39 protein-coding genes (1 of these 39 running past the window's edge) are annotated in these 57,671 nt (G+C 65.3%); 16 read left to right on the top strand and 23 right to left on the bottom strand.

All coding sequences use genetic code 11. The annotated features are described in order from the left end of the window. Positions 1-1,558, bottom strand: the 5' portion of a protein-coding gene (locus tag ACY34H_RS21620; RefSeq protein WP_464979526.1) for a TonB-dependent receptor. It extends 1,466 nt beyond the left edge of the window; only the first 1,558 of its 3,024 coding nucleotides appear in the window; it begins with the start codon at positions 1,556-1,558; the stop codon falls past the left edge of the window. 507 nt (positions 1,559-2,065) lie between these two features. Here ACY34H_RS21620 and ACY34H_RS21615 point away from each other — a divergent pair. Further along, the gene (locus ACY34H_RS21615; RefSeq protein WP_464979525.1) at positions 2,066-4,234 is read left to right on the top strand and encodes a beta-glucosidase; all 2,169 of its coding nucleotides are present in this window, start codon (positions 2,066-2,068) and stop codon (positions 4,232-4,234) included. Between the two features lie 85 nt (positions 4,235-4,319). On the opposite strand, the gene ACY34H_RS21610 is transcribed toward ACY34H_RS21615, so the two are convergent. From ACY34H_RS21610 to ACY34H_RS21595, 4 genes are all read right to left on the bottom strand, one after another. Then, complete coding sequence (locus ACY34H_RS21610) at positions 4,320-4,922, bottom strand: NF038129 family PEP-CTERM protein (RefSeq protein ID WP_464979524.1); 603 nt, start codon at positions 4,920-4,922, stop codon at positions 4,320-4,322. Positions 4,923-4,933: 11 nt separating this feature from the next. Then, positions 4,934-6,490, bottom strand: a complete 1,557-nt coding sequence (locus tag ACY34H_RS21605) for a glycoside hydrolase family 30 beta sandwich domain-containing protein (protein WP_464979523.1) — start codon at positions 6,488-6,490, stop codon at positions 4,934-4,936. 136 nt (positions 6,491-6,626) lie between these two features. After that, complete coding sequence (locus ACY34H_RS21600) at positions 6,627-7,757, bottom strand: endo-1,4-beta-xylanase (RefSeq protein WP_464979522.1); 1,131 nt, start codon at positions 7,755-7,757, stop codon at positions 6,627-6,629. 55 nt (positions 7,758-7,812) lie between these two features. After that, entirely contained in the window at positions 7,813-10,704 is a 2,892-nt protein-coding gene (locus ACY34H_RS21595) for a glycosyl hydrolase 115 family protein (RefSeq protein ID WP_464979521.1), read from the bottom strand. Between the two features lie 448 nt (positions 10,705-11,152). Here ACY34H_RS21595 and ACY34H_RS21590 point away from each other — a divergent pair, with 448 nt between their 5' ends. Beyond that, complete coding sequence (locus ACY34H_RS21590) at positions 11,153-14,350, top strand: TonB-dependent receptor (protein ID WP_464979520.1); 3,198 nt, start codon at positions 11,153-11,155, stop codon at positions 14,348-14,350. A gap of 40 nt (positions 14,351-14,390) precedes the next feature. Here ACY34H_RS21590 and ACY34H_RS21585 read toward each other — a convergent pair whose 3' ends face one another. Further along, positions 14,391-15,629, bottom strand: a complete 1,239-nt coding sequence (locus ACY34H_RS21585) for an ABC transporter substrate-binding protein (RefSeq protein ID WP_464979519.1) — start codon at positions 15,627-15,629, stop codon at positions 14,391-14,393. Positions 15,630-15,885: 256 nt separating this feature from the next. Between ACY34H_RS21585 and ACY34H_RS21580 the strand changes: the two genes are divergently transcribed. Continuing rightward, entirely contained in the window at positions 15,886-16,578 is a 693-nt protein-coding gene (locus ACY34H_RS21580; protein WP_464979518.1) for a response regulator transcription factor, read from the top strand. A 16-nt stretch (positions 16,579-16,594) separates the two neighbouring features. Then, the gene (locus ACY34H_RS21575) at positions 16,595-18,073 is read left to right on the top strand and encodes a sensor histidine kinase (protein ID WP_464979517.1); all 1,479 of its coding nucleotides are present in this window, start codon (positions 16,595-16,597) and stop codon (positions 18,071-18,073) included. A 143-nt stretch (positions 18,074-18,216) separates the two neighbouring features. Here ACY34H_RS21575 and ACY34H_RS21570 read toward each other — a convergent pair whose 3' ends face one another. From ACY34H_RS21570 to ACY34H_RS21560, 3 genes are all read right to left on the bottom strand, one after another. Further along, entirely contained in the window at positions 18,217-19,806 is a 1,590-nt protein-coding gene (locus ACY34H_RS21570) for a methyl-accepting chemotaxis protein (RefSeq protein ID WP_464979516.1), read from the bottom strand. 236 nt (positions 19,807-20,042) lie between these two features. Further along, positions 20,043-22,727, bottom strand: a complete 2,685-nt coding sequence (locus tag ACY34H_RS21565; RefSeq protein WP_464979515.1) for a bifunctional diguanylate cyclase/phosphodiesterase — start codon at positions 22,725-22,727, stop codon at positions 20,043-20,045. 364 nt (positions 22,728-23,091) lie between these two features. Further along, the gene (locus tag ACY34H_RS21560; protein ID WP_464979514.1) at positions 23,092-23,874 is read right to left on the bottom strand and encodes a 3-hydroxybutyrate dehydrogenase; all 783 of its coding nucleotides are present in this window, start codon (positions 23,872-23,874) and stop codon (positions 23,092-23,094) included. 515 nt (positions 23,875-24,389) lie between these two features. Between ACY34H_RS21560 and ACY34H_RS21555 the strand changes: the two genes are divergently transcribed. Then, a complete protein-coding gene (locus ACY34H_RS21555) occupies positions 24,390-25,409 on the top strand; it encodes a hypothetical protein (protein WP_464979513.1) in 1,020 nt (339 codons plus the stop codon). A gap of 19 nt (positions 25,410-25,428) precedes the next feature. Next, positions 25,429-26,289 carry a PEP-CTERM sorting domain-containing protein gene (locus ACY34H_RS21550; protein ID WP_464979512.1) on the top strand — a complete coding sequence of 287 codons (861 nt, stop codon included), beginning with the start codon at positions 25,429-25,431 and terminating at the stop codon, positions 26,287-26,289. 363 nt (positions 26,290-26,652) lie between these two features. Here the strand turns inward: ACY34H_RS21550 and ACY34H_RS21545 are convergent, their stop codons facing one another. Further along, entirely contained in the window at positions 26,653-27,261 is a 609-nt protein-coding gene (locus ACY34H_RS21545) for a hypothetical protein (RefSeq protein ID WP_464979511.1), read from the bottom strand. 276 nt (positions 27,262-27,537) lie between these two features. Here ACY34H_RS21545 and ACY34H_RS21540 point away from each other — a divergent pair, with 276 nt between their 5' ends. Together ACY34H_RS21540 and ACY34H_RS21535 are read left to right on the top strand one after the other, a co-directional pair. Further along, positions 27,538-28,539, top strand: coding sequence for an EthD domain-containing protein (locus tag ACY34H_RS21540; RefSeq protein ID WP_464979510.1), 1,002 nt, complete (start codon positions 27,538-27,540; stop codon positions 28,537-28,539). A gap of 275 nt (positions 28,540-28,814) precedes the next feature. Further along, the gene (locus ACY34H_RS21535) at positions 28,815-29,501 is read left to right on the top strand and encodes a hypothetical protein (protein WP_464979509.1); all 687 of its coding nucleotides are present in this window, start codon (positions 28,815-28,817) and stop codon (positions 29,499-29,501) included. Positions 29,502-29,608: 107 nt separating this feature from the next. On the opposite strand, the gene ACY34H_RS21530 is transcribed toward ACY34H_RS21535, so the two are convergent. The 7 genes from ACY34H_RS21530 to bcsR form a co-directional block, all read right to left on the bottom strand. Beyond that, complete coding sequence (locus ACY34H_RS21530) at positions 29,609-30,199, bottom strand: PEP-CTERM sorting domain-containing protein (protein WP_464979508.1); 591 nt, start codon at positions 30,197-30,199, stop codon at positions 29,609-29,611. A gap of 279 nt (positions 30,200-30,478) precedes the next feature. Further along, the gene (locus ACY34H_RS21525) at positions 30,479-31,435 is read right to left on the bottom strand and encodes an IS1595 family transposase (RefSeq protein WP_464979507.1); all 957 of its coding nucleotides are present in this window, start codon (positions 31,433-31,435) and stop codon (positions 30,479-30,481) included. Positions 31,436-31,547: 112 nt separating this feature from the next. Next, complete coding sequence (locus tag ACY34H_RS21520; RefSeq protein ID WP_464979506.1) at positions 31,548-35,213, bottom strand: cellulose synthase subunit BcsC-related outer membrane protein; 3,666 nt, start codon at positions 35,211-35,213, stop codon at positions 31,548-31,550. A 13-nt stretch (positions 35,214-35,226) separates the two neighbouring features. Next, a complete protein-coding gene (gene bcsB / locus ACY34H_RS21515) occupies positions 35,227-37,491 on the bottom strand; it encodes a cellulose biosynthesis cyclic di-GMP-binding regulatory protein BcsB (protein ID WP_464979505.1) in 2,265 nt (754 codons plus the stop codon). Continuing rightward, positions 37,488-40,046 carry a UDP-forming cellulose synthase catalytic subunit gene (gene bcsA, locus ACY34H_RS21510; protein WP_464979504.1) on the bottom strand — a complete coding sequence of 853 codons (2,559 nt, stop codon included), beginning with the start codon at positions 40,044-40,046 and terminating at the stop codon, positions 37,488-37,490. Before bcsA ends, bcsB begins: the two co-directional genes overlap by 4 nt. Further along, entirely contained in the window at positions 40,043-40,807 is a 765-nt protein-coding gene (gene bcsQ / locus ACY34H_RS21505) for a cellulose biosynthesis protein BcsQ (RefSeq protein ID WP_464979503.1), read from the bottom strand. The genes bcsA and bcsQ overlap by 4 nt, the downstream gene beginning before the upstream one ends. Further along, a complete protein-coding gene (gene bcsR / locus ACY34H_RS21500) occupies positions 40,804-40,995 on the bottom strand; it encodes a BcsR/BcsP family cellulose biosynthesis protein (RefSeq protein ID WP_464979502.1) in 192 nt (63 codons plus the stop codon). Before bcsR ends, bcsQ begins: the two co-directional genes overlap by 4 nt. Positions 40,996-41,201: 206 nt before the next feature. Between bcsR and ACY34H_RS21495 the strand changes: the two genes are divergently transcribed. Together ACY34H_RS21495 and bcsG are read left to right on the top strand one after the other, a co-directional pair. Beyond that, positions 41,202-42,788 (top strand): BcsE family c-di-GMP-binding protein, encoded by a 1,587-nt coding sequence (locus tag ACY34H_RS21495; protein ID WP_464979501.1) that lies wholly within the window; start codon positions 41,202-41,204, stop codon positions 42,786-42,788. A 151-nt stretch (positions 42,789-42,939) separates the two neighbouring features. After that, positions 42,940-44,538 carry a cellulose biosynthesis protein BcsG gene (gene bcsG / locus ACY34H_RS21490; protein WP_464979500.1) on the top strand — a complete coding sequence of 533 codons (1,599 nt, stop codon included), beginning with the start codon at positions 42,940-42,942 and terminating at the stop codon, positions 44,536-44,538. Positions 44,539-44,719: 181 nt separating this feature from the next. Here the strand turns inward: bcsG and ACY34H_RS21485 are convergent, their stop codons facing one another. The 5 genes from ACY34H_RS21485 to ACY34H_RS21465 all read right to left on the bottom strand — a co-directional run bounded on the left by ACY34H_RS21485 (position 44,720) and on the right by ACY34H_RS21465 (position 51,689). Continuing rightward, a complete protein-coding gene (locus ACY34H_RS21485) occupies positions 44,720-45,364 on the bottom strand; it encodes a PEP-CTERM sorting domain-containing protein (protein ID WP_464979499.1) in 645 nt (214 codons plus the stop codon). Between the two features lie 402 nt (positions 45,365-45,766). Then, positions 45,767-47,362 (bottom strand): alpha/beta hydrolase, encoded by a 1,596-nt coding sequence (locus ACY34H_RS21480; RefSeq protein WP_464979498.1) that lies wholly within the window; start codon positions 47,360-47,362, stop codon positions 45,767-45,769. Between the two features lie 199 nt (positions 47,363-47,561). Beyond that, the gene (gene gcvPB, locus ACY34H_RS21475; protein WP_464979497.1) at positions 47,562-49,124 is read right to left on the bottom strand and encodes an aminomethyl-transferring glycine dehydrogenase subunit GcvPB; all 1,563 of its coding nucleotides are present in this window, start codon (positions 49,122-49,124) and stop codon (positions 47,562-47,564) included. Beyond that, the gene (gcvPA, locus tag ACY34H_RS21470) at positions 49,117-50,523 is read right to left on the bottom strand and encodes an aminomethyl-transferring glycine dehydrogenase subunit GcvPA (RefSeq protein ID WP_464979496.1); all 1,407 of its coding nucleotides are present in this window, start codon (positions 50,521-50,523) and stop codon (positions 49,117-49,119) included. The genes gcvPB and gcvPA overlap by 8 nt, the downstream gene beginning before the upstream one ends. A gap of 32 nt (positions 50,524-50,555) precedes the next feature. Further along, positions 50,556-51,689 (bottom strand): ATP-NAD kinase family protein, encoded by a 1,134-nt coding sequence (locus tag ACY34H_RS21465; protein WP_464979495.1) that lies wholly within the window; start codon positions 51,687-51,689, stop codon positions 50,556-50,558. Between the two features lie 277 nt (positions 51,690-51,966). Between ACY34H_RS21465 and ACY34H_RS21460 the strand changes: the two genes are divergently transcribed. Beyond that, on the top strand, positions 51,967-52,560 hold the full coding sequence (locus ACY34H_RS21460) for a TetR/AcrR family transcriptional regulator (protein ID WP_464979494.1): 594 nt from the start codon (positions 51,967-51,969) through the stop codon (positions 52,558-52,560). A 167-nt stretch (positions 52,561-52,727) separates the two neighbouring features. Here the strand turns inward: ACY34H_RS21460 and ACY34H_RS21455 are convergent, their stop codons facing one another. Beyond that, positions 52,728-53,312, bottom strand: coding sequence for a TetR/AcrR family transcriptional regulator (locus ACY34H_RS21455; RefSeq protein ID WP_464979493.1), 585 nt, complete (start codon positions 53,310-53,312; stop codon positions 52,728-52,730). 235 nt (positions 53,313-53,547) lie between these two features. On the opposite strand from ACY34H_RS21455, the gene ACY34H_RS21450 reads away from it, so the two are divergent. The 5 genes from ACY34H_RS21450 to ACY34H_RS21430 all read left to right on the top strand — a co-directional run bounded on the left by ACY34H_RS21450 (position 53,548) and on the right by ACY34H_RS21430 (position 57,566). Further along, a complete protein-coding gene (locus ACY34H_RS21450; RefSeq protein ID WP_464979492.1) occupies positions 53,548-54,660 on the top strand; it encodes an alpha/beta fold hydrolase in 1,113 nt (370 codons plus the stop codon). Then, complete coding sequence (locus ACY34H_RS21445) at positions 54,657-55,709, top strand: ankyrin repeat domain-containing protein (protein ID WP_464979491.1); 1,053 nt, start codon at positions 54,657-54,659, stop codon at positions 55,707-55,709. The genes ACY34H_RS21450 and ACY34H_RS21445 overlap by 4 nt, the downstream gene beginning before the upstream one ends. Positions 55,710-55,863: 154 nt before the next feature. Next, a complete protein-coding gene (locus ACY34H_RS21440; protein WP_464979490.1) occupies positions 55,864-56,166 on the top strand; it encodes an ArsR/SmtB family transcription factor in 303 nt (100 codons plus the stop codon). Positions 56,167-56,228: 62 nt separating this feature from the next. Further along, positions 56,229-57,224, top strand: a complete 996-nt coding sequence (locus ACY34H_RS21435) for a zinc-dependent alcohol dehydrogenase family protein (protein ID WP_464979489.1) — start codon at positions 56,229-56,231, stop codon at positions 57,222-57,224. A 21-nt stretch (positions 57,225-57,245) separates the two neighbouring features. Next, a complete protein-coding gene (locus ACY34H_RS21430; RefSeq protein WP_464979488.1) occupies positions 57,246-57,566 on the top strand; it encodes an antibiotic biosynthesis monooxygenase family protein in 321 nt (106 codons plus the stop codon). Positions 57,567-57,671 lie beyond the last annotated feature (105 nt).

Raw genomic sequence — 57,671 nt, 5'->3', positions numbered from 1 at the left:
AATTGTCGAACGGGTGCACGCGCACTTCGTTATTGAAGCGCGGGTCGCCCAGGTAGGCCAGCGTGGGGATGTTCCAGCCCAGCATGTAGGGCTGCGTGATGGCCTGCCAGTTGTAGCTGGGGTTGGAATTCTGTGTCGTCGACCTGCGGTCGGTGAAGCGCACGCCGAAGCGCACGTCGCGCAGCACCTTGTGGTCGAAGTTGTACTGCACGTCCGTCTTCCACACGTCGTTGCTGGCCGTCGAGCGGTCCAGGTGCTCCATCGTGTAGGCCCAGTAGTAATTGTTCGGGTCCGCGATGGCGGCGCGGTCGGCGTCGTCGAACACCAGCGTTGGCAGCTTGGTCGTCAGGTCGACGCCCTGCTTCTGCAGCAGCATGCCGGTGGCGACGTCGGAGTCGAGCGAACCGGTCCTGGCGCGGATACGCTGCAGGTCGTTGCGGATGGTCCAGTCCGGGTTGACGCGCCACTGCACGTTCCAGGCGATATCGGTGGTCGACGAATTGCGGCTGGACACGCGGCGATCCGGATTCAGGTTGATGCCGCCGTGTTCCGGGTCCGACAGCGTGCCGGACAGCAGCGCGCCATTCGCATCGTAGACGCCGTCGGCCACCTGGATCGCGTACGGCGTGGTGTGCTTCATCAGCATCGCCTGCTCGCTCCAGCTGTTCTCGTAGCTGGACTTGAAGTACGTCAGCGAGGTGGACAGGTCGCGGTTCGGCCGCCACTGGGCCGCGGCGTACTGGCCCTTGCGCTCGCGCTCGAACTCCATGGTGCGCCACGTAACGCCGGTCGGCACCCACACGGTGCGGCCGGGCACCAGGTCGTCGCGCCGGTAGTACGGCTCGATCTGGAAATTGTCGGTGCGGGTGTCGCTCTGCGACCTGGCGACATCGACCAGCAGGCCGAACTCGCCGAAGCGGGTCTTCCAGCGGTCCGACAGCAGCAGCGACGTCGATGGCGTCGGCTTGCCCTCGCGCAGCGTCGAGTACGACATCTGCCCCGAGACCGATCCCTTGAAGCCCTTGAAGTCGAACGGCATCGCCGTGCGCAGGTTGACCAGGCCACTGATCGCGCCTTCGATCTGTTCGGCGGACGGATTCTTGTACACGTCGACGCCGGCCATCAGTTCGGGCGGCACGTCCTCGAAGCTGAGCGAACGGGCGCCGTTGGCGGAGAACGAGTCGCGGCCGTTCAGTTCGGAGCGCACGTAGTTCAGGCCGCGGATCGCCACGCCCGACCCTTCCACCGCGTAGTGCTGCGGGTCGCCGGCCATGCTGCGGTCGATCGTCACGCCGACGACGCGCTGCAGCACCTCCGTTACCGAGCGGTCCGGCAGCTTGCCGATGTCTTCGGCATTGATCGAGTCGACGACTTCGTCGGCATCCTGCTTGATTTTCTGGGCCGACTGCAGCGCGGCGCGCTGGCCCGACACCACCACGACACTGGCATTCGCGGCGGGCGCCGCAGCCTCGGTCGATTGCGCCAGGGCGGCGCCGCCCGACAGGAGGGCGATATGGGACACGGCGATAGCGATCGCCGTCTTCTTGCAGTGCTTCATTCTGTCTCCGATGCAGATCAAACTTTGGTTGGGTCGATGCCTGCTCTTGTTGGCGTCGCGAACGGGCCGCGCGCCGCAGGTCGTTGAAATCGTTTTCACAACTCGACAAATAAAACCCGAAGGCAAGTTCGGGTGTCGAGATGCATTGGGTCAGTACGGTGGGATTTTCACCAACCCAATTATGAAAACGAATTCAGGAGGCGAAAGTTACCGGCTACCATGAAGTTCCGTCAACAGATTTGTTTAGTGGAAATCACTAAACGTAGTAAAAATACGAATTTTTCAAAAATATCAGGTTGCCTGCTACGGGACACTTGACTTTCCGCCTGGCGGTCAGGAAGATGCGCTGAAATCGATTTCACGTGCGCTATTGACGTGCTTTTTTGCGTATTCGAGCAGGAACGTGCGCGCGCGCTTGCAGGCAGTCCGGCCAGGCCGGCTTGAATAATTAACAGAGAGAAATGGATGAGACAGATCAGCAGGACTTTTAGGCAAGGCGCCTTTGCAATGACCCTTATCGCGTCCGCTGTGCAGGCGATGGCGGCCGACACTGCCCCCGGCAAGGATGATCCGGACGCGCGCGCCCGCGCTGCCGTCGCCGCGATGACGCTGGATGAAAAAATCCAGACCGTGTTCGGCTATTTCTCCACCGACTTCAAAGGCACCGCGAAGCCCAAGGAAGGGGTGCCGTTCACCGCCGGCTTCATCCCCGGCGTGGAGCGCCTGGGCATTCCGCATCAGCAGCTGACCGATGCCGGGACCGGCGTGGCGTCGCAACCGAATCCGTCGCCGCGCCAGCGCACCGCCCTGCCGGCCGGCATCGCCACGGCGGCCAGCTGGAATCCGGCACTCAGCTACGCCGGCGGCGCCATGATCGGCAAGGAAGCGCGCCTGTCCGGCCATAACGTAATGCTGGCCGGCGGCATCAACCTGCAGCGAGAGCCGCGCAACGGCCGCAATTTCGAGTATGCGGGCGAAGACCCCCTGCTGAGCGGCATCATCGGCGGCGAGCAGATCCGCGGTATCCAGTCCAACCACGTGGTGGCCACCGTCAAGCACTTCGCCTACAACGACCAGGAAACCGGCCGCTTCAAGGTCAACGTCAAGATCGGCGACGCGGCCGGCCGCATGTCCGACCTGCTGGCGTTCCAGATCGCCATCGAGCGTGGCAACCCGGGTTCCGTCATGTGCGCCTACAACCTGGTCAACGGCGCCTATGCCTGCGAGAACGACTACCTGCTCAACAAGGTGCTCAAGCGCGACTGGGGCTACAAGGGCTACGTGATGTCCGACTGGGGCGCCGTGCATTCGACGATCCCGGCCGCGCTGTCCGGCCTGGACCAGCAGTCCGGCTGGCCGTTCGACCAGTCGCCCTACTTCAACGGCGCGCTGAAGGAAGCGGTGGAGAACGGCCACGTGCCGCAGGCCCGGCTCGACGACATGGTGCAGCGCATCCTGCGCGCCCTGTACGCCAACGGCGCGATGGAGCACCCGGTACGGGTCGAACCGGAGAAGATCGATTTCGCCGCCAGCGCGCAGGTTTCCCAGCAGGTCGCCGAGGAAGGCATCGTGCTGCTGAAGAACCGCAACGGCGTACTGCCGCTGGCCGGCACGGAGCGCACCATCGCCATCATCGGCGGCCATGCCGACGTGGGCGTGCTGTCGGGCGGCGGTTCCTCGCAGGTGTACCCGATCGGCGGCTCGCCGGTGCCGAACGAAGGTCCGAAGACGTTCCCCGGCCCGATCGTCTACCTGCCCTCCTCGCCGATGCAGGCGCTGGCCCAGCGCCTGCAGGCGAAGATCGTCTACCACGACGGCAAGGATGCGGCGGCCGCGGCCAAAGTGGCGGCGGCCAGCGACCTGGCCCTGGTCTTCGCCACGCAGTGGACCGCCGAGAGCATCGACCAGCCCGACCTGTCCCTGCCGAACGGCCAGGACGCGGTGATCGCCGCCGTGGCGGCCGCCGGCAAGCGCACCGTGGTGGTCCTGCAAACCGGTTCGCCGGTGACCATGCCATGGCTGGACAATGTCGACGCGGTGGTGCAGGCCTGGTACCCGGGCAGCCGCGGCGGCGAGGCGATCGCCCGCGTGCTGACCGGTGAAGTGGATGCGTCCGGCCGCCTGCCGGCCACCTTCCCGATGTCGGCCGAGCAGTTGCCGCGCCCGGTGGTGGACGGTACCGGCCTGCCGGAAGGAACGCGTTTCTCGACCGACTACGACATCGAAGGCGCGGCGGTGGGCTACAAGTGGTTCGACAAGAAAGGCCACAAGCCGCTGTTTGCGTTCGGCCACGGCCTGTCGTACACCGCGTTCAAGTACACCGGCCTGGCGGCGGCGGCAAAGGATGGCGCGATCGGCGTGTCGTTCAGCGTGACCAATACCGGCAAGCGCGCCGGCAAGGCGGTGCCGCAGGTCTATGTCAGCAAGGCCGGCGCCGGCTGGGAGGCGCCGAAGCGCCTGGGCGGCTGGGACAAGCTGGCGCTGCGGGCCGGCGAAAGCCGCAGCAGCAGTGTCGCCATCGATCCGCGCACGCTGGCCGTGTTCGACAGCGCCAGCGGCAAGTGGAAGATCGCCGCCGGCGAGTACACGGTGATCCTGGCCGAAGCGGCCGACGCGCCGCTGGCGACCGTCAAGGTGCGCCTGCCGGCGCGCGAGTTCGCGGCCGGCGGCCGCTGAAGCGGCGGCTGTCAAGCGCCCGGTGACGTGAACACGGCGCGGGTTCCGCTCGCGCCGCGCCCGCTTTTGCCGGACGCTGTTTCCATCAGCCGCGGGCCTGGCGGCCGTGCCGGACGCCGATCATGAGCATTGCCAGGCCCGTCATGAACAGCAGCGGGCCGGCCGGCTCCGGTATCGCGTTGACCTGCGCGAAATCGCCGGCCACCGACAGGCTGTCCGGCGCGCCGGGCAGCAGGTCGAACACGATGAAGTTGCCGACGGTGCCCGCCACGTAGTCATCCATGGCGGCGTTGATCAGCGACACGGTAAAGCTGGAACCGATATCGCCCACGTCGCCCATGTCGAAGCTGATGTCGAACGCCAGGTCGCCGCCAAAGTTCACTCCCTGCAGCCACTCCGTATCGCTCGATCCGTTGCCGAATACCAGCGACGATCCGATATCGCCGCTGACATCGCCGGCCGATACCGGATCCCCGCCAGGATCCCCGCTGAAATTGCCGAGAACAGCCGTGGCCGGCGCGGCGCCGGACAGTGCGCCGAAGGCGAGGCCGAGATATCCGCTGCCCTGGAATCGACTGGTGTCGATCGACACATGGTAGATCGGTCCGGCCAGCGCGGTGCCGCAGGCGCCGCTAAAGCCGATTGCCAGCACGAGAGCTGCCCACCATGTCCTGAAGTTCGTGGTCATGTGATGTCTCCTTAGTAGGTGGCGTTGTGCACGGTCGGGGTGTAGCGGATATTCACCCTGTCCGGGTTCGCGAACCGTGTAGCGACGATGACCGTTTCGCCGGGTTCGAGATCCGAATCCGGCAGGGTGATGAATGGCGTGGAAGAAGCGCCCTGCTCGCCGTTCTCCAGGCTGACCCCTGGCGGCAGGTCATCGAGCACAAGGCGCATCTTGCCCTTCAGCGGCAGGCCGGAAGTATTGGTGAGGGAGACCGCTCCCGTGAACAGGCCCGTGAAGCGGTTGGGCACCAGTCCGCTCCTGACGATGCGCAGGCTGCGCGTGACGTTCACGTCCGCCGCATGCTTGACGAAGGTGGCAACGCTGGACGGCGCGATGAACGCCATGGCCTTGCCGTTGACGACCTCGTATTGTCCGTCCTCGATGTTGTTGGCGTCCGCCGAGGTGGTGTACCGGGCGAGCGTGGTGGCCGTCGTCGTGTTGAAATCGACGTCCAGCTGGCGCTCCTCGGTACCGGTGTTCACCGCGACCAGGACGATCTTGCCCGCGTCGTCCTTGTAGGCCGTCAGGTAAACATCCGGGTAAGGTTTCTCGGTGGCGCCGATGCGCACCAGTCCCGGGCGCACATGCCTGGCGTATTGCGACATGATGTAGCCGCGCTTGCTGACCAACCCGTTCTCCGTCATCAAGCCGTACGAGCGGCGGATATACCACCAGACGTAGGCGTTGTAGTTCGACTTCATGCTGTTGTGCAGCTCCAGGCCGACCGGCATCGCCTTGGCCCAGTCGTTGGCATCGGACGAGCTGTCGGTATAGTGCTCGGTCATCCACAGTTCCTTGCCCTTTGCACGGGCCAGCGGATAGTCGCTGGGGCTGGCGCCATACAGGTGGCCGGCAACGATATCGAGATGCTCCGCGGCTGCGGCATCGTTCAGGATCGGATCGGAGAACGCCTTGCTGAAGTTGAGGGTTTCCGGGGCCATGACCTTGACGGTATCGAACCGTGCGCCCTGCGCGGTCAGGAAATGAATGAACTCCGTCGCGTTCCACAGGCAGCCTTCGTACGTGGCGTCCCAGTTCGGTTCGTTCTGGATCGAGATGCCATGGAGCTCAGCGCCGTTGTCGCGCATGAGCGATGCAAAGCCCAGCAGATGCGTGGCGTAGTCGGCGTAGTATTCCGGCAGCAGCCTGCCCGAGATCAGGCTGTTGTTGGTCTTCATGTGGGCCGGTGGCGTCCATGGCGTGGCGAACAGCGTCACGCCCTTGGCCTTGGCCAGCCTGGCGGTGGCGACCTGCCTTTGCCACGCGGCAGGGTTGGGATCGATCCTCATGCGCATGATGGACAGGCCGAGCTGTCCGTCGCCGGTGCCGAATGCAGTGTCCACCTGTGCCGGCGTCAGGTCCGCTATCCAGCCGGCGCCATTGTGGCCGCCGAATCCGCGGATGACCTGGTGCGTGGTATCCGGCGCGACGTCGACCGCCTGGCTCCTCGCGGCGGGAGCCGCCAGCGCCATCAACACCGCAGCCGCAAGCAGCGGCGTGAACGTTCCCGGCAAAACACGATTTCTCATATTGTCTCCATTGTTATTGAACGCTTGCCACGAAAACGCCGCTGGCCGGGAGTGCGCCATCGGTACGACTGCAGCGTGGCGCTGCAGTCCGGAATGCGGTACGGCCCGCGCACTGCCGATGCGCGCTGTCTTGCGCTCAGGCCCGCTGCGGCATGTGGCGCAGCGCCTGGGCGATCGTTTCGCGCAGCGGCTTGGCCTGCAGCCGGTCGTCGTACGGCGTGGGGCGTTGCGGCAGTCCGTCGGGGCGCCTGGCGTCCTTCCACACCTGCAGCCAGTTGACGTGGTCGGCCATTCCCCACAGCAGGAAATCGCGGCAGCGCGGATAGCTGAGCGTCAGGTCGAGGTAATCGCGCGCGATGGCCGCCACGCCGGCGTCCCGCCCGGTGGCGGCCGCGGGCAGCTTGCGGTCGTTGACGTCGAATTCCGTGATCAGCAGGTCGTAGCCCATCGCCGTGACTTCGTCGAGGAACTTGCGCCATTCGCCGTTCGACGCCATCGCGCTGGCCGGCAGCGCATCGCCGATATGGCTTTGCAGGCCCAGCGCGTCGATCGGCGTGCCCCGTGCTTTCAGGTCGGCTAGCAACTTCAGCACGCCGGCACGGTGTTTCGCGCTGCCCTGCCCCGGGCCCATGTAGTCGTTGTAGACCAGCTGGGCCCACGGCGCATGCCGCCGCGCCAGACGGAACGCGAGATCGATCTGGTCCAGCGTTCCCAGGTGGCGGGCCAGCACGTTCTGGATCAGGCTGCCGTCTTTCGGTTCCACCGCTTCGTTGACGACGTCGTAGCTGAACACGGCCTTGCCGAAATGCCCGCACACCGATGCGATGTGGGTGTCCAGCAGGCGTTCCGCCATCGCCGCGGGCCGGCTGCCGAAGTCGTGCTGGTTGACCCACTCCGGCAGCCAGCGCGGCGACTGCCAGACCAGCGTGTGGCCCCGGACCAGCATGTTCTCCTGCCTGGCCCACGCCACCATCCGGTCGGCCGCCTCGAACCGGTAGGGGCCGGGTTCGGGCTGGAGCTGTGGCCACTTCATTTCGTTCTCGGCCACCAGCATGCCGCATTCCCGGGCCATCAGCGCGCGGTAGGCGGGGTCGTTGAAGCGGACGCCGTTCTTGCCGTCGTCCAGGTTGCCCATGGCATTACCGAAGCGCATGCCTTTTGCCGCGGCGATGCTTTTCAGGGTTTCGGCTTCGGCTGCGGTGGCAGGAAGTGTGCTCGCTGCAACGGCAGCGCCGATCATTTTCAGGGCGTCTCTGCGACTGGCCATGCTGTGTTCCTTCAAACGTTGGTGATGGGGATGAGGGGCGCTTGCGGCGCGCGGCTCAGGGCGCGCGCGGGCTTTCCGGAGGTCCCAGGTAGGACGGCTTCAGACCACCCAGGTCGACGACGAACTTCTGCAGCACCAGGCCCGGATCGATCGCCCAGACCTTGAGCGTCTTGAGCCCGGGCTTGTCGATGGTGTGCGTGGTCGTGAAGACCGCCGCGCCGTCGCTGACGATTCTTGCCCAATGACGCTCGGACGCGTCGGCATGCACGTTGACGATCTGCGGCGGTTCGTCGTCGATCGACACGGCGAAACGCAAGCCCTGACCCGGCTGGAACTTGAGCGTCGGCGCAAGGATGCTCTGCACCTTCACGCGCCCCGGGGTGTCGACCTGCATGCGGTATTCGAGGCGCATGCCGCCCTTTCCTGCCGCCAGCGCGGGGGCATCGGCCGGCAGCGTCGTCATGCCCGAGCCGGTCCGGCCATGGTCGGGAACCAGCAGCCACTGGCGCCCTTCCGGTGCCACCGCCCGCGCATGGCTGGCCGCTTCGATCGACACCACGCCGCTGGTCTCGACGAAGGCGCCATTGCCGGCCGTGCGCGTCTTCGCCAGCGGCAGCCTGACCGGCACCTTCGCGCCGCCCGCTCCGGCCACGGCCACCGTCAGCGTCGCCGATTCCGCGCCGGCCGGTACGTCGGCCCAGCGCACGTTGACGAGTACCCGCTGGTCGCGCTTGACCGTGCCGCCCGGATGGCTGATGGTGACCCACGGTTCGCTGGCCGTGATCGTGTAGTCGAACGGCTGCTCGCCGCGATTGAAGACGTCGAGGAAACGCGGCTGCCGATCGAAAGGATTCAGCGCCGGCAGGGTCAGGCCGGAGGCGCCCCAGCGCGGCCACGCATGCTCCGTCCCTTCGGCGGCCACGCCCATCTCCGCTTCCTTCGTTACCTGGATTTCGGTCACCGGCGGCATCACGTTGCGCGGCGGCTGGTTCCAGAACGTGTAGCCCAGGTGCATCTGCGACATCATGTGATTCCATTTGCCGCCGGACAGGTCCTCGTGGTACTGGCAGGTCAGCTCGGCATCCATGCGGAACAGCACGCGCACGCGGTCGGCCAGGTCGTTCGCGGAAGCCCGGCCCTGCGCCGCGTACAGGCGGTTGAACGCGGAAGCGACCATCATCTCGTTGACGATGGCGCCCGCCTTTGCCGGGTGCAGCACCAGCTGGAAGAAGGCGTCGCGTTTTTCCACCGGGAGCCTCGCATGGATCCGCTCCGCGCGCGCGGCGATGGCCTTGTATTCGGCCACCACCCGCTCGGCTTCGTTGTAGTTGACCAGGCTGTAGGTGTCCGGCGCCAGCTGCTCGGGCTTCCTGCGGCCGTTGTACTTCGTGTATTTCGCCACGATGTCGGCGATGTCGGCCGCGTGTTCCGCGCCGAACTCGCGCGTGGCCCACAGCGTCAGGTATTCCGGCAGGCGCGCGGCAGGCCAGCGCGCCGGATTCCACGCGTACGTGAGGAAGAACTCGATCGGCACTTCCATCGGCTTCAGGTCGCCGACGTTGACGATCCATACGCGGTCCGCGCCGTACTGCCATGACAGGTGCATCTGTTCCCATATCTTCGGGATCGGTGTCACGTTCAGCCACTTGTACGAACGCGGGCCGCCGACGTAGTCGAAGTGGTAATAGATGCCCGCGCCGCCCGGACGCTTGCGCTCGGCCCTGGTCGGCAGGCGGCGCACATTGCCCCAGTTGTCGTCGCTCCACAGCAGGGTCACGTCGTCCGGCACACGCATGCCCTTCTCGTAGTAATCCTGCACCTCCTTGTACAGCGCCCACAGCTGCGGCACCTGCGTGACGTCCGGATTGACCTCCCTGGCGATGATCCGGCGCTGGTCCCTGACGATGTTTTCCAGCAGCGACACGTTCGACTCTTCCGACATCGGTTCGTCGCCATCGCCGCGCATACCGAGCGTGACGATCTGCTCGAACTGCTTCGTGTTGCGGACACCTTCGGACCAGAACTTCGCCAGTTCGTTCGCGTTGCGGCCATAGTCCCATGGCCCCTTGCCGTAACGACCCCATTCCTGGTGCGCGCGCATCATCGGCTCATGGTGCGACGTGCCCATGACGATGCCGTAGTCGTCGGCCAGCTTGCCGTTCGCCTTGTCGTCGTCATAGAAGGCGTTGTTCCACATGGCCGGCCACAGGTAGTTGCCGCGCAGGCGCAGGATCAGTTCGAACACCTTCGCGTAGAACCGGCTGTTGTAGTCGCCGTAGGTCTGCTTGACCCAGCCCGTCAGGGCCGGCGCCTCGTCGTTCAGAAAGATGCCCCGGTACCTGACCACCGGCGCGTCTTCGATGCGCTGCGCTGCGGCGATGCTGACCTTGCTGCGCCTGGCGACGGGCACGTCGGCCCAGAAGTGCCACGGCGAGACGCCGATCTGCTCGGAGATCTCATAGATGCCGTAGATGGCGCCGCGCTTGTCGCTGCCGGCCACCACCAGCGCGCGCTCGACGCCCGGCATGGGGTGTTGCACGGTCTGGATCAGGTAGCCCTCCCATTTGCCCCGGATGCCGGAGGCATCGAGCTTGCCCCTGCTCACCAGGCCATCGATCAGCGCGCTGCGGCCCAGCGTGCCGATGATGACCACGTCGGCGCCGGTGGCAGCCACCGCCCTGTTCAGGGCCGGCCGCACGCCGCCCACCTTCTCGATGTCGCCTTGCAGGTCCTGCGCCGCGCGCAGCACCCCGGCATGGTCGGCCGGGTCGACGTAGAGGGCTGCGGTGCGGCCGGCATCGACCAGGGCGACGCTTCCCGCCGGTGCGCTGTCGAAGCTGACGATCGCCTGCTTGCCCAGTGCGTGCGCCGGCTGGACGGCGGCGAGGTGGAACGCCAGTGCGGCGCAGGCACCGCACAGCTTCTTGAGAATCGGAATTGCGTACATTGTCTGTCTCATCGTGTCTCTGTTGTTGGACCTTGATGCGCCGGGGCGCCAGGACGCTTTCCCGGTGCGCGGGCGGCACCGGCCTTGGAAGAGCGCATACGATACACAGAGACAGGTTAAATTAACAACAGATTTACGAAATATTTTTGACTTACGCAGCGCAGGCAAACGCAAGAATCGATCGCATCTCCGCCAGTTCTTGTTTTTTAACCGTTTTAAATCATACAGTTATAAACCTTCTACTGATACAGTCGCGGGGCCTCATCGTCTCGCGACACCGATACTGTTAAGCTACATTAACGTTGACGCGTTAATATTTTTCGGTCACGATGCCTCCGAACAGCAGCGTTCCGGCATGCGGACGCTGCTGCTTTACACATGGACAACTTGTGCCGCCACACGAGCGGCCGGCCGGCACCCGCCGGCCGACAACGGAGACTGACTGAACATGAAAACCACTCGACAGGGCGCTGTGCCGCACCGCCTGCAGGGCGTGCACGGCAAGATCTTCATCACGACGGTGCTGGCCGGGATGATTTCCAGCGCATTCGCGCAAACCGCCGATCCGCAAGCCGCGGCGCCCGCCACCGCCGGTACCGCCGCCGCCTCCGACAGCGCCCCCGCGGTCGTTCCGGCCATCGTCGTCAGCGGCTACCGCAGCTCGCTGGCCTTGTCCGCGATGGAAAAACGGGAAAACATCGGCCTGTCCGAGACGGTGTTCTCGGAAGACATCGGCAAGTTCCCCGACCCGAACATCGCCGACGCGCTGGCGCGCGTGCCGGGCGTGCAGGTCACCCGTTCCGGCGTCGATGGCGAGGGCCTGAACATCTCGATCCGCGGCATGGGCCCGGCCTTCACGCGGGTGCTGCTGAACGGCGCGCCAATGGCGTCGGCATCCGCCGGCGGCCCGGGCGGCAACATCAGCGCCAACCGCGAAGTGGACATGGATTTCCTGCCATCGGAGCTGTTCCGCCGCGCCACCGTGTACAAGAGCCAGCAGGCCAGCGTCATCGAGGGCGGCATCGCCGGCACCGTCGACATGCGCAGCGTGCGGCCGTTCGACAAGGCAGGCCTGCGTTCGGCGTTCACCGTATCGGGCAACTACCGCGACCTGAGCGGCCAGTGGGGCCATACGGGATCGGCCCTGGTCAGCAATACCTGGCAGACCCGCGGATGGGGCAAGGTCGGCGCGCTGGTGGGCGTGGCCTGGGGAAAAACCAACTACAAGACCGACGATTTCCAGGTCGTGGAGATGCGCAATTTCCAGCTGAAGGCCAACCAGGCCGCCGCCGGGGACAATCCGAACAATACCGGCGGCGGCCACCAGGCGACGCCGGACACGGTCCCCGCGGGGCTGCCATTGAACGCCCTGCCCGACTACGCGCGCGCGCAGCTGGTGGCCGGGCGTCCGATCGATCGGGCCATGCTGCTGGCGCTCAATCCCGGTGCGACGATCAAGCAGATCGACAACGGCCTGATGGGCCGCCTGGGCCGCCACCTGGTCTACCAGGGCACGCGCGACCGCGTCGGCGGCACGGTCAGCCTGCAGTGGCGGCCAAACGACGAGATGGACATCTACCTCGACACCATCGTCGCCAGCAAGGGCAACGAGATGGTGCAGGACGCCATGAACGTCGGCACCCGCGCCAATGTGCCGATCCCGATCGGCATGGAGTTCGATCGCAGCGACTGCACGTACGGGTGCACGATCACCAGGGCCACGCTGGCCAATACGCCATGGGGGATGGAATACCGGCGGATGAAGGAAAAGACCGAGTTCTACAGCATCAATCCGGGATTCGAATGGCGCATCGCCGACAACTGGTCGATCGACGGCCATGTCAACAAGACCCGCAGCACCTTCGAGCGCGACCAGCCCAGCGTGCTGCTGGCAACGCGTTCGGCCAACTCGGTGATCCAGTACGACAACACCGTGCCGGGCCAGCCGCCCACCTTCACCGGCAACGTCGACTACAACGATCCCGCCAACTTCGGCTGGTACCAGAACGGCCCGGGCCTGTCCGGCCTGCGCATGAGTCTGTTTGAACGCACCAACACCACCGAGGGTGCGCGCCTGAACCTGACCTGGGGCGACAGCGACTTCAACCTCAAGTTCGGCGCCACCGTCGACGACATCGAACGGCGCTACCAGGACTTCTCGCTGGGCGATGCATGGATGAATGTCGCCTGCGGCAACCAGATCAACACGCGCTTCTGGGCGCCCAATACCCAGCTGCGCACCTGCGACGGCCGCGACGCGCCGGGCCCGATGACCGATGCCGCCACCACGTATCCGGGCTATGGCACCAAGGCCACCGCCGGCCAGGCCACGCCGCTGGCCTACCTGGGCTCGGCGATCCCGAATGCCAGAGTGCCGGAGTATCTGCGGCCGGGCGAGAACGGCTTCGTCACCCTGGACTGGAACAGGTTTGCCGCCGACACGGACTACCAGTACTTCCGCGACAATATCCACCGCGGCTACGGCCCCGGCACCAGCGGCGGGTATATCCGCGAGAAGGTCACGTCGGGGTACGTGGAAACCAACGGGCGCCGCGAAGTGTTCGGCCGCACGCTGCGCTACAACGCGGGTGTGCGCTATGCGCAGACCGACCAGACCATCGGCACGACGAACCGGATCGCCGACCCGCGCAACAATCCGGCCGGTGGCGCCAGCGACAACGGCGGCCGCTACGAGGATATCCTGGCCTGGCAATATGAATCCACGAAGTACCGGAACATCCTGCCTTCGCTGACCGCGGCCTACAACATCATGCCGGACCTGATCGCCCGCCTGTCGTCGTCGAAATCGATGACGCGCGCCAATCCGTCCGACCTGCGCCAGACGCGCCTGTCGCTGGACCAGAGCGTGCGCCAGGGAACGCTCACCAATCCGCGCCTCCAGCCGTTCGAGGCGATGAACCTGGACATCGGGCTGGAGTACTACATGAGCCGCGAGGCGTATGTGGCGGCCGGCGTGTTCGCCAAGGACATCACCAACCGGCCCGGCACGGACCGCGTCACGTACTCGCTGGCGCAGCTCGACGCGCTGTACGGCAACGGCGCACAGATCGGACTCACCGCAGCCCAGCAGGCCGCCGTGCTGGCCAGCGGCGGACGCGACCAGCACCTCGTCGAACTGGTCTCGCCGGTCAATGTCGACACCAAGCTGAAGGTGCGCGGCATCGAGCTGACGTGGCAGCAGCCGCTCGACATGCTGCCGGTGCAGGGCTTCGGCTTCACCGCCAACTTCACCTACGCGAAGCAGACCGACGATGCGCCGGACGCGCCGCCGATCGCCGGCGTGCCGCCGCGCACCCATAACCTGACCCTGTACTACGAGCGCAACGGCCTGTCCGCACGCGTGTCGCGCAACTACACGGCCGAGCATGTATCGAGCAGCAATACTGGCCTGCTCAACGTTCCCGGTGGCGCCTACGCCTATACGACCGAGCGTGCCCAGGTGGATGCGACGGTGGGGATCAACCTGAAGAAGATGTTCGGCTTCCGCTACAACGCCGACCTGACGCTCAGCGCGGTCAACCTGAACGATGTCGAGACCCAGCGCTACACGCAGTTCAGCAATGCGGTTTCCGACAGCAACGAGACGGGCCGCAGCTACACGCTGTCGCTGCGCACCGCGTTCTGACCCCGCGGCCCGGGCGGCCGGCGTTCGCGGCGCCGCTGGTTCAGCGGCGCCGGGTCGCTTCCACCAGCCGGCGCATTGCCGCCTGCGCCGACAGGTGATCGTTGTTCCAGAAATCGCTGACCACCGACTGCAGGCCGTCCTCGACGGCCCGGGAAGCAGTCATCACGACGGTGGGCTCCAGGGTCTTCGCCAGCGTGGCGGCGCGGAACGCGGCGGCCGTCTTCAGCGCGCAGCCGTCGTATCCCGCCAGGCCGGCGCCCTGGTGGGCGGGAACCGATCCCTTGCGCAGGCTGTAGTCATGCTGTACCGGCGCGGACATGACCGCGGCGGCGAACGCCCGCTGCCCTTTCAGCACCTGCGGCTCCGCCGCGCGGAACATCGCCATCGAATCCGACGTAAACAGGAAACTGTCCTTCGTGCCGGGCGCCGGCACGCACAGGCACGTGAACGGCGCAGCCTTGTCGGGGGGATAGAACACCGGATTGGCCCAGTCGCCCATCAGGTGCATGCCGACCTTCCCCGCCTGGAACTCGCTGACCCCGCGCTCCATGCTGATGCGGGCATCGACCGGCTGCTCGGTATAAGGCTTGATGCGGCGGTAGGTTGCCAGCACCTGCGCCATCACGGGCCCGGTCAGCGCGGCGGCATCGTATTCGACCAGCGCCTTGCGGTGAAAATCCCGCCCGCCGACACCGAGGGCAATGATCTCGAACAGCAGCAGGTTCTGGGTACCCCTGCCGTAGTACGCGACGGCGGCATACCCGGCCCGCTTCATCGCCTCGGCGGTGACGAAAAACTCGTCCCAGGTAGCCGGCACCGCTGCGCCGGATTCCCTGAGGATGCGCTCGTTAATCCACAACCAGTTGACCCGATGGATGTTCAGCGGGACGGCAAAGTAGCGCCCGTTGTGCTTGACCGTGCTGGCGATCTCCCTGGGCAGCAGTTCGTCCCAGCGCTGCGCGGCCGCCACGTCGTCCAGCGGCAGCAGGGCGCCGCTGGCCGCCCACTGGCGCATCAGCGGTGTCTTCATCATCGCCGAGGCGGGAGCATTGTTCGATTGCACGCGCAGGCGCAGGATCGACTCGCCCATGCCGCTCCATCCGCCGGCAACCGTGAAATCCTTCCATTGGTAGCCGGTCGATTTCATGGCGCCCTGGAGCACCGCGACCCTTTGCGCGTCCGCGCGCATGTCCAGGTAGTGAAAGACTTCGAGTTCCCGGCCCGTTGCGCGGCCGGGCGAATGCGTGGCCAGCAAGGCCAGCACCGCCAGCGATGCCAAGCTGCTTGCCGCACTCCGATGAACATCATGCATTGCGTTTCTCATAACTCGATCACGGCTCGATCACAGCTCGATGACTGCTCAATACGCGCGACTGGCGGTTGCCATCGCGGGCGACATGCGGGAATGGCCGCCATCTCGTAATATTAACGTATTATTACACGCGTCCCCGGGCAGGATCGCGTCCGCCGCGCTCCGCACGGGCCTTGACCGTGCCAGGCGCAGTGAGGCATGGCTTTATCAGTTAATATTCCTTATGCATCTCCTACTTGCCGAAGACGACGCGATCCTCGCGAATGGCCTGACCACCCAGCTCACCAAGGCCGGGTTCACCGTCAAGCACGCGTCGAACGGCGCGGTCGCCGAATACCTGCTGGCCGAGCAGGCTTTCGATATCGCCATCCTCGACCTTGGCCTGCCGATGGTCGACGGGCTGACGGTACTGAAGCACGCGCGCCTGTCGCGCCCTCACCTGCCCGTGGTGATCCTGACGGCGCTCGACAAGCTCGACAGCCGGGTTGCCGGGTTGAAGGCGGGCGCCGACGACTACGTCACCAAGCCATTCGACTTCCCCGAACTGGAAGCCCGCCTGCACGCCGTGCTGCGGCGCTCGAAACAGCCAGGCGCCGCCACGGAAATGATCGTCGGCAGCCTCGACTTCGATCGCGAGACGCGGCGCACGGTCGTCAACGGCACGCCGGTCGAGCTCAGCCCGCGCGAAGCCACTTTGCTGGAAGTGCTGCTGACCAACATCGACAAGGTCGTCACCAAGGAGCAGATTGCCGCCGCGTGGGCCAGCGACGGCAACGATGTCGGTGCCGGCAATACGGCGGAAGTACATATCCATCGCCTGCGCCGCAAGCTGGCCCATTCCGGCCTGGCGATCCGCACCGTGCGCGGCCTCGGCTACCTGATGGAAGCAGACGCCGACCCCGCGCAGCGGCCGTGAAGACGCGGGCGACGCCATGCGCTGGCTGAAGCTCTGGTCGCGGCATCTCGCGTCGCGTGCCGTCGGCCTGTCGCTGCGCCGCCAGCTGGTGGCATGGGTGCTGCTGCCGCAGCTGGTGCTGTGGCTGGCCGGCGGCTTTGCCACCTACCGGCTGGCTGTCCACTACGTGAACCAGGCGGCCGATGCCACGCTGTCGCAGGCCGCGCGCAGCGTGGCCGACCGTGTCAGGCAGGTCGGCGACCGGCTGGTGATCGACTTCCCTTACGCTGCGCAGAAGATCCTGGAAGCCGATCCGGCCGACCGGTATTTCTACACCGTCAGCATGCCGCCCGGCCAGTTCATTCTCGGTAACTACAATATCCCGCTGCCTCCGCGGCACATGGCCCCGCGCCCTGACCAGCCGTATTTCTACGATGGCGAAGTGGCGCAGACCGGCACCGACGGCACCGGCGCGCACGGCACGGCGCCGACCAAGGTACGCGTCGTCGCCCTTTACCTGACCTATGGCCAGCCGCCCGGCAAGCAGCAGTGGATGCTGGTGCAGGTGGCGCGCAGCATGGCTACCCGCGAGAACATCTGGAAGCTGATCCTGATCGATACGCTGCTGCCGCTGTCCGCGCTGATCCTGCTGATGACGATGATCGTCTGGGCCGGCACCGGCGCCGGCCTGGCACCGCTGCTGCGCCTTCGCCGCGAGGTCGAGGGGCGTTCGCCGGCCGACCTGACGCCGCTGCGGGTCGAGGCCACGCCGCAGGAACTGCGCTCGCTGGTGCGGGCCCTGAACGACCTGCTGGCATCGGTGCGGCAACGGGTCGACGCGCAGAAGCGCTTCATTGCCGACGCAGCGCACCAGCTGCGCACGCCGCTGGCCGGCCTGAAGACCCAGACCGAGCTGGCCATGGAGGAGACAAGCGATCCGGCCCTGGCTGCGCGCCTGCAGCTGGTGCACCAGAGCGCGACGCGCAGCGCCCACCTGGTCGGCCGCCTGCTGATGCTGGCACGCGCCGAACCCGAGGCCGCGCTGGTGCAGGAAACCGTGCCGGTGGACCTGGTGCCGCTCGTGCAGAACGTGGTGGCATCGATGGTGCCGCGGGCGCTGCGCGCCGGCGTCGACCTGGGCATGGCAGACTCCGGCGGCACGGCCGAACCGGTCTCGCCGCGCATCCAGGCCAACGACATGCTGCTGGGCGAGGCGCTGGGCAATGTGCTGGAAAACGCCATCGACTATGCGGGGCGCGGCAGCGAGATCACGGTCAGCGTCGGGAGCGACGCGGGCCTGGCATGCATCGTCGTCAGCGACAACGGCCCCGGCATCGCCGAAGCGGACCGCGCCCGCGTGTTCGAGCGCTTCGTGCGCGCCACCGACCAGGGTCTGGGTTGCGGCCTTGGCCTGTCGATCGTCAGGGAGATCGTTTCCCGGCACGGCGGTACCGTCACGCTGGAGGATGCCGTGCCGCATGGGCTGAAAGTGGTGATGCGGCTGCCGTTGCAGTGATCCGATAGCGGCGCGCCGGCGGCCTGCCCCGGCCAGGCCGGGTGGCCTGCACGAAGCCGGCGCGCTGAAGGGCTGCTTCGCCGGGTAACCGCCCGCTCGGACAAAGCCTGCAGCCGCAAGGAGCGGATGCAGGACTCTCGCCGCTAGGTAGCCGCGGTCATTGGCAGCCGTGGAAGGTGCTTGCCCGGCTCCAGCACGAAGATGCTCACCACCGCCGCGAGAGCGGCGGCTTCATCCTGCAATTGCCGGGCCGCGGCGGCCGCTTCTTCCACCAGCGCGGTATTGCGCTGCGTGGCCGCGTCCATATCGACGATCGAGCGATTCACCTGCTCGATGCCGGCCTGCTGCTCGCCGCTCGACTCGGTGATCTCGACCATGATCCGGCTCACCTTCTGCACACTCGAGACAATCTTCTCCATCGTGGTTCCGGCTTCGTTGACCAGCGCCACGCCGGCGCTCACCGTTCCCGTCGACTCCTCGATCAATGCCTTGATTTCCCTCGCCGCACCGGCACTGCGCTGCGCCAGCGTACGCACCTCGGACGCCACGACCGCAAAGCCGCGCCCCTGCTCGCCAGCCCGTGCGGCCTCCACCGCGGCATTCAGCGCCAGGATATTGGTTTGAAATGCGATGCCGTCGATGACACCGATGATTTCGCCGATCCGTGCCGAGGAATCGCTGATCCGGCCCATCGTCTCGACGACGCGGCGAACCACCTGCCCGCCTTCCACCGAGACACCGCATGCTTCGGTTGTCAGTGCATTGGCCTGCTGCGCGTTGCCCGCATTGCGGCGAACCGCACCGGTCAGTTCCTCCATCGCCGACGCAACCTGCTGGAGCGATGCGGCCTGGCGCTCGGTGCGCTCGGACAGGTCATGGTTGCCATCGGCGATCTCCATTGTCGCGGCGGCGATATGGTCGGTACCGGCGCGTACCTGGCCGACGATGCCGGCGAGACTGTCGCGCATTCCGCTGATGGCACGCAACAGGCTGTGGTCCTGCCCTCCGCGGACCTTGACAGACAGCGCCAGCTGGCCAGCGGCGATCCGGCTGGCGATATCGGCGGCGTAGGCCGGCTCTCCGCCCAGCTGGCGCAGCAGGCTGCGCGTGATCACTGCGCCGACGGCAACGGATACAGCCAGCGAAAACAGCGCCTGCAGCACGATGTTGAGCAACGCCTCGTCGTATTCCGCCGTCGCGGCAGCGCTGGCAGCCATGGATTCGGCCTGCACTGCCTTGACCAGCACATCGATGTCCGACACGATGCGACGGCGCAGCGGGCTGCACTCCTCGACCAGGAAACGGCCATACGCCGCCATCTCGCCGTCGAGGCGGTACTGGCGCGGGCGCTTCAGTTCCTCCGCCATGGCCAGGAGGCCCGTTCGAACTTTCAGGAACCGCTCGTCGCTGCCGAATCGCGGCGTCATGGCCTCCAGCGCGGCAAGGTACAAGGCCTTTTCCTTGTCCAGCAAATCCAGTTCACGCAGCGCTTCGGCAGGCGTGGTAAAGATGAACGCGTTGCGCGCCGCAAGCCCGGTCTGCGCCAGTGCTTCACGGGCCGTGTAAAGCGGCGCGAGCTTGCTGTCCATGACATCGTTCTGGGCCAGCACCGAGCGTTCCAGGGCGCTCAAACGGAAAACGGCGAAGGTCGCCAACACCGCCATCAGCACGAGAACCGTACCGAAACCCAGCACCAGCCTGGTGCCGATGCGCAACTTGCTCAACCAGTCCAAATTTCCCTCCGTACAATTTATAGTTCGAAGCAGAAATTATGTTTGTCCTGAACGGTCCAGGCAATGACTTGGCGTCTTTGACAACAGGTACTCGATTGTTCGTCGCCGACGCGCCACAACCGGTTACCTATTTGCCTCGCATTGAACCGGGTCTGACCCGGTTTCAGCCTTGCCGGGACCCCGGGAGCCGTACGCAGCGATGCATGTACGGAAGGCGGCATGAAGCCAGGCCAGTGCTACAACACGCACCGCGGCAGGATCGGCTGCGTTTCCGTGGCGGGCAGCGGCATCGAGATGAAGTAGCCCTGCAACTCGTCGCAACCGAGCTGCTTCAGCCGCCTGGCCTGTTCCACCGTTTCCACGCCTTCCGCCACGACCCGCATGCCCAGCGCGTGGGCCATGGTGATGATCGCCGTGAAGAAGACGCTGCCCTCCCTGGTCTTTTCCAGTTCGGCGGTGAATGCCTTGTCCACCTTGAGCACATCGAAATCGAGACGCTGCAGTTGCGACAGCGACGAGTAGCCGGTGCCGAAGTCGTCCACGGCCAGGGCAATCCCCAGCTGCTGCATGCTTTCCAGGGATTGCGAGACATGCACACTATCGGCAGTCATCGACGACTCGGTCAGTTCTATCTCGACGAGTTCAGCGGCAACCCCATGGCGCAGGAGTGCCTTGCGCAGGACTTCGGTCACGTTGGATTCATTGAACTGGCGGGGCGATACGTTGATGGAAACCGGGACGACGTACGCCCCCTGCCCCGACCAGTGGGCAATCTGCGCGCAGACCTTGTCAATGACGACCTCGCCGAGCTGGACGATCAATCCCGTTTCCTCCGCAAGAGGAATGAAGTCGATCGGCTCGAGGATCCCCCTGGTCGGATGGTTCCACCTGACCAGGGCCTCCAGGCTGCAGGTCTCGCCCGTGGCCGCCTCGACCCGGGGCTGGTAATAAAGGATCAGCTGGTCGGCGTCGAGCGCGTGCCTGAGCTCCGCATTGCGGTCGATTTTCGCGCGCACGGATTCATAGTATTCCCGATCGAAGAAACGGTAGTTCATCTTGCCGCTGGTCTTGACGGCATACATGGCCGCGTCGGCATACGTGAGGAGTTCCTGCATGTCCGTACCGTCTTCCGGAAACAGGCTGATGCCGATCGAAGCGCCTACGGGGTAGCTGGCCTGTGCGATGTGGAACCGTTCATGGAACGCCTGCAGTACGCGCTCCGCGATGTGGGCTATCGCGCCACGGTCCTGCACCTGCTCGACGATCACGATGAATTCGTCTCCTCCAACCCGCACGACATGGTCCGCTGGCCGCACAGCCAGTCGCAGGCGTCGCGCGACATTGCGCAGCAGGTCATCACCGCTCTGGTGGCCGGCGGTGTCGTTCACGGTCTTGAAGCCGTCGAGATCGATGAACAGCAGCGCCACCATGCCGTCCCTGTCGGTGGCCCGCTGCAGTGCGGCGGGCAGGTAGGCGGTCATCCAGTGCCGGTTTGGCAGGCCGGTCAGGGGGTCTTCATTGCCGCGGCGCTCCAGTTCGAACATATGCTGCTTGCTCTCCGTGATGTCCCAGGCAGTCACCGACAGCAGGCCCTTCGAGTGCGCCATCTTCAGGCGATACCATTTCTCCCGCCCGCCCTTGAGCGGCACTTCGATCTCGTCCTCGAAGACGCCGCGTTCCATCGCGATGATGAAGCGGTGCAGCAGCCGGGCAAGCCAGTCACCGTCGTCCCCCTTGTGGAGCTGCGACAGCCGGGCGCCGATCATGGCCTGGCGCGGCCTTCCGTACAGCTCGGCGCCGGTCTGGTTGCAATCGACCACTTCGAAGTCGACGACGGCCGCCATGCTGTCCCGTATGGCGCGGCAGATATAGTACCCTTCGGTACCGGCTTCCGTGGCAAGCCGGTACGCCTCGCGGGCAAGTTCCATCTGGTACTTGCGCCAGCCGAGGCGCATGGAAAGCGCCATGGCGATCAGCGTGAATACGGCCAGGACGGCACTGCTGATGACCGTCCGCGCGAGCGTGCTCGCCCTGACCTCCGAGAAGGCGGCAAACGCTGTCTGCTGGTCGACGCCGGCAATGGCAATGACCGGATATCCCGGCACCTGCTGCCAGCCGAGGTAACGGTTGCGCCGGTCGCCAAACCACGCGGCGCCATCGACGAGGATGCTGCCTCCGGGCTTGCCCAGCAGTTCGCCGCGAAACGCCGGCGCCGCCAGCGCCGCCGGGGCGAATGGACTCGTGAAGGACGCATAGGTGGTTTCGCCAACCCGGCTGGCCCGGATCGCACCATCGCTGCCCAGGATCGACAGCAGCCCGTTGCTACCGAGAGTGACGCGGTCATAATTGGCCGTCAGGTATGCCGGCGCGACCGCCGCGCGCACCACTCCGCCAAAGACTCCGCCGTCACCGGCCAGGCGCCGGGAAAAATGAACGACACTGCGGCCGGTCGACCGCCCTCGTGCCGCCGCGCCCACATACAGCGTGTCCTTCTCCTGCGCTCTCTGGAACCGGTAATACATCCGGTCCGAAACATCTTCCCCGGAAACCGGCAGCGTATTGGTGATCAGTTTGCCATCCGCGCCCACGATGCCGACGTTGAATACGGGGGTGGAAGGAAACAGCCCCGGTGCATTCTGGCCTTCGAGCCGCAGGCGCTGCCCGCTGAGCGCCCATTCGAAGCGGACGTGTTGCAGGATCTGGTCGATCATGTGGAAAGTCCGCGCCAGGTGTTCGGCGTATCCGCGCGCAATCGTGGCGGCATCGCGCAACGCATCCTCTTCCCGCGTACGGCGCTCCCGTTCGAGCGTGTCGAGGATCGAAGCCCAGCCCAATCCGGCAATGCATAGCGAAATGAGTGGCCAGAGCAGGATGAGCCTGGAACTGCGCGCGACAAACGAAATTCCGGGTCTGATGTCCATGAACCTTGGCAGCATAGTCAGCGATGAATGAGCTGCCCGGGTGCCAGTTGACATTCATGAAGACTCGTCGACGACGCCGGGGCCGCGCGCGGCGCGCGATCCCTCGGCGCCCGCACCAGGCTGACCCGCCCGGCTCAGGCACCATGATCTTGCACCATGGGCAAGTAGTGTACCCGATATGATTGCATGCCGACTTGCTGGCCAAGGGCTTTTTCCACGCCCGGCGCCATTGTCGGCACGCTGCCCGTTCATCTGTCGGATTCGCTTTTCCAGGACGCTCTCCGCGTCGGATCGATGCCTATGCGGTTTGCCCTCCACGTGTTGGCCAGTGCGGCCGGTTGTGGCGAAGCCGACGCTGCAATGCTCACTGCATGAACCAGCCGTGGCTGACCACGATCGACTGGCCGGTCAGCGCATTGGTCGGGAAGCTGGCCAGGAACAGCGCCGTCTGCGCCACGTCGTCGACGGTCGTGAACTCTCCGTCGACGGTTTCCTTCAGCATCACCTTCCTGACGACATCCTCCTCGCTGATCCCCAGTTCCTTCGCCTGCTCGGGAATCTGCTTTTCGACGAGCGGCGTGCGCACGAAGCCCGGGCAGATGACGTTGGCGCGCACGCCATGCACCGCGCCTTCCTTGGCGACCGTCTTGGCCAGCCCGATGAGGCCGTGCTTCGCGGTGACATAGGGTGCCTTCAGCATCGAGGCTTCCTTTGAATGCACGGAACCCATGTAGAGGATGGTGCCGCCACGCTTTTGCGCATACATGCGCTGCAGGCACGCGCGGGTGGTGAGGAAGGCGCCATCGAGGTGGATCGCCAGCATCTTCTTCCAGTCGGCAAACGCGAACGACTCCACTGGCGCCACGATCTGGATGCCTGCGTTCGAGACCAGCACGTCGATACCGCCCAGCTTGTCCGCGGCGGCGGCGATGCCGGCCTCGACCTGCTCTTCATTCGTCACGTCCATCGCCACCGCGATCGCGCGCGCGCCGGAGGGATCGAGTTCGCTGGCAACGGCCTGCGCCGCCTCCAGGTTCAGGTCGGCGATGACGATTTTGGCGCCGTTCCGGAAGAATACCGTGGCGATCTCCCTGCCGATACCGCTGGCCGCGCCGGTGACGACGGCGACTTTATCCTGCATGCTCATGATGTTCCCTTCAACGTTGGTTGGGCCGCTTCGCCAGGAAGTCGACGATGGCCGAAAGATTGTCGATGCCGGGCAAGCGCAGTTCGCGCGGCAGTTCGCCTTGCGCGCTGGACGGTCGACCTGCTGATCAGGGTAGCGAGCCCGGAACTGGACGGCAACACCCATTCGAGAGGGAGATGCGACAGCACGGCGGATGGTGACGGGACCTGTTTGCCGGTCCGGATTTCATCGCGCATCCTGACCGGCCGGATGCTCGACAGCAAACGCACTGGCTCCTTATTAATTCAATGGCATTAGCTCATAAGACGAAACAACATCAAATTCCTGAAAACCAAAAACAACGAAATACAATAAACCGCCGTCGTACCGCGTGCTCGGAATGCGAGAATTGCGTACAAACCTGCTGTTCCGCAATTAAAATTTCCTATATTTTCTGGAATTTTATACGCAATAAAAACAGGAAAATAATCCTTGTATAAATCATAAAATCATCCTAAAACATCTATCGTGCTTGCATGCTCAAGCACCCCGGCCTTTTCGGGGATGTGCCAATTCACGGATCAGTGATTCAGATCGATTTGGCGAAAATTGACGATGCTTGCAACGACTCCCGAATCCACAACCCTGCTACAGGAGGATTTATGCAGCCCATGACAAAACATGGATTACTTTCCACAACGTTCGTTGCTTTGTTAGCTCTTCATCCTGAAACTCATGCGCAGCAGCCATCGCGGATGGATGTCATCAGCATCGCGTCCATGGTTGAAGTCCAGGCCAACGCGATGCAATCGCTGAGAGAACTGGGATATTTTGACTATGGCGACTCTGTTAACTGGTCGGGCTATTACAATACGTCGGGCTGGACGGCTATTGCCACGGCCACCATTGCAGGCACTCCGTTTTATTTTGCATACAGTGGAATACTGAGCGGAACGACAGGAGAAGATATCGACGTGACGTTTTCCGGAACAGGGCTGATCAGCAATGAGAATTTTCACAGCTCGGGGACGCAAAAATTCGACTATGACTCCACGAGCGGCGATTACACCACCATGCAGCATTATGAATCGGGGCATATCGATTCAGACTGGGGCCTGAGCGCGTCGGGTGTGATGGTTGGGGGTAGCTTGAGTCCGGCTGGATTCATCATCGATCCAGCTTCCGGCTTTTCAAACTCGATAGTCGATGGTGCGTCAGGCCTGCTGGTGGCCGGTATCGCATTCGAGGAGAATCCAGCCGGCTTCCCTGTCCTGCCAACCACCCCTGTCATGCCTGTTTCACCCGTACCGATTGATGCACTCGCCTGGGGGCCCATAAAAATCGATATCGTGATCGGTGGCTCCGGAACAATCACCAAGGCATCGACATTGATTGACCTGGAAAGCACTTATGCGGCTGGCGTCCTGACCGGCACGATCAGTGCGGTTCCGGAACCTTCAATCTGGAGCATGCTGTTCATCGGACTTTCCCTCGTTGCCGGTTCGGTTTACACGCGAATGGCAAAAAGCGACTCCAATGATGAGATTTTTTCGTAAAACTCGGGAGGGATAGGCGATGTGGAACCACAAGTCCAGCACAGAAATATTATATTCCTTCTTCATGATTTTGGCACTTGCGCTTCCCCATGCGAGTGTGTCAGCAACGCCGGATTCGCGTCAGGCGACAATATCCTTGACGTCGTTGATAGAGGCGCAAGGCAATGCACTGTATGCCATGAACAAGCTTGGCTACATTCCTGTTGGAACGACGCTGAGTTGGACCGGATATTACAATGAGACAGGGTGGTCGGCAATCTCGTCAATGAGCAATGGAGATACATCGCTATTTTTGATTTACCAAGGCGTATTGGCGGAAAATAGCGATGGCAACGTCAAGGTAGACCTTGCCGGATCTGGACAAATCGGCACAAGAAGAATCGAGAGTTCGGGCGTGCAGGAGTTCAGCTATGATTCTTCGCTCGGGGATTATACCCACATGCATCAAGCCGAAAATTTTAATGTGGACACCTCCTATGAGCTGCGCGCCAATGCAATATTACTTGGCGGAAATGTCACTGCAGTCGGCTTTGTTGCAGACCCGTCGACGGGATTCTTCGATTCAGTACAGGACGGGCAGAGTGGATTAATACTGGCAAATCTGTCCTTCTCAAAAGATTCGCTTGATGAACTGTCTGATCCGCCTGTGCCGCATTTTCCAGTCGATCCTGTTCCTACCCCGTCTTTCTATCCCGATGCGGAGTTTTTTTCCTACACCCGTCCCCGGGTCTTCAAAGTCACCGCCGGTCTGCATATCGAAGGGATGTCTACAGCCAACAGCGTAGTAGGAACAGCCACGTTGGTGCCTGAGCCATCCAGTTGGATCATGTTCCTTGCCGGGTTCGGATTATTCGCTTGTATGCTAAGGAAGAGAAATTGAAATCAAACGGTTTCTTCTACGTGCCAGGCGTTGGCTCGTCCCATCCGGCGAATGCCTGGCGCGCGGCAGATATACGACGTGACTTGTCCTGCTACGCACTTCGCTGGACGCAGACGCCATCCAGCATGTGCCGGCTAATACAAGCGCCGTTATGCATCACCTCGGCCGGAGCTGTTCGTTCTGCGGCACTGTTCTTCGCTCTCTCGCGTAGCGAACACCGCTCAGTTTTCCCAGTAGCCGCGCCGCATGGCAATCATCACCGCATGGGTACGATCACGCGCATTGCGCAGCGTGAACTCGACGGCTACGCGCGGGAGTGGCGTAGTCAAGCGTGATAAGCCCCTGATACTTTTGCCAGCGGCCTCAGACGGAACGGGCATATCCGACATAAAAAAGCATGGTGAAAGCAGCAAGACACGCATCGACAACGGCGATAACGTAATTTTGTGAAGTGAAGTCGGTGTAAATCCTGCAGCCGAGGAAAGCAACCAGCAAGGCGCCGAGCATTGCGCAGTAGGCAAACGCGACAAACGGGGCCAGGCCTCCCTTGTGGGCAGCGTAGAAGCTTCCTTCCCGGCTGAACGCGATTGCTCCCGATGGCAACTGGAGCGCCACCTTCAGTTCGTCCTCGAGTGCAGCCAGATACCGGTAACAGCGGAGGATGAAGGTGGTACGGTGATACAGGATCACCATCAGGTAGAGAATTGTCATGAGCAAAATGCTCTGCACGATCCCGTACGGGAAACTCTGCCTCAGATCCCTCAAGCGTTCCGTGTCCTTGATATCCGCCAGCTTCGCAATGATATCGACAAGAAGCGGTTCAGCCTGCGGCACATTGAAAGTCAATACCGTCGCCGCGCCAACAACGGCGAGGAGGGAAAGGAACGTGGAATTTCTCTGCTCCCAGACGTGCAGAGTCAGTTCGTAGGTTTTTTGATAGTGCTCAACGGTAAGTTTCGTGACTTCATCCATTTCCGAGCCCGTCCAGGTTTTCTTAATGCCCCGCTTCGTTGGCTTTCCTGGCGTCTTGTGGCATCGGAGCCTTGAAACCGGGCGGACATTCCATCAAAAAACACAGTGGCAACCGCAAACGCCATCTTACTATCGGTATCTGAATGGCACGTCGAAATACTTGTCCCATGGCGAGTACCCGTCGCACGCCTGCAGAAAGGCATATCGTGCAGCACCGCACCGAGAGGCCGCGGGGACGCACGTATCGTCGTGGTTCCCTCTTCCGAAAGGCATGCCATGGCGACCGACTTCGACCGCACCGATCATCAGCACCGCCCTCCACTGGGCACGACCCGGGATTCCACCAGCAAACCTTTGATCGTGACGCCGACGTTCGTCAGCCGCGTCGACGACACGGCGCGTGACGAACGGCCGCAGGATGCCGGGGCATCCAGGAGCCGCCACGGCAACGAGGTGCACTTTCCGAACTGGCGCCCCCATGCGTTGGCGCTGGAGGGCAACCCCAACCTGGCATTCGAGCATTGGGACGAGTACTGGCGCAAAGTCCACGGACCAAAGTTCGCGTGGGACGAACCGGGCAGTTCGTCGGCGGCCGTGCTGCGCTACGACCAGGTGCACCGCGTGGCATCCGGCCCCTCCTCTTTCTTCGCGCCTCCGTACCGTGCCATGGTTGCCGAAGATGGGCGCCTTCCGTCCGATCCGGAGACGCGCGTTCCCGCATACACGCGCCCGCGCTGGGACGGCTTCGCCTATATCGCTTACGCCGACGAAGCGGGCCTCGCGCACACGCTGGGCCAGGAAAAGTTCGACAAACGTATCGTCGCGGACGAGCAGGTGGCGTTCCGCATGGTCACGCGCGAGATCACGCGAGAATACATCCTGATACCCAGCGCACGCCACCGCGAGCCGGTCAGCCTGGTCATGATCCACATGCGCGCGTCCGGCATGTCGCGCGAGACATTCCAGCGGCGCTTGCTGGGCGAACACGCCCGGCTTGTCATGGCGCAGCCGTCCACGCGCGAACTGGTGCTGCGCTATGCCCAGCTGCACAACATCGGCTCGACCCAGGAGGATCCGGAGGGCAGCAGGATCGATGCCGTTTCGGTACTGTCGTTCGCATCGCTCAACGACGTCGAGGATTTTCTGGTCAGTGCCGACTACCCGGCCATCGCTGCTTCACTCGATGCACTGCAGGGCGAAGGCTCGGAATGGTGGACGGGCATTAATTACAGCGTGATCAATCGACTGGGGCCGGAGGTGGCAACGGAACTGCCATAGCCGGTGGCCAGCACTATCGGCGATCGCGCCGTTCAGACCGGTGGCGGCAACCGGACAAAAAAATTCTCTTGTGACACACTAAATATCAATAAGCAATGTAGTAATATCGGCTGGCACGCGGTTTCTGTATTTTTTGCATAGCTTATTGGGATTACTGCAATGTTCGACAGTCTTGAAAAACCGGTGGTCACCAGGGCGAGCGCTGCCATACTTCAGGCACAGCTGCGAACCCGCCAGCTCTCCGTAGTCCTCGTTGGCGCCTCGCCGTCGCTGGGATGATCGAGCCTGCGACGATTCAACCCGACGCCGGTGTTCGCCGTGGAGCCGACGTCGTCCGTACAGCTGTTGCGGATCGCGACGCAAAGAGCGAGAGCTTTCCGGCCAGCCCACCCGCCGACACGCGGGGCTCGACCTGGGCCGAACAGAGCGCCAATGGCATACAGCAAGTCCAGGGCCTCGACGGCGCGTCTGCGGGAATATCCGATGAATGCCCTGCTCCGGACAGTACGACCGGCGCCCGATCCACGGATCGGCAATTCGAAAAGAAATCCATGCATGAGCTTCGCCAGGATGCGTTGTTGGCACAACGGGTGGAGACAGGATTGATATTCATGGAGATGCTCGGCATCGACGACGCCCTCGCCTATTGGCGAATGTCGGAAGTTCCCGAGGCAATCATCGACAGGCTGATGCATGGCAACACGAACGGCAACGCGTCCATCCAGCAGAGTTGCGCACCGTATTCCCAAGAGCTGCCTGCGGATACGCGGATCACGCTGTTCTACAGCAATACCGGCCGCCGCCGCGACGTGATCGGTGCAGCCGTCGTGCAAGCCGCGCTTGCCGTTTTCCAGGAGCTCGGTCGAGAGCGTGCCGAACAGATGCTGCGCCGCGAAGGCCTGAGTGAGGCGGTCATCAGCCGGGTACTGGCCCCGCACGGCGAAGGACGACGCAGCGCGTGAACCGCCCCGGATGGCGCACCGCGTCGCCCTGGACTGATCAGGCGAAAACGGCGATCCGGGCCATTACCGCCATGGAGTAATGGCCCGGCAGCCTATGGGCCAGCAGCCTATGACTTCCGGCGACGCAAGAATGCCAGGCCGGCCAGGCCGAGGCCGAACAGGGCAATGGAAGTTGGTTCTGGGACGGCCTCTACAGCATTCCCGGCAAGCTGGAATCTTGCAAAATTATTTCCGCTATATGAGGCAAAGTTGCTCGAGAAGGACGCGGTGCCGTCATAGGTGAAGTCGGCTTGCGCGTCGGCCCGATTGCTGGCAGCGACCAACTTGTAGAAGCCTGCACTTGCAGTAGCGTAGGGAATGTACGAATCACAATACGCCGTGTTGGTACAGCCAAAGGTCAGTTCTGGATCAGTGTCGAACACGCTAACGAATACCTGATCAAGAAGCGCTTGAGCAGCGGCACGGGCGCTGCCCAGCGTCGTGAAAGTAAAATCGGACGCTCCGTTGCATCCGCCGAACAAGGCGGAACAGCTGCCGTCGACAAACGTGACGTCGTACAAAGCCCCTTGGACGCTGACATTTTTCGCGCCTGTCAGGATGCCGTTGGAGACCATGAGGATAGGTCCTGCGCCAGCTTGTGCCGCAAAGGCCAATGCCAGCGCGCCGAAAGATGCCTTGAGTGCCGTAGTAAGTTTCATAAAATTTCCAGGGGCAGAAGTGTTATTGGTTTTTGGAGTAGCGACTTACATCAAGCAATATTCATGCCGATGTTATTTCTGCGCAAGGAATCAATGGGTTAGCAAAGCGACCCGAAGTGACGACAGCTCATGTGTAAAGAATTCCGACACGGAAAAATTAATTCATATTTGAAACGTCTTGCCTGCCGAGGTCACGGAACAATTTGGCGCTGTGCGCGTTGCGTCGGTTTTGCATCTGGGTACGGAACTTTTCGAGCCTGTCGCTGGTCATCGGTGCCGCTAGCGATCAGCGGCCAACGCAACCCGAAGCCAATGGGCGGGAGCCGTCAACCGGGCGGCGTCGAGCACGCGCTGCCAGCCGGTGTAATTGGCCAGGTAGCGGCTGGCCACGCCGTTGAACCGGCGCAGCCAGGTCTTGAAGCGGCCATGCCATCCATTGACTCCCTGGATGTGGATGGCGCCGCGCGCCCGAATGCCACTCCGGACGTTGACCGCCTCGTGTGTGATGCGGGCCTGCCGCGCAAACGCTTTATAGGCATTGGCCGCGTCGCTGACGAGCAGGACGTCCACTGCCAGCACCGGCAACAAGTGTCTGGCCAACTGCTCGGCGGTTACCGGCCCGCGGCCGGTGACGAAGTCGCAGATTTGCCGGTTGCGGTCGCGGGCGACGAGAATGCAGTCCAGTTCCGCGCTGATGCCGCGCCGGCGCGCCTTGCCGCCGCGTTTGCGGGGCGGGCGGTCCAGCTGCCGCGAGCCTTTTTGCGATTCCAGGTGATAGGTTTCATCGGCTTCGACGATGCCGGACAATTGCGGACGCGGCTCCTGCCGTACGGCGGCAATGAAGCGGTGGCGCCATCGGAAGCTGGTGGATTTTGCCACCGCGACGCGCGCGGCAGCCTTGCGGACCGTGACTGAATCGATCAGGCATTGCAGATAGGGCAGCCACTTGTCGCGCAAGCGCAGACGGGCGAGTGGCGTGCCGGTCAGGGCGTTGAAGCTGCGCCGGCAGGCAACGCAGCGATAGCGCTGCAAGCCGTTGGCCTGGCCGCAGCGGTGGCACCGCTTGCCGCCGCAGGCGGGGCACGATCGGTTGCCCGCGGCCTCCTCGATCAGGCGCAGGCAGTGGCTGGGTAATACAAGATCGGCGAGAACGCCCTGCAGAAGAGCGATTTCCTGATCGGAAAGCTGGACTTGCTCCAGCACCTTCAACACCACGCCCACATCGGCTGCACCCATGACGCCTCCCGATATACATGAAGTATCTCAACAGGAGATCAGACAATGGTTCTGGTCGAACGTTCACCGATTTAACGCGAACAGCACCAACAATTTCTCGCACTGGATCAGGCTACAGCTGCGACGTCGGCACGACAGGCTCGGGCGGGAACGTTGCCGGCTGTGCGGCGACGTGGCCCGGCGCCCAGCGCAGGTACAACAGGAAACGGTTCGGTGCGTAGTCGATCGATCGGTCCAGGCTGAAGCGGCCGCCGATGAACAGGGCCCGCGCGGCCTGGTATTCCCATGTCAGGGCGAGCCCCCGGCCGGTGCCGCGGCCCTTGCCGCCGGTGTAGCGCGGGGTATAGGAGGCGGTTGCGCCGACCGCATCCGCCTCGGCCTGCAAGGCGGCATCGAGCGGGTAGAACGCCGCGTCCCTCGTGCTGGAGCGGGACGCGGAAATCGACGCCCGTACCGCGACCGCCCAGGCGCCGAAGCGCTGGCCCCAGGTGACCGGCAGCGACAGCGAGCGGTACGTGGCCGGGCTGTAATACCCGCCGTGACCGAAACTGTACTCGCCGGCATTGCGGCTGAACTGCCATGCCATCGCCGTGGCGCCGACCGACAGCAGACGGTCGCGCTCATTGACGAGCCGGAGCGTGACGCCGGCCATCCCCTGCACGCGGCGGTTCGACTGCACGTGCCTGCCCGTCAACACATGCCAGCCCAGGTTGGCCCAGCCGCCGACACGCCCGCCCTGATCGAGGCTGCCGCTGAGCGTGGCGCCATTCACGGTGACGCCGCCCCACGTGCGGCCCGTGCCCGGATCCTTCATGCCCGCATACGACAGCACCGATGCCGCCAGGGCCCGCCGCGACAGCTCGATGCCCCAGCCGGCCGGGCCGATATCGCCACGGTACGACACACCGCCCAGCAGCGACGTGACGGGGAAGCCGAGCGGCGTGGTGCCGAGGTCCGCCCGCCACGGCCCGCGTGCCCAGGCGGCGTTCAGTGCCACGCCCTCCTCCTTCACGTCGCGTGCGGGCGCGCAGCCGGGCTGGCACAGCAGGATGGTGCCGGCGTCGCGCGTCGCGGCAGACGCGGTATCCAGCAAGCCGGCGCGGGCCGACACCACGTCGGCGCGAAGGGCGATTCGGTCAGGCCCCGTCTGCGGCAAGCGGTATTCGGCGACCCACTCGTCCATGGCAAGGTCGGAGCGGCCCGGCGTGCCGGTTCGGGTCTGGTGATCGACAGCGGACGACACCCAGCCGGCGCGCCGGTCGACCAGGCTGGCCAGCCGGTCGCGCCGCCAGTCCGGCAGCACCGGCCCGGCGACCGCATTGCCGCGCCGGTAGAAGCCGATGGCATCGTCGACGCGCCCCGCCCGTTCGGCCAGCGCTCCCGCGCGGTCCAGCAGCCCCTGCTCGACCGGATGGCGCGCCAGTTGCGCCCTCAGCGCGGCGTCGGCGCGGGCCAGGCCGGGTGCCTCATCGAGCGCGATCAGCACGCCGGCGGCATCGGCGACCGCATCGGGCGGCGCATCGGCCAACGCATCGGCCAACGCATCGGCCAAATCGAGCACGGTGTGCGCCTGCGCACGTGCACCGGCCCGGTCGCCACGCGCGGCGAGCAGTTCGGCGATGGCGGCGGCGGCCAGGGCGTCCTGCGGGCTCGCTGCCTGCCATTGCCGCAGCGTGGCCAGTGCCGCATCCGTGTCGCCGCGCGCCCGTTCGCTGCGCGCGCGTTCGGCCAGCACTGCCGGGGTCTCGGGCAGCCCGGCCAGCGCGCGCAACGCGTTCTCGGTATCGCCCGCTTCGCGCAGCCGGGCTGCCCGCCGCACGGCGATCGCCGCCTCGAGATCGCGCCGCGCGACAAGCGCATCGGCATCGAGCGCCATGCCTTCCAGGCCGGACAGCGAGCGCAAGGCCTCGTCGTCCATGCCGATCGCCGCCATCGCCGCCGCGATATCGAGCACGCGCGCCGGCTCGCCGCCGTAGCGCCCCAGCGCTTCGCGCAGCGCCGCCAGTGCCGCCTCCCGGTCGCCGGACAGGCGCGCCCTGGCCACGATCGCGGCCACGATCGCGGCCACGTCGAGCCGCGCCAGTTGCGCCGCCATGTCGGCGCTGCGCCGCGCGGCGGGGATCGCCCGCAGCAGGTCGGCCGCGTCGGCCTCGCGGCCCTGGCTGCCGAGGAACAGCGCATAGGCGTAGCGCGTGGCGGGGTCTTCCGGCTGGCGTTCCAGCAGCGCGTCGAACAGCGCCCTGCCGCGCTCCGGCTCGCCGCGTGCCGCGTACCGGCCGGCCAGCGCACGGTGAAGCCACGGGTCGGCCGGGTCCAGCGCGGCGGCCTGTTCGTACAGCGCGATGGCGGCGGCATCGTCGTCCCTGGCGGCGGCCGCTTCGGCGTCACGTACCAGCGCCGCGGCCCGCAGGCGCGTGATCTCGCGATCGAGTTCGGCCCGCCGGGCTGCCGGCAGCGCCGCCAGCAGCGGTGCCGCGGCGGCCTGGTCGCCCTGACGGATCAGGAAGCCGGCCATGCCGGCCAGCACGTCCTCGCTTTTCGGTGCTTTCGACAGGGCCTCGCGGAACAGCCGGCCGGCGCTCTCGGCATCGCCGCGCAGCTCGGCCAGTTCCGCCTCGGCCAGCATGCCGGCCGGTTCACGCGGGTCCAGCATGCGCGCCTCGGCGAGCAGCTCCGCGGCCCGCCCGTATTCGGCGGCGTTCATCGCGTCGCGCGCGGCGCGCATCAGGCCCCAATAGCGCGCCACGCGCTCCATCGCCAGCCAGCGGCTGCCGCCGCCGGCACGCCGCGCGTCGGCAAAATTCGCCTCGGCGCGAGCGTGTTCGCCACGGCGCAGGTGAATCGTGCCCAGACCGCCCAGCACGTCGGGGTCGCGCGGGCGGGTGCGCAACGCTTCCTCGAAGGCGGTTTGTGCGTCCTCAAGGCGCCCGGCCTCCAGCGCCGCCAGCCCGCGCCGGCGCGCCTGCCAGCCGGGATCGGCCGCCAGCCGGCGCTCTGCTTCGATGGCTTGCGCCAGGCGCGCGCGCTGCGCCGTCATTGCCGTGTCCTCCGTTTCCTGTACGGCCAGGTAGTCGTCGATCAGCGCCAGGCTGGCGGCACTGGCCGGCAGCCGCAGCAGGCCCCTGCGCCAGACGTCGCGGGCCTCCTGCCGGTAGCGCGGCACGGCCGCGATGCGTATCACTTGTGCCAGCATGGCCGGCCGTACCTGCCGCTCGAATTCCAGCCTGGCCAGCGCCAGCAGGTAGCCAGGGTGCTGCGGATGCTCGCGGACCAGCTGCCGGGTGCCCGCGATCGCCCGCTCGTAGCCGCCGGCGGTGCGGCCGACGAGTTGCCAGTATTCGAGCGCCAGGTCGCCCGTCAGCGGCTCGCGGGCATCGAGCTGGCGATAGAGCGACAGCGCCTGGTCCACCTGGCCGGCACGCGCCAGCCCGCGCGCATTGCGGATTGCCTGGGCTTCCGGCCCCTGCTGGCGCAGCAGGCCCCGGTACTGGGCCAGCCCCGGATGCCGGGGTGCCGCGGCGCGCAGCAGCGCGGCGGTGGCGGCCGCATCGGCTGTCCTGCCGAGCCGCTGCAGGGCCAGTGCCTTGCCTGCCAGCGCATCGGGCTGGCCGGGCGCCAGGCGCAGTACCTTGTCCAGCTCCGCCAGCGCGAGGTCGTCGCGCCCGCGCCCCTCCCAGAACGCGGCGCGCTCGAGCAGCATCTCCGTCGCACCGCCCTGCGCCCAGGCCGCCGGCCCGCACAGCAGGGCGAACGCCAGTGCGACGATCAGGCGCCACATTGCGCGCTACCCCTTACTGGCCCGCGCGCAGGCGCCGCGCGGCGATCGCCCGCAGCGAGCGCCACAGGGCGAAGGCGAAGACCAGCACCGCCGCGACCGCGAGCAGCCCGAGCAGGATGGGATGGCGCGACATCGCGTACCACACCGCCGTCCACCAGGGCAGTTCGCCGACCGTATAGGTGGCCCCGGACAGCACGCTGTCGACGCGCTTGCCGCGCACGAAGGCGGCGCTGCCGGACACATTGCCGCCATCGAGCGCATCGAGCACGGCGGGCAGCAGCGACGGCTCGCTGGCCGTCAGCGCGACCACGCTGCGTGCGCCGGCAACCGGCGACTCGAAGCCGAGCACCAGCGCCAGCGGACCGCCGCCGGCGAACGACGAAGTCGACGCGATGGCCGGGTCGGCGCCGCTGCGCATGCCGCGCCAGCCGAACGGGAACCCGGCATCGGCCGGCAGGCTGACGCTGCGCGTGCCCCCTTCCAGCGTGGCCGGCAAGCGGTCGCGCCAGGCGGCCAGCAATGGCATGCGGCTGCCGACCAGCAGCAGGTCGCGATCCTTCAGGGCATTCGCGTCGCCGGGACCGGCCACCCGCACGCCCGTGGCCGGATAGCCGGTGGCGGCGCCGAAGCGGCCCATCACGCCGAGCAGTGTCGCGATTTCCGCCGTGGCCGGCGCATCGGGCAGCACGGCGGTGGTCTGCGCGAGGTCGGCGTATTTCGTGAACGGGAAACCGGCATCGGCGAAATAGCGCAGGTTCGGCATGTGCGCATAGTGCGGGTGGCCCGAGAAATCGATGGTCGAATCGGGATCGATCGCCGCGCGCACGTTGTCCACCGGCGATTCGCGGCATGCCCCCTCCTTCTGGTAGCTGAACGAGAACGCGTATTGCAGCTGGTTGCGCGAGCCAAGCTGGAACGCCGGCACGCGCACCTGCAGGCCGGCCGGCACCATGCCCTCGGCCAACAGCGGCAACTGCACGCGGGCCGCGCTCGCGCCCGCATCCGGCAGCAGGTTGAACGCGCGCACCAGTTCGTCGTTGACGGCCATCGTCAGGCGCGACTCGGCCGGTCGCAGCGGTGGAGAATAGCGGTACTTGAGCTCGACGGGAATGCCGTGGCTGTTCCACACGAACAGGTCGGGCGGAATGCGCAGGTTCAGCCGTATCGGTTCCGGCGTATGGCCGGTCACCTGCAGCTGGCGCACGTCCTCGACCAGTTCGCCAAAGCGCATCGGCCGGTCCAGGCGCACCCAGTTCGGTGCATCGTACGGCTTGCGCGGCGCGGCGGCCCGGGTATCCTTCACCGTCACGCGCGTGCCCGACAGCGCCTGGCCGCCGCGGGCCAGCGCCAGCGCCGCCGTGCGCAGTTCGCCCGCGTCGCGCCCGCCGATGACCAGCAGCGCACCGTTCGGATCGGCCGGATTGACGGCCACGCGCAGTTCCGGGCCGGCAAAGGGCGGCATGCCGGCCAGCGCGGCGGGCCGCTCCGCGTTCGTGGCAATGACCACCGCATGCCCTGCCGGCAGCGCCGCCGCGGCCACCGGGAAGCGCGTGCCGCGCCATGCCGCCAGGCTGCCGAACCAGGATGCCGTCACGGCGGCGGCTTGCAGCGCATCGCGCGACGGCCGCGCGGCCAGCACGAACGGCAGTTCCAGGCGGCGGTTGTCGCGCGCGTCGAAGAACGGTTCGGGCAGGCGTGCCAGGTCCGGTGTGGCCGGCAGCGCACGCACCGTCAGCTCCACGGCGCTGGCGCCGCTGACCTGTGCCCACAGGCTCGAATGCAGCGGGTCCTCGCATTCCATCGCATAGTGGCCGATGAACTGCAGCGTCAGCGCGTTGTACTCCGCCACCAGGCGCGGGTCCAGTTCCAGCTCGGCCGCCTGCGACTTGCCGGCATTCTCGCGCGGCAGCGGCAGTGTAGCCACCACCTCGTCGTTCAGCAGGACCTTCAGGTGCGACAGGTTGGCGATCAGTGCGGGCGACCAGCTGTAGCGCAGCTTCAGCACCGCGCGGGTCACCAGTTCGTCGGAGCGGGTGCCGAAGCGCAGCACGGCCTTGCCGTCCGTCGAACGCAGCGGGATCACGGCGCCGCCGCCCAGCGCCGAGAAAGCATGGCGGCGCACGTTGTCGGCGGCACCCGGCGCGGACGCCGCGGCGGCTGCCGGGGCCGCCGCCGGGGCGGATTCGGGCCGGGCCGCCTGGGCCGCGACGGCGCCCGCATGGAGGACAAGGCAAAGGGGCAGCAGGCGGCCGAGCCACCCTGGTAGTCTGTTCGTCATGGTTTCTCCATCGGCCGCGCCGGACGCGGCGCCAGCGTGCCGAGCCAGCGGCCCAGCCGGGCCAGCCGCGCATCGTGGCGCGGCATGATGCCGAGGCGGGCCAGCCGCACGATGCCCAGCAGGCCGATCCTCAGCACGTTCTTCAGGCCGGCGAGCGGCCGGTCCACCGGCCGGCCCTCGGCCCAGTCGACCCAGGCGTCGGCACGGGCGAAAGTGCACTGCACCAGCATGCTCTGCTCCTCCTGGCTGGCAAGCTGCCACTGCAAGCGGACACGCGTGGCGTCCGCGCCGATCACGCTGGCGTGGAAGGCATGCTCCTCGTCGCCACGCCAGAGCGATACCAGCACGGCGTCGCCGGCCTGCAGGCCGGTGGGGGCCAGCGGCGCCAGCGCGGCGCCGCTCTCCGAGAAGTCCACCGTCTCGCAGCGCAGCAGGCGGCCGTCCGGCAGGTGCAGCACCGCGGGCAGCTTGATGGCCACGCGGTGCGACAGCCGCACCTGCCGGGTCTCGGAGGCCACCGAGATCGCCGCGCCCAGCAGCAGCACGTTGTAGACCGTCCAGGCGATATTGACCAGGACCGTGCCGGTTTCATCGGCCGGCCCTGTCGCCAGCCGCCACAGGCCGGCGCCCAGGCCCAGCACGTTCAGCGCGACGATGACCAGGTACGGCAGCGAGATGGTCCAGTCGAAGTACTGGTCCTCTACCAGCCCGCCCTTGGCGGTGACGTTGAACTTGCCCTTGCCGGGATCGAGCAGCGCCACCAGTGTCGGGCGGACCGTATACCAGGCCAGCACGGTTTCATATACCTCGGCCCAGAACGAATGCCGGTGCTCGCCCTGGATGCGCGAGTTGGTCAGGTTGGCATGGGCGATGTGGGGCAGCACGTACAGCAGCACGGCGAGCGCCGGCGCGTAGATCACGTAGGCGTGGAAGAACAGGAATGCCAGCGGCGCCGTCAGGAACACCAGGCGCGGCCCGCCGTTCAGGAAGTGCAGCATCGCGTTACCGTAGCAGACGCGCTGCAGCCAGTTCAGGCCGCGGCCGAAGAACGGGTTATCGACGCGGAATATCTGCGCCATGCCGCGCGCCCAGCGGATGCGCTGGCCGATGTGCGCCGACAGGCTCTCGGTCGCCAGCCCGGCCGCCAGCGGCACGTTCAGGTAGGCCGAGTGGTAGCCCAGGCGGTGCATCTTCAGTGCCGTGTGCGCATCCTCGGTCACGGTCTCGACGGCGATGCCACCCACCTCTTCGAGCGGACCGCGCTTGAGAACGGCGCACGAGCCGCAAAAGAACGTGGCGTCCCACAGGTCATTGCCGTCCTGGATCACCCCATAGAAAAGTTCGCCCTCGTTCGGCGTTTCGCGGAACAGGTTCAGGTTGCGTTCGAACGGGTCGGGCGAAAAGAAATGGTGCGGCGTCTGCATCAGCGCCAGCTTCGGGTCGTGCAGGAACCAGCCCATCGTGGACTGCAGGAACGAGCGGGTGGGAATGTGATCGCAGTCGAAGATGGCGATGTATTCGCCGCCGGTCTGCTTCAGCGCGTGGTTCAGGTTGCCCGCCTTGGCGTGCCGGTTGTCCGGACGCACGATATAGCCGACACCCGCTTCTTCCGCGAAACGGCGCATCTCGTCGCGGCGCCCGTCGTCGAGCAGGTAGACGTTGAGGCGATCGCGCGGCCAGTCGATCCCGGTGGCCGCGTACACGGTGGGCCGCACCACCTTCAGCGGCTCGTTGTATGTCGGGATATAGATATCCACCGACGGCCACTCGCGCACCGTCGGCGGCAATGGCAGGGGCTGGCGGCGCAGCGGCCATGCGCTCTGCATGTAGCCCAGCATCAGCACCACCCATGTGTACATCTCTGCCAGCAACAGCAGCAGGCCCCAGCCGGCGTCCAGCGGCGCACTCCAGTTCAGCGTTTCCGTCACGCGCCACCACATGTAGCGGGCCGACGCGGTCACGGACAGCACGATCAGCAGCAGCGTGGCGACCGGCCCGGGCACCTGCCGGACGGCCAGCGCGATGCACCACAGTACCAGCACGAAGGTGAACTGGGCCACGGGTCCGAACGGGGTCGTCACGCACAGCAGCGCCAGGATGGCGGCAACGCCGTAGGCGCTCCAGCGCACCGCCGGGGCGTCCCACAGCGGATGGTCGGCGATGCGTTCGGCCCCGGCCTCGGCGGCCCTGCCGCGTGTGCCGAGCCAGTCCTGGGCCAGCGCCCGCGCGCGGCGCCAGCCATGCCGCGCCGCGCGCGCGGCACGCAGCAGCGGCAGCGGCACCGGCGCGCCCGACGGTTCGCCGCGCTGGCGCACGAACACCAGGTACAGTGCCTGGAGCAGGATGCGCAGCGGATCGCCGGCCCGCGGGCGCGACAGGTCGACGTGCGGGAACAGCCGGGCCAGCGCCGCCACGGCCGGGCCGCGCAGCAGCAACTGGGCAAGGCGGCGCGGCAGCGATGCGCCGGGGTCGATGCCCAGCAGCGCATGGAGGCGGACCATCGTGCCCATTTTGCCCATTTTGCTCACCGTGCTGATCCTGCTGGTGGTGCTCATGCCGCTTCGGCCCCGCGGCCGAGCCGCGCCAGCGTCCACGTGGCCAGCGTGGCAAACTCGTGCGCGGCCTGGCTGGCCGGCGCGAAATCCAGCACGCCCTGCTTGCAGGCCAGCGCGTCGGAGACATGGGTGTCGCGGTGCAGCGTGACCGGTGCCAGGGCACTGCCGGCCATCGCGCGCAGCAGGAGCACCAGGTCGCGATGCAGCGGCCGGGCCGGCTCGAAATGGTTCAGCAACAGGCAGGCCGGCGGCGCGCCACTGCGCTGGCTGCGCTCGACGATGCGCCCGGCGACGGCATACGACACGGGATCCGGCGCCAGCACCACCAGCACCAGATCGGCCGCGGCAAGCGCCTGCGCCGCGAACGGCGACGGCAGCCGCGGGCAATCGCACACGGCCACCGTTTCCGGCGGCAGGTCGAGGGAAGCCAGCTCGCGGCGCAGCCAGCCGGGCTCGTTGCGGAACAGTTCCGCCAGCGCGGCCAGCTCGCTGTCGTCGGCCAGTTCGCCGAACGGCACGAAATCGGCACCGGCGGCGCTCCGGTAGGCCGCCTCGCGCCAGTCGCCGCCCGCCAGCAGTGCCGGGCCGAGGCCGAAGCGGTCGTCCCAGTGCATGCCGAACGGCAGGCGCAGCGTGTTGTCGGGATTGATGTCGAATGCCAGTGCCGGATGCCCGGCCGCGTGCAGCGCCCTGGCCAGGCTCGCGGCGACGGTAGTGACGCCGGCGCCTCCGGATGCGCCCATCACGGCGACCGTCCTCATGCCGCGGGCGGCTCCGCTTCCATGCCCTGCACCTCGGCCAGCAGCGGCCAGCGCAGCGCCGCGTGCAGCGCGGCCTGGTCACGCAGCAGTTCGCGGTAATGCGCCGCCTCGCCGGGCTGCCCGAAGCGCGTATACAACCTGCCGATATCGTCGCCGTACGGCGCTGCCCCGGGCAATTGCTTTGCCATCCCGGCTTTCCTTCCGCATCGATGTTCCTATAACGCAACTATAGGAAGAAGTTTTTCAGGAGTATCTTGAGTTTTCTCAGGGAAATTCCAGTACACTGATGCCTGCAGCCCGCCCAGACCCCCGGCGGATGACAGTGAAACAACTGTCGAGCAAGGCGCCCCGACCATGCGCACCCAGTCTCGTCTTTCTTCGATTGGAACGTGTCATGTTGGCGTACGAACATCCTACCTATTTCGGCGGCATTGCCGCGCTCAATACCATCCTCGGCCGGGGGCAGCTGTACGCCATCGTCGAGCAGGGGGCCGGCGCGCTGGCGCCGCTGCTGCATGCCACGCTCGTCAGTGCACAGGTGCCGGCCTGCCTGGTGTCCAGCCGTGCCAGCCTGGATGAAACGATGTCCCATGGCGCGCTGCCCGACCACGGCCGCCTGACCCTGCTGGAACACGCACGCGGCCCCGCGGCCCGCGACCGGCTGCCCGGGATGGCCGCCGAACTGGCGGACTTCGGTGTCGACCGCGCAGCCGTTCTGCTGCTGGACCATGCGGAAACGCTGTTCGGCGGCGATCCGCGCGACGACGCCGCGGTGCTGCGCCAGCTGCGCGAGTGGGCTGCCCGCGACGACAAGGCCATCGTGCTGCTGCTGCGCACCGAGCTTGCCGTCACTTGCACCCATGCGCCGGAGTTCGCCGGCATCGCCCGTATCCATGGCGCCGCGGATGCGGCGTGGGAGACCTGCCACTGGCACCACGCCCGCGGCGTGGCCGGCGCGTCCACCCAGCGCCTGCTGCGCGACGGTTCCGGCTTCGCGCTGGCGGCCGCGCCCTGTGCGGCGCCGGCACGGCAGGCGGAGGAACCGTCCCTGCTGGTGCTGGCCGGCGCGCTGGCGCCGCACGAGCGGCACAAGGTGCGCTGCCAGGTGCTGGACGACGAGGATGCCCTGGCCCTGGCCCTGGCCGCGGCAGGCCAATCGCCGGCCACCCTGCTGCTGCCATTCTCGCGCAGCGCCCCCTTCGACGCGCTGGTGCGCACCGTGCATGCGCTGCGCCAGCGCTGCGCACGCGACGTCAAGATAGTCATCCGCGAAATGGACCTGGGCATGCGCCAGTCCCAGGAAGCGTTGCTGCAGCGCGTCGGCGTCACCCTGGTGGTGCCGGCCGGCATGCCGCTCTCCCGTTGCGTCGCACTGTGTGCGGCCCTCGGCCCGCAGGTGTTCACCGGCGTGCTGCCGGAATCGGTCGATGCGCTGCTGGACGCGGCACCGGCGCACCGCCAGGGTTATTTGCCCCCCGCCGCCTTCGTCGGCGCGCTCGACGACAGCCTGCAGCACAGCCAGCAATTGCGCATCGAGTGCGCGCTGGTGCGCCTGCGGCTGGCGCGCGGCGTGACGGCGACCGGCGCCCTGCGCCAGTGCGACATCCGCCGCGCCGGCGACCTGATGACCGCCGACGGAAAATCGCTGTATGTGTTCCTGTACGCTTGCGGCGAAGGCGATGTGGAAGTGACGCTGGAGCGGCTGTTCCGCCTGCCCTATCGCGACCTGTTCGATGGCGAAGCACGTTTCCTCACGGCGCGCGATATCGGCCGCCAGCGCGACGCCCTGGCCCGACAGGCGGATCTGCTGCCGGACCTGGGGGCCTTCCTTGCCGCGCCCGCGGCAGCGGCGGCCACCCGGATCGCCGTGCCGGCACCTGCACTGAACGGTCCCGCGTCGTTCCGCTACGCCGCGCCAGCCCCGGCGCAACGCCGCACGCTCGCGCCGCGCGCGCCCGCCACCCTGCAGGAGCAATCCTGACCATTGCCGCCGCCTGCCTGCCGGCCCGGCCGCTGGCACTGGCCGGCGCGCGATAACTGTCACGCCGGCTCGGCCTGAACTACGTGGCTCGGCCAGATCTTGTTAAGCGCTACAATCCGCACACCTGTTCAACCGAGCAAGAGCGAGACCGTTGAGCGACACCGATCCAGCACGCAACGCCACTCCCGCCTTCCCCCGGCTCGCGCTCGGGGGCTGGAGCTATTACTTCCTCGCCAAGCTGCTGCTGGCCTGGCGCGGCCTGATCGGCCTGCACGCTCTCGAGAACCTGGCCTTCGCCGCGCTGCTCGCGGTGCCCATTGCCGACCGGCGCCTGCGGCGGCTGCGCCTGGCACTGGCCATTCCGGCCGCCATCGCCCTGCTCTACCACGACTCGTTCCTGCCGCCATTCTCGCGGCTGTGGGCGCAGCGCGGCCAGGTGGCCGGCTTCGGCATCGATTACCTGGCCGAACTGGCCGGCCGGTTCGTCAACTGGCAGGTGATCGCGCTGCTGGCCGTGGCCTATGTGCTGGCCCGCATCGCCGGCACCTGGCTGCGGCTGGGCTCCGTGGCGGTCGCCGCGCTGCTGGCCGTGGCGCTGCTGCCGGGGCAACACGATGCCTTGCCCGGCACCGCGGTATCGGCCACCGCCGCCGGCACTGTTGCCGGCACCGGCGCCACGGCGACGACACCGGACCAGGCACTGACCGCGTTCTTCGACAATGAAAGCCGGCGCAGCGTACCGTTCGGCCAGGCCGGCGGCGTACCCTTCGACGTGATCTTCCTGCACGTGTGCTCGCTGTCGTGGGACGACCTGCGCGCCGTGAACCTGGACCGCCACCCGCTGCTGCAGAAGGCCGACATCGTTTTCCATCATTTCAACTCGGCCGCCTCGTACAGCGGCCCGGCCGCGATCCGGCTGCTGCGCGCGCCATGCGGCCAGCCGCGCCACGGCGCGCTGTACCAGCCCGCGGCAGCCCAATGCCAGCTGATGCCGGTGCTCGAACGCTCCGGCTTCGCCCAGAACCTGGCGATGAACCACGATGGCCATTTCGACGATTTCCTGTCGCTGGTGCGGCGCCAGGGCGTGAGCGCGCCGCTGCAGCCGCTGGCCGGCTTGCCGGTGCCGCAGCGCGGCTTCGACGATTCGCCGATCCACGACGACGGCGCCACCCTGGCGCGCTGGCTGGCGCAGCGCCAGCGCGATCCCGCCCCGCGCACGGCGCTGTACTACAACACGATCAGCCTGCACGATGGCAACCGGCTGACGGCGGGACCGGATGCCGGCAAGGGCAGCACGGCAACCTATGCCCGGCGTGCAGGCAAGCTGCTGGACGACCTGGACGGTTTCATCGGCGCGCTCGACAAGGCCGGCCGCAAGGCGGTGGTGGTGGTGGTGCCGGAACACGGCGCGGCGCTGCGCGGCGATCGGATGCAGATCGCGGGCCTGCGCGAATTCGCCACGCCGTCGATCGCCACCGTGCCGGTGATCGTGAAGGTAGTGGGATCGCAGGCTTCAGGCGGTACGGCGCACGTCAACGACGCCACCAGCTACACGGCGCTGTCGCAACTGGTCGCCGCCATGGTCGCGCGGCCGCCCTTCGACGGCGGCCGGTTCGCACCAGGGGACTATACGACCAACCTGCCCGTGACCCGGTTCGTGGCCGAGAATGAAGGGTCGCTGGTGCAGCAGCTGGATCAGAACTATCTGCTGAAGGTGGGTGGGGAGGCGTGGCAGGTGTACCGGCCGTGACTGGCCCCGCAGGTTCCTGGCTACGTCATCTCGATCGGGGCCATCTACCGGGCATCCCTCTTCCCATACGACGGCATACTGACCGCGCGTTTCTTAGCGCAGCTATTCGACTGGAAGATGTGCAAGATGAGTGACTGGCCGTCATGATCGACTTCGGCCAGCCACAGGGCAATGCTCGAACTCAGCCGCGGGCTCGGCGGGCGGCAAATCCAACCGCACCCAGACCGGCAAGCAGCAAGCCCCATGTCTCCGGCTCGGGAACCGGGGCCAAGCTGTTCAGCACGCCTTCCATCCGCACAAACTTGCCATCCGGCCCTTGCCAGTCATAGTGGACCTTTGCACTGCTGAGGCGATCCAGGGACAGTGTCCCGTCCGGGAAACCCATGACGAACACCGTGCCGGATGCATCTTCGAACGTGAGCGTCCCGTTGTATCCCGCTCCCATATAGACGGTCATCGTATCGATCCATTGCGGCGAGTCCGAGGTCAGGTCGATCCAGGCAGTTCGCCCATCGCCGGAAATGCCAACGTCCGTGCCCCCGATCATCAAGCCGCCCCACGCGTTGCTGTCGTAAAGCACATGGGTCGCATCCCTGTCGGAGTGTCCAGACACCGGTTCGGCCGAGTCGTCGAACCGGAACCAGCCCTGGATCTGATCGCCCAGGTGAAGGATGTCGACGCCATCCGGCCCTACAGTACTCGGCAGATATCCGCCGCTGTACAGGCTGTCAACGCTGGCAGTGAACGTGTAGGTATGGGTGGCAGCGCTCGCGTCGGCCAACGCTGCGCAGGCGAGGGTTCCGGTGAGGATGAGCTGTTTGATCATTCGAGTGTCTCCTGGTGGGGTAAACGACATCGTGACGAATCCAGAAAAATACTACCGGAAATGTAATGTCGGTGGCCAACTTCTCTCCCCCCCCTTGACGGCTGCGTTGCTTTTTTGCCGGTCGCGTTGGCCGACTAGCTCCATACATTTCCCATACCGGCTGAACGCAGAAGGGTGAAACGCCCCGGCTTTCGTCGAGGCCGGTTCATGTGAGTCAGGCCGGGATAGCCTGACTGTAGCGACACGCATGGAGAGTTCCGTACCGTTACGGCAAAACCGACTTTACGCGAACAGCGCCATATTGATGGGCACAGGGAGAAGGTATGGGTGGAAAGCGGTACATGGAAAAATTCGGCCTCACGCTTGTTCCGGTTTTAGAATCTTCCGATACGCGTGTCGTGCTTACAAGGTACACCGGCGGTCGGGTTCCGGAGACTTGAGGTTGATGAGATAGTCTGCGACGATGCCGTCCACACAGGCGTTTCCACCGACAAGCGCGACGCCGTGCCGTTCTCCCTCGACGGTGAGCAGACTGGCGCCAAGCGTCTTTGCCAGGCTGATCCCCCCTTCATGCGGCGTCGCCGGGTCGCGAGTGACGGAGACGACCAATGTTCTGGGAAGCCCCGCGATATTTGTCGCGTAGGGGTAGCCAAGAGTAGGCTTCACGGGCCAATGCTCACAGATATCGCGGGCCTCGACGGGCCGTCCGGTGGCCATGAAGGGCGCGACATCGAAAACGGCGCGTTTCATCGCGCTCTCCTGCTCCGGCGTGTGGCGCTCCTCATCCAGACACTCGATTGCCATTTGCGCCTCGGAGCCGTTGCCGTAGCGTCCGTCAGCGCCACGCGAATGGGACAGGTCGCGAAATGCCATCAGGGTCTTGCCGCTTCCGGCCTTGAGTTCGGCAATGCCTTGCACGATAGCCGGCCAGCCCGACTCGCTGTAGAGCGGAAGGACCACGCCGGTAAGTGCTGCTGTGTAGGTCAGCTTGCGCCCGTCCGCGGTGATGATGGGTTGATCGATCAATGGTCGCAGGAGCTGCTGGAAGGCGGCAGTTGCCTGCTTGGGATCGGTCCCAAGCGGACAATCCGGAAGCCGGGCGCAGAAGGCGGCCATGTTGTCGAAGGCCCGTTGAAAGCCGGCGAACTGGACAAGCCGACGCGCAGCAGTGCCGCTCAACGGATCGACCGCACCGTCGAGCACCATCGCCCGCACGTTCCAAGGGAACATTTCGGCATATACGGCGCCCAGCCGCGTGCCGTAGCTGCCGCCGGCAAAGGTAAGCTTCTCATCGCCGAGCACGGCGCGCAGGACGTCCATGTCGCGGACAACATCGCGGGTGCCGACGTGTGCCAGCACGTCCTCGCCGCCAGAACGCTCGGCGCATTGCTGGTAAAACTGGCGGGTCTCCTCGGCGGTATAGTCCTCGACCCCGGCGTTGAGCGTAGAGAGCGTCACGTCGGCATCGCGTTCCGCATCGGTAAAACAATCCACTGCCGGTGTCGAAGCCCCGACGCCCCGAGGGTCGAACCCGATCAGGTCAAACTGCTTCGTGATCGGGCTACCGGCCAAGGCGTTCGCCACTGTGGCCGCGTAGCTCATGCCTGAGAAACCGGGACCGCCCGGGTTGAGCAGAATCGAGCCGATTCGTTTGCTCGGATCGCCGTTCGACGCCACTCGCAACAGTGCAATCTGCGCAGTTCGACCATCCGGATCCTGATAGTCGAGCGGCACCTGGAGCCGGGCGCACTGGAGCGTCTTGTCGGCGAATGTCTTGGCATCCGCGGTTGTCGTGGCGTAGCTATCGCAGGGACCGAACGCCAGTGTCTGACTGTAGAAACGCGCCAGCCCTTCCGGGATGCCCACGGGTGTCTGCGGCGAGCCGGGAGCGGACTGGCCACCGCAGGCGCTGACCATCAAGGTCATCGCCACGAGTTTTCCAGCCATGACCACTTTCAAGCGCCGACTGCGGACCTTCCGGATATCTGACTTTTTCATGAAGCAGCATCTTTTCATCTGATTATCCAAACTGTTCTTCGGCCCACAATCGACTCAGGAAGTCGCACCCGTGCTGACCGCATATCCCGGCTATCCGTGTTCCAGTGCATGCAGGGCATGCACTGGTCATGGGCGATGATTGCAAGCGCGTTCGCGCGGCGCCCAAGAATTTTCCAGGCCTTGTGTCGGCGCTTTCCTGTCAGGACCCTCGCTCGGCCTGATGCACCTTGCGCTTGTACGCACGCCACGTCATGGCCCACCGGGACGGATCATCGAGATTGCTCTTCAAGCGGTGGACCGCCGCGTTATGCGGTGCCGTCTTGACCAGCTCCGGATTGCTGTAGGCTTCGTCGGAAATCTGCGCCAGCACGGCAATCCAGGTGTCGAGCGCTTCCTTGCCGTACATCTCGCCAGCCTCGGGTGTGAACGGCTCAGGGACCAGCCATGGATGGTGACTGCTCCACATCGGATCGATCCCGAAGTCGGACATGCGGTTCTGCACGTCGTGTGCGTCGACGCCCGTGTCCTCCTTCATCTGCTGAAGACTGTACCGGGTCATTTCCAGGCGCGGGCTGGTGGCATCCGGATGCGAGCGGGTCACGCCCCGGATCGCCAGCAAGCCCTTCTCCATGTAGTTGTTTGCCAAAACGGAGATGTCCGAGGCCTGTGCCATGCCTGCCGCCCCCATCGCGCGCGCCCAGGCATAGGCCTTGATGATGACTGGCACATTGCCCCAGAACTCACGGATCTTCCCGCAGCTTTGCACGCGATCGTAATCCAGGCGATAGCGCCCGCCGTCCATGACGACGACCGGCTTGGGCAGGAATGGCGCCAGCTCGGCCGAACAGCCGTAGGCGCCTACCGCCGGGCCGCCGACACCGCTTTTCGGCGCGCCGAAAGTCTTGTGCAGCATGAACATGCAGGCGTCGAAACCCAGTTCGCGGGCGCGCAGGCGCGTCATGACGCCATTGAAGTTCGCGTGATCGTAGAAGCACAAGCCACCGGCTTCGTGCACGATGCGGGTCCACTCCCTGATCCCGGGGTTGTACACCCCCATGTCGTCGGGATTGTTGACCATCAGCGCCGCCGTTCGTTCCGACACGGCCGCCTTGAGGGCGTCAAGCGAGGGGTAGCCCGTCTCGTCGTCGATCATCAGGGTGATCACCTTGAAGCCGGCCGCGGCCGCGGTGGCCGCGCTGCTGGGGTGCGTCTGGATCGTGGTGATGATCTCGTTACGTTGTTCCAGCTCGCCCCGCGACGCGTGGTAAGCGCGTGTCACGGCAGCGCTGGTGTAGGCGGCATCCGCACCGCCCCCTGCCTGGAACACGAACTGGTCCATACCCGATACCTCGCGCAGGATCGTATCCATGCCATGGACGATTTCCAATGCGCCTTGCAGGGTGTCTTCATCCTGCAGCGGATGCACGTGGGTTACCTCGGGGCGCCATGCCAGCGCCTCATTGACCTGCGGGTTGTACTTCATCGTGCAGGTGCCGAAGAGGCTGATGTTCATCATGCCCAGCGTCTGCTGCGACAGGCGCAGGTAGTGGTACAGGACCTCGGGCTCCGACATTTCGGGCAAGGCCGGCCTGCTCTTGCGGCGCATGGCGGCCGGCACCAGGTCGGCGCCGCTACCCACGGCGGCGTGGATGCCGGTTTCGGCTTCGGGAAAGACGATGCCACGGCGGCCAGGGTAGCCCATTTCGTGAATCACCGGCTCGTTCCAGACGGGCGCGTGGTACTGCTTGACTGGTTTATTCATGGTTGATCACCTTGTTGATTGCCTGGACCAGGCGATCGATATCGGCCTGGGTGTGCACTTCCGTGACGCAGTACAGCGCGCTGGCGCCGAACTCGGGGAATTCGCGGCTCAAGTCCTTGCCGCCGAAGATGCCTTGCGCGAGCAGGCGCCTGTTGACCTCCGCGACGCTGGGTCCCGCCTCGTCGAAGCGCACGACGAACTCCTTGAAGAAGCCCGCCGGGAATTGGACGCTTACGCCAGGGATCGCCGCGAGCTGTCGGGCCGCGTAGTGCGCGCGCTGCAGAATCACTTCGCCGACTTCCTCGAACCCTTTCGGCCCCATCATCGCCATATAGGCCGCATTGGCGATCGCCCACATATAGACCGAGTGGCCGGTCCAGTCATTGCCCTTGTCACGCAAGCCGTAGGAGGTCTGCTCGAACAGGCTCAGGCCAAATCCGTACTCGCCCGGAGCCGAGGTCTCGGCGATGCTCACGAACAGGGCCGGGTACTGGTGCGCATAGCGCTCTTCGTCGCGCGAAGCGATGAAGCCGCTCACGCCGCCGCCGATATTCATGTGCACGCCCAGTGGCTGGGTGGTGCCCACGACGATGTCGGCGCCGTAGGTGGCCGGCGTGGCGAGCACGCCGAGCGAGATCGGATCGACGCCAACGATCACCTCGGCCCCGGCCGCATGGGCGATGGCGGCGATTTCGGCCCCCTGCCGTTCGATGATGCCCAGGTAGGATGGCGTCTCGAAGTACACGGCGGCCGTACTGGCGCCGACGAGCGTGCGCAGGTGCGCCAGGTCCATCAGGCCCGTGGCCGGCTCGAAGTCCACCAGCCTGATGGCAATGTGACTGGCCATCTGCACCGGCTCGCAGAAATTCTCGATGACGCTCAGGCGTTCAGGATCGATGGCGCGCACGACCACGACTTCGCTGCGCCCGGTCAGGCGCGAGGCCATGCGGAGCGCGAACCCGGCGGCGACGCCCCAGCTGCGCACCGGCAGCGCGACGAGGTCGAGCTCGAGCAGTTCGCCGAGCTGGCTGCAGAACTCGAACCAGGCCTGGTTGCGTCCGTGGTCCGAGCTCGGTTCGCCGAACACGGACGTGAGCCACTCGTTGCGGCGCACGACTTCGTCGCAGGCGGCCGGCACGTGGTGCTGCCAGACGCCGGCGCCGAGGAAGTTCAGGTTGTCCTCGGCCGTCCTGTTTTTCGAGAGGATCTCGACGATGTGACGGCGCAGCTGGCTTTCCGTCAGCGCCGGAGGCAGGTTGATTGCCCGTTTGGTACGGTGGTCGGCCGGGATCTGGCTGAACAGCGTTTCGATGCTGTCGACGCCGATCGCATCGAGCATCTCCTGCTGGATCGCAGGCACTGAGTTGGCCATATACGGATGGGCGATATGGTCGCGCATGGAGAATTCCTTTCGCAGTTCGGAGGGAAAAGTCATTCGACCCGGAAGACGAGCGAACGATCGGGGGCGATGCGTACCGGGAGGTGACCTGCAAGAAGCGCATTGACCTCGTCGTCACCGGTGTCGACGAGAAGGCGCCGGGGAGAAAGCGCCAGCAGCTTGTCCATCGCGGCAACGACGACAATGCGCTGGCGCGGAATGCGGCGCAGCACGGCACTGCTGATTTGCTGGTTGCCGCGCCCGAACAGGCTGCCATGGCCGCCCAGTACGCCGACGATCAGCGACGCCTCCTTTCCCTGCATCAGGCGCAGCAGGTCGGCCTCGGCCAGATCCGCGCCGACGACCTGGCCGTCCTGCACCGCATCGACGCCCAGCAACGTCGATTGCAGGCCCAGGGCCGCCATCACGCGCCGCGTGGTGGAACCCGGCCCGAGTATGTACAGGCGGCCGGGTTCCATCTCGCGGGCGATCTGGCGGCACACGGCGTCGAGCGCCACGTCTGCGCGCAGACTGGAGCCGGACTTGGCGTTTTGTGAGTAATGGCGCGAATACGGACTGCTGGCATAGCCATACAGACGGGTCGAGACCCGATCGCCCCGCGTGGCGTCTTCATCGATGTCCATCACTTCGGCTTCGCGCAGGTGGATGGCTGCATTGCCCGCGAGGTAACGCCCGGCCAGCGTGCCCACGTTTTCGGGCGTGGTGCCGAACACCGCCGAGACCATCTTGACGCCGGCCGGGATGCCGACGATGGGTACCGCCTCGCCAACGACGTCCAGGATGTCGCGCGCGGTGCCGTCGCCGCCGGCGAACAGCAGCAGGTCGACCTTCGCTTCCAGCATCGCCTGGGCAGCGGAACGCGTGTCGTGCGCACTGCTTTCTCCGCTTGCCGCGGCGTGCACGACGCGGATATCGAATCCGGCCGCGCCGGCTGCATCGGCACCCAGGGCGCCGGAACCGGTGAGAACGACAGTGGAGCCGGCATGTGACGCCAGCCGCTGCAAGGCCTTGTGCACGCGCTCGTGCGCGGCGGGCTGCGCGCCGCGGCGCCTGGCTTCAGCCAGCGCTGTTGCACCATCGGTACCTTTCAAACCGACCCGGCCGCCCATGCCGGCGATCGGGTTGACGATCAGGCCGATTGTTCGCTTCCCGTGTGCTGCAGCCATGGAATCCCCTTAAATTAACATACGCGACGTATGCAATTTATACTAGTTACATACATCGCGTTTGTCAACTTACATTCGCGGCGTATGTGAATTTATTTTTTGAGCTGAAGAGGAAGTGGAACTGGTTACATACATCGCGTTTTGTCAACTTACATTCTCGGCGTATGTGAATTTATTTTCGAGCTGAAGCGGAAGTGGAAGCGGTTGCGTACATCGCGTTTGTCAAATTACATACGCTTCGTATGTTAATTTATTTTTGGACGAAAGAGGAAGCGGAATGGCACGAAAACGTGCAGACATGATTGCCAGTACGCGGGCGAAATTGATTACGGCGGCGCGGCACGCCTTTGCCACCAAGGGATTTGCAGACAGTTCGATGGACGACTTCACGGCGCAGGCCGGGCTCACCCGTGGCGCCCTGTACTACCACTTCGGCGACAAGAAGGGGCTGCTCGAAGCGGTCTTAAACCAGATCAACGATGAAATGACGGCGCGCCTGACCGAGATCATCGCCAACGCTGACACCACGTGGGACGGGTTTGTAGAGGAAAGCATCGCCTATGTCATGATGGCCACCGAACCGGAGATACAGCGCATCAAACTGCTCGACGGCCCGGCGGTGCTGGGCGACCCGTCACAATGGCCGAGCCAGGATTCCTGCATACGCAGCACCCAGCACAGCCTCGAAAAGCTGCTGGCCGAAGGCGTAATCCGTCCGCTCGACCCTGTGGCGACCTCTCGCCTGATCATGGGTTCGCTCCTGAGCGCGTCGCTGTGGATCGCCCAGTCGGAAGACCCGGAGACCGTCGCGAGCCAGGCGGTGGACAGCTTCAAGGTGCTGGTGTCGGGGCTGCTGTTGCAGCCTCGCTAGGCACGACATACCGCGAGGAAGCCGCTCCTGCGAGTCGCCCGGGCTCTACCACCTCGTGGATCGGCTCGCGCCTGGGGTCTGCATACGACGACATGGCGAGTCGTCAGATTGCTGACACGCGAGATGGGGCCCGGACAAGGACGGATGGCGTCCATTGATCGGTCCAGCTATATGCCGGTGCGGGGCGCCGATAGCCACATCGTCGTGAGCGATGCAAGGTCCGCGGCTGCCAGGTCCTCGCTTACACGACCCAGAACCATGGCATTGGACAGCGCTTCCGCGGCTCCCACGATGCCAATGCACCGGCGCTGTACCTCATCTGTATGCAGAGGCGATACCGGTGCCAGGAAGCGATGATAGAACTCGACATAACCGTCGATCATTTTCTGCTGATAGGTCTGCATCTCCGCATCCCCGCGCAGGGCAGCGCCAATCGCATGCCACTCCGGCCCAAGCGCAGCATGGCAAGCCATATAGGCCGAAGCGAGCATGCTCGCAACGCTCACGAGGTCGGCCGGGATCTCCTGCAGTGCCGCGGCGACTGCCTGCAGGCGCCGCTGGTTGATGTCTTCGTAGAGCGCAATCATGAGGCCTGAACGGGTCTGGAAGTGGTTGTATGCGATTGGCTTGCTGATCCCTGCCCGCTGGGCGAGCGCGCCCAGGGTCAGCGCGTCGGTTCCATGTTCACGGACGATTTCCCACGCCGTGGCAAGCAACTGGACCCGTCGTTCGTTCTTTGTCATTTTCTTCATACGATACTTTCCGTGCGCGCTTGACACCGGCACACCGCGGCCTATACTTCCTACTAAACGTAACTTACTCATAGTAACATACACCGCGCGGCGCTCACCCGTATTCCTGCGCCAGTTTTTGCACCACCACCACCACCACCTGGTTCCGGCAATGCGCTGCAGTGATCGGCGCACTTCAACAACATCGAGCTGGGATTGCTTTGCCAACAAACTACTTCACACAAGGAGTTCCAGCATGCTGCCAATTTTCCGATCGATCGCCGATTTCCATGCAAGCGAAGACATGCCTGTCCATCATGCCCGAAGGAGGCTTCTCGGCGCTGCCGCGCTCGTCGGACTTGGCGTGCAGTCTGGCGCAACGGCGGCCGGGTCCGGGCAGCCGTCCCGGTTTCAGCTGCGCCGGCACGCATTAACCATTAACGGCGAACCATTTCATGTGCTCGAACTGGGAACCGGACCGGCGGTATTGTTCTGCCATGGTTTTCCGGATACTGCCGAAACCTGGCGCCAGCAGATGCATGTCGTTGCGGAAGCGGGATACCGCGCGGTTGCGCCCGACATGCGCGGCTTCGGCAAGAGCTTTGCACCTGCCGAGGCAAGCCTGTACAGCTCGAAGCATATCGTGGCCGACCTTGTCGGCATCCTCGACGCATTGAAGATACAGTCCGCCGTCATTGTCGGTCACGACTGGGGCGCCGATCATGCACAACGGGCGGCGCTCATGCATCCGGAGCGCTTCCGGGCCCTGGTCAGCATCAGCATCCCGTACGCGCCACGGGGCGAAGTCGACACCTGGGAAGCCTTGCGCAGCCGCGGGCTGGGCCAGCGTTATTACGCGCTTGACTGGCTCAAGCCGGGTGCGGAGGCGGCCTTCGCGCCGCCGGAGTCGTCCATCCGGTCGATACTGTACTGGGCCTCGGCCAGCCCGCCGCCGGCCCAGCGCTGGGATCCGATCGACCCGGCTCGCAGCCTGTTGCGGCCTGCTCCCGCTGGTTTGCCCGCGTGGGCGGACCCTGCTTATGTGCGGCATACGATCCGCAGCTTTGAGGAAACCGGCTTCCGGGGCGGCTTGAACTATTACCGTGCATTGCCCGTCAGTTTTGCGCAAACAGCGGCATTCAAGGATGCGCCTGTCAGGCAGCCATCGCTATACGTCTGGGGCGCCGAAGATGGCTTATGCCAGTTCTTCCATCCCACTACTCCCGCACTGGCCGAGCTGCGGCGAGCGCAACCCCGGCTGGTCGGCCAGGTCCGGCTCGACGGCGTCGGCCACTGGGTGCAGCACGAAGCGCCAGACCGGCTCAACGCGGCCTTGCTGCAGTTCCTGGCGGGGCTGGGGGCGTCATGAGTCTTGCAGACGCCATCCATCAAGGCGATCTGATACAGGTCGGTGAACATCTCCGAAACAGCAAGGATGCAGATCTGCGTGACGCAGACGGTGTTACTTCCCTGATGCATGCCAGCGCCCTGGGCAAGACGGAGATTGTCCATCTTCTGCTTCATGCCGGCGCCGACGTGCACGCACTCGAGGCACGCATGGGCACTACAGCGCTGCACAAGGCGGCGCAGGCCGGTTCGATCGACGCAGTGCGCGCCTTGTTGGACCATGGGGCCTTCATCGACCAGCAATCGGCTGGAGTCGGCAACACGGCGCTGATGGACGCCACGGTACACAAACACGACCGCGTTGTGCGGTGCCTGCTCGACAGCGGCGCCAGGATCACGCCAAGGAACTACTCCGGAGACAACGCGCTGGACCTGGCGCGCACCGGCGGGCTCGCCGCCATTGCCGGCTTGATTGAGGCACGCCTGGAGTCCGATCAGGCACGTGCCGGTAGCCAATTGCTGATGGCGGCGGTCAAGCGGGGCGACCTGGCTGAAGTACGGCGCCTTGTCGCAGCGGGCCACGCTATCGACGGGCGCTCGCCCAGGAGCGGAGGTCCGGACGAGGATTGCACGCCACTCGGCATGGCTGCGCGCATGGGGCATGTGGGGATTGTGCGCGACCTGCTCCAGCTGGGCGCCGATGCAAGCCTGGTCAATGGGCCGATGAAAGCGACTCCCGCCCATGAGGCTGCCTATTTTGGGCGCGCCGACGTGCTCCGCGCGCTGGCGCCTTCTCACGGGAAGTCCGCCAGGGTCGACATCGATGCACAAGGACAGTACAACGGCATGACTGCCTTGCATGACGCCGTGTGGCATGGCCATCTGGAGGCGGCGCGTGCGTTGGTGCAGGCTGGCGCCCGGCTCGATTTGCGATCCCATGCCGGCCTCACTCCGCGCGCAATGGCTGAACTCTACGGCTACAGCAAGATCGCTGAGATTATCGCTGTTGCGGAAGATGCCTGCAATGGCGTTCCTGCCAGGATGCACGCCGACGCCAAACCTGCAACTTGAGCGGAAGTCTCCCGGTCAGCTCCCGCTATGCCGACCAGGCTTGCCTCATGCCTGAAGGAAGCTCCCTCTCGTGATTCCCTGAGCAGCAAACTTTCTTTCACCAAGGCCTGCACAATAGCTTGACATATCGCGAAATCTCGATATACTCCAACGCATGGACTTACTCGAAATATTCAAGGCCCTCTCCAACCGTACCCGCCTCGACATCCTGAGACGGTTGAAGGATCCCGTGAACGGCTTCCCCCCGCAGGACGAAGGGGACGTTCATACGGTCGGTGTCTGCGTGAGCAGTATCCAGGAGGGTGTTGGATTGTCGCAGTCGACAGTCTCTGACTATCTCGCAACTCTGCAAAGAGCTGGCTTGATTGAAGTACGGCGCATCGGTCAGTGGACCTACTACAAGCGTAACGAAGAAGCCATCAGTGCCCTGGCCGAACGCATCGGCAAAGACCTGTAAATTTTTTTGCTTGTATACATCGGAATTTCCCGATATCCCTTTTTGACGAAATGAGGACGACAATGAAAGCGATGACACTTACCAGTTTTGGCGGCCCGGATGCATTCGAACTTCGCGACGTGCCCAGGCCGGTTCCCGGAGCAGGACAGGTTCTCGTCCGGGTCCACGCCACTTCCATCAATCCGCTGGATTACCAGGTGCGCCGCGGCGACTACCAGGACCACGTTCCCCTTCCGGCGATTACCGGACACGACGTTTCGGGTGTGGTCGAGGAAATCGGCGCAGGAGTGACGGCATTTGTTCCGGGCGACGAGGTCTGGTACACGCCACAGATTTTCGATGGTCCGGGAAGCTATGCGGAGTACCACGTCGCAGCGGAAAACATCATCGGGAAGAAGCCTGCTTCGCTCAGCCATGTGGAAGCGGCAAGCCTGACCCTGGTCGGCGGAACGGCATGGGAAGCGCTGGTCGTGCGTGCGCAGCTGCGCGTCGGCGAAAGCATCCTCGTGCATGGCGGCGCGGGTGGCGTGGGCCATGTGGCGATCCAGGTGGCCAAGGCCATCGGTGCAAGGGTCTTCACGACCGCCCGTGCCGACCAGGCCGACTTCGTGCGCAGCCTGGGCGCCGATGTCGTCATCGACTACGCGAATGAAGATTACGTCGACGTCGTCATGCGTGAAACCGCCGGCCGGGGCGTCGACGTGGTCTTCGACACGATCGGTGGAGATACCCTCGCCCGCAGTCCTGACGCGCTTGCCCAGCTCGGCCGGGTGGTTTCCATCGTCGATACCGCGAAGCCGCAAAACCTGATCCAGGCCTGGGGCAAGAACGCGAGTTATCACTTCGTCTTCACACGGCAGAATCGCGGCAAGCTCGACGAACTGAGCGCCCTGGTGGAACGTGGCCAACTGCGTCCCCACGTCGGCGCTGTCTATTCGCTGGCCGACATTCCACGCGCGCATGCCCGCCTGGAAAGCCGGGATAACGGCTTGCGTGGAAAGGTCGCCATCGAGGTGGTCCCGGCAGCGGATTCGAGCACTCCGCTGGTCAACGCATAAGCACTGTCGAAGGAGCACATCATGATTTACGAAATTGCTGCGCTACCGGTCAAACCCGATCGGATCGATTCCTTCAAACGCGCGTTCGACGAGGTCGTTCATCTGCTGTCGCGCGCGAAGGGTTATCGAGGCCATCGGCTGATGCAAGGGATCGAGACGCCATCGCATTTCAACCTCATCGTGCGATGGCAAACGCTCGAGGACCATACGCAGGGATTCGAACCGAGCAGCGACCACCAGGCATTCATGGCGGGCCTGGAGGGGTATCTGGCCGCTGACCCGGTTGTCCACCATGTTCGCGCGGAGGATTCGGCAGACGACATCGATATTCTTGCGCAATGAGGTATTGACCGGGATGCGGCTGCGGTCCTGGTCACTCTTCCAGTGACTATGTGCGTCCGCCATGCAGCCGGGATGAGAGCCGTCATCCTGCGGAAGGTCCGGCCA

The organism is Pseudoduganella sp. jia 9 (assembly GCF_055502615.1).
This window is presented reverse-complemented; position numbering and strand designations above follow the sequence as displayed.

What these genes read in the sequence shown, in the direction of transcription:
- ACY34H_RS21575 (WP_464979517.1), top strand. Translation starts at nt 16,595, where the DNA reads ATGCGCTGGCTGAAGCTCTGGTCGCGGCATCTCGCGTCGCGTGCCGTC.
- gcvPA (WP_464979496.1), bottom strand. Translation starts at nt 50,523, where the DNA reads ATGCGCGACCATATCGCCCATCCGTATATGGCCAACTCAGTGCCTGCG.
- ACY34H_RS21465 (WP_464979495.1), bottom strand. Translation starts at nt 51,689, where the DNA reads ATGGCTGCAGCACACGGGAAGCGAACAATCGGCCTGATCGTCAACCCG.
- ACY34H_RS21545 (WP_464979511.1), bottom strand. Translation starts at nt 27,261, where the DNA reads ATGGATGAAGTCACGAAACTTACCGTTGAGCACTATCAAAAAACCTAC.
- ACY34H_RS21460 (WP_464979494.1), top strand. Translation starts at nt 51,967, where the DNA reads ATGGCACGAAAACGTGCAGACATGATTGCCAGTACGCGGGCGAAATTG.
- bcsR (WP_464979502.1), bottom strand. Translation starts at nt 40,995, where the DNA reads ATGGCAAAGCAATTGCCCGGGGCAGCGCCGTACGGCGACGATATCGGC.
- ACY34H_RS21540 (WP_464979510.1), top strand. Translation starts at nt 27,538, where the DNA reads ATGGCGACCGACTTCGACCGCACCGATCATCAGCACCGCCCTCCACTG.
- ACY34H_RS21485 (WP_464979499.1), bottom strand. Translation starts at nt 45,364, where the DNA reads ATGATCAAACAGCTCATCCTCACCGGAACCCTCGCCTGCGCAGCGTTG.
- ACY34H_RS21555 (WP_464979513.1), top strand. Translation starts at nt 24,390, where the DNA reads ATGCTCAAGCACCCCGGCCTTTTCGGGGATGTGCCAATTCACGGATCA.
- ACY34H_RS21560 (WP_464979514.1), bottom strand. Translation starts at nt 23,874, where the DNA reads ATGAGCATGCAGGATAAAGTCGCCGTCGTCACCGGCGCGGCCAGCGGT.
- ACY34H_RS21480 (WP_464979498.1), bottom strand. Translation starts at nt 47,362, where the DNA reads ATGAAAAAGTCAGATATCCGGAAGGTCCGCAGTCGGCGCTTGAAAGTG.
- bcsA (WP_464979504.1), bottom strand. Translation starts at nt 40,046, where the DNA reads ATGAGCACCACCAGCAGGATCAGCACGGTGAGCAAAATGGGCAAAATG.
- ACY34H_RS21605 (WP_464979523.1), bottom strand. Translation starts at nt 6,490, where the DNA reads ATGAGAAATCGTGTTTTGCCGGGAACGTTCACGCCGCTGCTTGCGGCT.
- ACY34H_RS21430 (WP_464979488.1), top strand. Translation starts at nt 57,246, where the DNA reads ATGATTTACGAAATTGCTGCGCTACCGGTCAAACCCGATCGGATCGAT.
- ACY34H_RS21520 (WP_464979506.1), bottom strand. Translation starts at nt 35,213, where the DNA reads ATGTGGCGCCTGATCGTCGCACTGGCGTTCGCCCTGCTGTGCGGGCCG.
- ACY34H_RS21455 (WP_464979493.1), bottom strand. Translation starts at nt 53,312, where the DNA reads ATGAAGAAAATGACAAAGAACGAACGACGGGTCCAGTTGCTTGCCACG.
- gcvPB (WP_464979497.1), bottom strand. Translation starts at nt 49,124, where the DNA reads ATGAATAAACCAGTCAAGCAGTACCACGCGCCCGTCTGGAACGAGCCG.
- bcsB (WP_464979505.1), bottom strand. Translation starts at nt 37,491, where the DNA reads ATGACGAACAGACTACCAGGGTGGCTCGGCCGCCTGCTGCCCCTTTGC.
- ACY34H_RS21615 (WP_464979525.1), top strand. Translation starts at nt 2,066, where the DNA reads ATGACCCTTATCGCGTCCGCTGTGCAGGCGATGGCGGCCGACACTGCC.
- bcsQ (WP_464979503.1), bottom strand. Translation starts at nt 40,807, where the DNA reads ATGAGGACGGTCGCCGTGATGGGCGCATCCGGAGGCGCCGGCGTCACT.
- ACY34H_RS21600 (WP_464979522.1), bottom strand. Translation starts at nt 7,757, where the DNA reads ATGGCCAGTCGCAGAGACGCCCTGAAAATGATCGGCGCTGCCGTTGCA.
- ACY34H_RS21495 (WP_464979501.1), top strand. Translation starts at nt 41,202, where the DNA reads ATGTTGGCGTACGAACATCCTACCTATTTCGGCGGCATTGCCGCGCTC.
- ACY34H_RS21440 (WP_464979490.1), top strand. Translation starts at nt 55,864, where the DNA reads ATGGACTTACTCGAAATATTCAAGGCCCTCTCCAACCGTACCCGCCTC.
- ACY34H_RS21435 (WP_464979489.1), top strand. Translation starts at nt 56,229, where the DNA reads ATGAAAGCGATGACACTTACCAGTTTTGGCGGCCCGGATGCATTCGAA.
- ACY34H_RS21565 (WP_464979515.1), bottom strand. Translation starts at nt 22,727, where the DNA reads ATGGACATCAGACCCGGAATTTCGTTTGTCGCGCGCAGTTCCAGGCTC.
- ACY34H_RS21445 (WP_464979491.1), top strand. Translation starts at nt 54,657, where the DNA reads ATGAGTCTTGCAGACGCCATCCATCAAGGCGATCTGATACAGGTCGGT.
- ACY34H_RS21530 (WP_464979508.1), bottom strand. Translation starts at nt 30,199, where the DNA reads ATGAAACTTACTACGGCACTCAAGGCATCTTTCGGCGCGCTGGCATTG.
- ACY34H_RS21590 (WP_464979520.1), top strand. Translation starts at nt 11,153, where the DNA reads ATGAAAACCACTCGACAGGGCGCTGTGCCGCACCGCCTGCAGGGCGTG.
- ACY34H_RS21610 (WP_464979524.1), bottom strand. Translation starts at nt 4,922, where the DNA reads ATGACCACGAACTTCAGGACATGGTGGGCAGCTCTCGTGCTGGCAATC.
- ACY34H_RS21535 (WP_464979509.1), top strand. Translation starts at nt 28,815, where the DNA reads ATGATCGAGCCTGCGACGATTCAACCCGACGCCGGTGTTCGCCGTGGA.
- ACY34H_RS21595 (WP_464979521.1), bottom strand. Translation starts at nt 10,704, where the DNA reads ATGTACGCAATTCCGATTCTCAAGAAGCTGTGCGGTGCCTGCGCCGCA.
- ACY34H_RS21450 (WP_464979492.1), top strand. Translation starts at nt 53,548, where the DNA reads ATGCTGCCAATTTTCCGATCGATCGCCGATTTCCATGCAAGCGAAGAC.
- ACY34H_RS21550 (WP_464979512.1), top strand. Translation starts at nt 25,429, where the DNA reads ATGTGGAACCACAAGTCCAGCACAGAAATATTATATTCCTTCTTCATG.
- ACY34H_RS21525 (WP_464979507.1), bottom strand. Translation starts at nt 31,435, where the DNA reads ATGGGTGCAGCCGATGTGGGCGTGGTGTTGAAGGTGCTGGAGCAAGTC.
- ACY34H_RS21580 (WP_464979518.1), top strand. Translation starts at nt 15,886, where the DNA reads ATGCATCTCCTACTTGCCGAAGACGACGCGATCCTCGCGAATGGCCTG.